Annotated in this window: 53 protein-coding genes (1 of these 53 running past the window's edge); 21 read left to right on the top strand and 32 right to left on the bottom strand. The window is 65.0% G+C overall.

From position 1 onward, the window contains the following. Positions 1–59: the 3' end of a hypothetical protein gene (locus VGN62_RS10080; protein ID WP_327453340.1), read on the top strand. Its footprint begins 277 nt before the window's first position; the window shows 59 of its 336 coding nt (coding positions 278–336); its start codon lies off the left edge, out of view; its stop codon occupies positions 57–59. 36 nt (positions 60–95) lie between these two features. Here the strand turns inward: VGN62_RS10080 and VGN62_RS10075 are convergent, their stop codons facing one another. The 12 genes from VGN62_RS10075 to VGN62_RS10020 form a co-directional block, all read right to left on the bottom strand. Beyond that, positions 96–488: a DUF3168 domain-containing protein gene (locus tag VGN62_RS10075; protein ID WP_327453338.1), complete on the bottom strand. Its 393-nt coding sequence runs from the start codon at positions 486–488 to the stop codon at positions 96–98. Next, entirely contained in the window at positions 485–1,033 is a 549-nt protein-coding gene (locus VGN62_RS10070) for a head-tail connector protein (protein ID WP_327453336.1), read from the bottom strand. Before VGN62_RS10070 ends, VGN62_RS10075 begins: the two co-directional genes overlap by 4 nt. After that, on the bottom strand, positions 1,033–1,314 hold the full coding sequence (locus VGN62_RS10065; protein ID WP_327453334.1) for a hypothetical protein: 282 nt from the start codon (positions 1,312–1,314) through the stop codon (positions 1,033–1,035). Before VGN62_RS10065 ends, VGN62_RS10070 begins: the two co-directional genes overlap by 1 nt. A 14-nt stretch (positions 1,315–1,328) precedes the next feature. Next, the gene (locus VGN62_RS10060; protein WP_327453332.1) at positions 1,329–1,484 is read right to left on the bottom strand and encodes a hypothetical protein; all 156 of its coding nucleotides are present in this window, start codon (positions 1,482–1,484) and stop codon (positions 1,329–1,331) included. After that, a complete protein-coding gene (locus tag VGN62_RS10055; protein ID WP_327453330.1) occupies positions 1,481–2,884 on the bottom strand; it encodes a tail fiber domain-containing protein in 1,404 nt (467 codons plus the stop codon). Before VGN62_RS10055 ends, VGN62_RS10060 begins: the two co-directional genes overlap by 4 nt. A 100-nt stretch (positions 2,885–2,984) precedes the next feature. Beyond that, positions 2,985–4,124, bottom strand: a complete 1,140-nt coding sequence (locus VGN62_RS10050) for a phage major capsid protein (protein WP_327453328.1) — start codon at positions 4,122–4,124, stop codon at positions 2,985–2,987. 5 nt (positions 4,125–4,129) lie between these two features. Further along, positions 4,130–4,519: an HK97 family phage prohead protease gene (locus VGN62_RS10045; RefSeq protein ID WP_327453326.1), complete on the bottom strand. Its 390-nt coding sequence runs from the start codon at positions 4,517–4,519 to the stop codon at positions 4,130–4,132. Then, positions 4,516–4,833, bottom strand: coding sequence for a DUF6127 family protein (locus tag VGN62_RS10040; protein ID WP_327453325.1), 318 nt, complete (start codon positions 4,831–4,833; stop codon positions 4,516–4,518). The genes VGN62_RS10045 and VGN62_RS10040 overlap by 4 nt, the downstream gene beginning before the upstream one ends. A 14-nt stretch (positions 4,834–4,847) precedes the next feature. Beyond that, positions 4,848–5,954, bottom strand: coding sequence for a phage portal protein (locus VGN62_RS10035; RefSeq protein ID WP_327453323.1), 1,107 nt, complete (start codon positions 5,952–5,954; stop codon positions 4,848–4,850). A gap of 51 nt (positions 5,955–6,005) precedes the next feature. Next, positions 6,006–7,340 carry a DNA-packaging protein gene (locus VGN62_RS10030; protein ID WP_327453322.1) on the bottom strand — a complete coding sequence of 445 codons (1,335 nt, stop codon included), beginning with the start codon at positions 7,338–7,340 and terminating at the stop codon, positions 6,006–6,008. Positions 7,341–7,343: 3 nt separating this feature from the next. Beyond that, positions 7,344–7,850: a hypothetical protein gene (locus VGN62_RS10025; protein ID WP_327453321.1), complete on the bottom strand. Its 507-nt coding sequence runs from the start codon at positions 7,848–7,850 to the stop codon at positions 7,344–7,346. 179 nt (positions 7,851–8,029) lie between these two features. After that, positions 8,030–8,527: an Lrp/AsnC family transcriptional regulator gene (locus VGN62_RS10020; protein ID WP_327453319.1), complete on the bottom strand. Its 498-nt coding sequence runs from the start codon at positions 8,525–8,527 to the stop codon at positions 8,030–8,032. Positions 8,528–8,609: 82 nt separating this feature from the next. Between VGN62_RS10020 and VGN62_RS10015 the strand changes: the two genes are divergently transcribed. Then, the gene (locus VGN62_RS10015) at positions 8,610–9,506 is read left to right on the top strand and encodes an EamA family transporter (protein ID WP_327453317.1); all 897 of its coding nucleotides are present in this window, start codon (positions 8,610–8,612) and stop codon (positions 9,504–9,506) included. Here the strand turns inward: VGN62_RS10015 and VGN62_RS10010 are convergent, their stop codons facing one another. Together VGN62_RS10010 and VGN62_RS10005 are read right to left on the bottom strand one after the other, a co-directional pair. Further along, complete coding sequence (locus VGN62_RS10010) at positions 9,507–10,799, bottom strand: Hsp70 family protein (RefSeq protein WP_327453315.1); 1,293 nt, start codon at positions 10,797–10,799, stop codon at positions 9,507–9,509. 83 nt (positions 10,800–10,882) lie between these two features. Beyond that, the gene (locus VGN62_RS10005) at positions 10,883–11,515 is read right to left on the bottom strand and encodes a TetR/AcrR family transcriptional regulator (protein ID WP_327453313.1); all 633 of its coding nucleotides are present in this window, start codon (positions 11,513–11,515) and stop codon (positions 10,883–10,885) included. A gap of 65 nt (positions 11,516–11,580) precedes the next feature. On the opposite strand from VGN62_RS10005, the gene VGN62_RS10000 reads away from it, so the two are divergent. The 9 genes from VGN62_RS10000 (at position 11,581) to VGN62_RS09960 (ending at position 22,791) form a co-directional block, all read left to right on the top strand. Then, positions 11,581–13,008, top strand: coding sequence for an efflux transporter outer membrane subunit (locus tag VGN62_RS10000; protein WP_327453311.1), 1,428 nt, complete (start codon positions 11,581–11,583; stop codon positions 13,006–13,008). After that, on the top strand, positions 13,008–14,171 hold the full coding sequence (locus VGN62_RS09995) for an HlyD family efflux transporter periplasmic adaptor subunit (RefSeq protein WP_327453309.1): 1,164 nt from the start codon (positions 13,008–13,010) through the stop codon (positions 14,169–14,171). Before VGN62_RS10000 ends, VGN62_RS09995 begins: the two co-directional genes overlap by 1 nt. Positions 14,172–14,174: 3 nt before the next feature. Beyond that, positions 14,175–15,734: a DHA2 family efflux MFS transporter permease subunit gene (locus tag VGN62_RS09990; protein ID WP_327453307.1), complete on the top strand. Its 1,560-nt coding sequence runs from the start codon at positions 14,175–14,177 to the stop codon at positions 15,732–15,734. A 45-nt stretch (positions 15,735–15,779) separates the two neighbouring features. Continuing rightward, on the top strand, positions 15,780–17,660 hold the full coding sequence (locus tag VGN62_RS09985) for an ABC-F family ATP-binding cassette domain-containing protein (protein WP_327453305.1): 1,881 nt from the start codon (positions 15,780–15,782) through the stop codon (positions 17,658–17,660). 142 nt (positions 17,661–17,802) lie between these two features. Then, a complete protein-coding gene (hppD, locus tag VGN62_RS09980) occupies positions 17,803–18,891 on the top strand; it encodes a 4-hydroxyphenylpyruvate dioxygenase (RefSeq protein WP_327453303.1) in 1,089 nt (362 codons plus the stop codon). After that, positions 18,888–19,433, top strand: coding sequence for a VOC family protein (locus tag VGN62_RS09975; RefSeq protein WP_327453301.1), 546 nt, complete (start codon positions 18,888–18,890; stop codon positions 19,431–19,433). The genes hppD and VGN62_RS09975 overlap by 4 nt, the downstream gene beginning before the upstream one ends. A gap of 804 nt (positions 19,434–20,237) precedes the next feature. After that, positions 20,238–20,369, top strand: a complete 132-nt coding sequence (locus VGN62_RS09970; RefSeq protein WP_257545256.1) for a hypothetical protein — start codon at positions 20,238–20,240, stop codon at positions 20,367–20,369. A 56-nt stretch (positions 20,370–20,425) separates the two neighbouring features. Next, a complete protein-coding gene (locus tag VGN62_RS09965) occupies positions 20,426–21,070 on the top strand; it encodes a lasso peptide biosynthesis B2 protein (protein ID WP_293702700.1) in 645 nt (214 codons plus the stop codon). Continuing rightward, the gene (locus tag VGN62_RS09960; RefSeq protein WP_293702697.1) at positions 21,070–22,791 is read left to right on the top strand and encodes an asparagine synthetase B family protein; all 1,722 of its coding nucleotides are present in this window, start codon (positions 21,070–21,072) and stop codon (positions 22,789–22,791) included. Before VGN62_RS09965 ends, VGN62_RS09960 begins: the two co-directional genes overlap by 1 nt. A 2-nt stretch (positions 22,792–22,793) precedes the next feature. Here the strand turns inward: VGN62_RS09960 and VGN62_RS09955 are convergent, their stop codons facing one another. The 8 genes from VGN62_RS09955 to VGN62_RS09920 all read right to left on the bottom strand — a co-directional run bounded on the left by VGN62_RS09955 (position 22,794) and on the right by VGN62_RS09920 (position 32,411). Further along, complete coding sequence (locus VGN62_RS09955) at positions 22,794–24,977, bottom strand: prolyl oligopeptidase family serine peptidase (RefSeq protein ID WP_327453296.1); 2,184 nt, start codon at positions 24,975–24,977, stop codon at positions 22,794–22,796. Beyond that, positions 24,967–27,504: a TonB-dependent receptor gene (locus tag VGN62_RS09950; RefSeq protein ID WP_327453294.1), complete on the bottom strand. Its 2,538-nt coding sequence runs from the start codon at positions 27,502–27,504 to the stop codon at positions 24,967–24,969. The genes VGN62_RS09955 and VGN62_RS09950 overlap by 11 nt, the downstream gene beginning before the upstream one ends. A gap of 97 nt (positions 27,505–27,601) precedes the next feature. Continuing rightward, complete coding sequence (locus VGN62_RS09945) at positions 27,602–28,591, bottom strand: FecR family protein (protein WP_327453292.1); 990 nt, start codon at positions 28,589–28,591, stop codon at positions 27,602–27,604. Continuing rightward, complete coding sequence (locus VGN62_RS09940; protein WP_327453290.1) at positions 28,588–29,145, bottom strand: RNA polymerase sigma factor; 558 nt, start codon at positions 29,143–29,145, stop codon at positions 28,588–28,590. Before VGN62_RS09940 ends, VGN62_RS09945 begins: the two co-directional genes overlap by 4 nt. Positions 29,146–29,450: 305 nt before the next feature. Further along, complete coding sequence (locus VGN62_RS09935) at positions 29,451–30,062, bottom strand: GntR family transcriptional regulator (RefSeq protein WP_293702682.1); 612 nt, start codon at positions 30,060–30,062, stop codon at positions 29,451–29,453. Then, entirely contained in the window at positions 30,059–30,937 is an 879-nt protein-coding gene (locus VGN62_RS09930; RefSeq protein WP_293702679.1) for a phytanoyl-CoA dioxygenase family protein, read from the bottom strand. The genes VGN62_RS09935 and VGN62_RS09930 overlap by 4 nt, the downstream gene beginning before the upstream one ends. Beyond that, a complete protein-coding gene (locus VGN62_RS09925; protein ID WP_293702676.1) occupies positions 30,934–31,560 on the bottom strand; it encodes an acyl-homoserine-lactone synthase in 627 nt (208 codons plus the stop codon). The genes VGN62_RS09930 and VGN62_RS09925 overlap by 4 nt, the downstream gene beginning before the upstream one ends. A gap of 98 nt (positions 31,561–31,658) precedes the next feature. Continuing rightward, a complete protein-coding gene (locus tag VGN62_RS09920; protein WP_293702673.1) occupies positions 31,659–32,411 on the bottom strand; it encodes a LuxR family transcriptional regulator in 753 nt (250 codons plus the stop codon). 507 nt (positions 32,412–32,918) lie between these two features. Between VGN62_RS09920 and VGN62_RS09915 the strand changes: the two genes are divergently transcribed. After that, a complete protein-coding gene (locus VGN62_RS09915; protein ID WP_283214590.1) occupies positions 32,919–33,044 on the top strand; it encodes a hypothetical protein in 126 nt (41 codons plus the stop codon). A gap of 24 nt (positions 33,045–33,068) precedes the next feature. On the opposite strand, the gene VGN62_RS09910 is transcribed toward VGN62_RS09915, so the two are convergent. Genes VGN62_RS09910 through VGN62_RS09895 form a run of 4 tightly spaced genes read right to left on the bottom strand, consistent with a single transcriptional unit; the run spans position 33,069 to position 34,791 of the window. Then, positions 33,069–33,716, bottom strand: coding sequence for an SOS response-associated peptidase (locus tag VGN62_RS09910; RefSeq protein WP_293702663.1), 648 nt, complete (start codon positions 33,714–33,716; stop codon positions 33,069–33,071). 28 nt (positions 33,717–33,744) lie between these two features. Beyond that, positions 33,745–34,257 (bottom strand): hypothetical protein, encoded by a 513-nt coding sequence (locus VGN62_RS09905; protein WP_293702660.1) that lies wholly within the window; start codon positions 34,255–34,257, stop codon positions 33,745–33,747. Positions 34,258–34,268: 11 nt separating this feature from the next. Further along, the gene (locus tag VGN62_RS09900; RefSeq protein WP_037556209.1) at positions 34,269–34,598 is read right to left on the bottom strand and encodes a hypothetical protein; all 330 of its coding nucleotides are present in this window, start codon (positions 34,596–34,598) and stop codon (positions 34,269–34,271) included. Between the two features lies 1 nt (position 34,599). Further along, a complete protein-coding gene (locus VGN62_RS09895) occupies positions 34,600–34,791 on the bottom strand; it encodes a DUF6771 family protein (protein ID WP_293702639.1) in 192 nt (63 codons plus the stop codon). A 186-nt stretch (positions 34,792–34,977) separates the two neighbouring features. Here VGN62_RS09895 and VGN62_RS09890 point away from each other — a divergent pair, with 186 nt between their 5' ends. The 6 genes from VGN62_RS09890 (at position 34,978) to VGN62_RS09865 (ending at position 42,145) form a co-directional block, all read left to right on the top strand. Next, positions 34,978–35,958, top strand: coding sequence for an ArdC family protein (locus VGN62_RS09890; RefSeq protein WP_293702637.1), 981 nt, complete (start codon positions 34,978–34,980; stop codon positions 35,956–35,958). Then, entirely contained in the window at positions 35,955–36,356 is a 402-nt protein-coding gene (locus tag VGN62_RS09885) for a DUF2958 domain-containing protein (RefSeq protein WP_293702634.1), read from the top strand. The genes VGN62_RS09890 and VGN62_RS09885 overlap by 4 nt, the downstream gene beginning before the upstream one ends. A 124-nt stretch (positions 36,357–36,480) precedes the next feature. Next, positions 36,481–38,649, top strand: coding sequence for a ParB/RepB/Spo0J family partition protein (locus VGN62_RS09880; RefSeq protein ID WP_293702631.1), 2,169 nt, complete (start codon positions 36,481–36,483; stop codon positions 38,647–38,649). Between the two features lie 206 nt (positions 38,650–38,855). Further along, the gene (locus tag VGN62_RS09875) at positions 38,856–39,893 is read left to right on the top strand and encodes a DUF7146 domain-containing protein (protein WP_293702629.1); all 1,038 of its coding nucleotides are present in this window, start codon (positions 38,856–38,858) and stop codon (positions 39,891–39,893) included. Between the two features lie 321 nt (positions 39,894–40,214). Continuing rightward, positions 40,215–41,156: a DUF2493 domain-containing protein gene (locus VGN62_RS09870; RefSeq protein WP_293702627.1), complete on the top strand. Its 942-nt coding sequence runs from the start codon at positions 40,215–40,217 to the stop codon at positions 41,154–41,156. 65 nt (positions 41,157–41,221) lie between these two features. Further along, positions 41,222–42,145 carry a nucleotidyltransferase and HEPN domain-containing protein gene (locus VGN62_RS09865; protein ID WP_293702624.1) on the top strand — a complete coding sequence of 308 codons (924 nt, stop codon included), beginning with the start codon at positions 41,222–41,224 and terminating at the stop codon, positions 42,143–42,145. A gap of 1 nt (position 42,146) precedes the next feature. On the opposite strand, the gene VGN62_RS09860 is transcribed toward VGN62_RS09865, so the two are convergent. After that, positions 42,147–42,371 (bottom strand): EexN family lipoprotein, encoded by a 225-nt coding sequence (locus VGN62_RS09860; RefSeq protein WP_293702621.1) that lies wholly within the window; start codon positions 42,369–42,371, stop codon positions 42,147–42,149. A 227-nt stretch (positions 42,372–42,598) separates the two neighbouring features. Here VGN62_RS09860 and VGN62_RS09855 point away from each other — a divergent pair, with 227 nt between their 5' ends. The 3 genes from VGN62_RS09855 (at position 42,599) to VGN62_RS09845 (ending at position 46,459) form a co-directional block, all read left to right on the top strand. Beyond that, positions 42,599–43,504 (top strand): tyrosine-type recombinase/integrase, encoded by a 906-nt coding sequence (locus tag VGN62_RS09855; RefSeq protein ID WP_293702618.1) that lies wholly within the window; start codon positions 42,599–42,601, stop codon positions 43,502–43,504. A 3-nt stretch (positions 43,505–43,507) separates the two neighbouring features. Beyond that, the gene (locus tag VGN62_RS09850; RefSeq protein ID WP_293702615.1) at positions 43,508–44,701 is read left to right on the top strand and encodes an IS91 family transposase; all 1,194 of its coding nucleotides are present in this window, start codon (positions 43,508–43,510) and stop codon (positions 44,699–44,701) included. A 435-nt stretch (positions 44,702–45,136) separates the two neighbouring features. After that, entirely contained in the window at positions 45,137–46,459 is a 1,323-nt protein-coding gene (locus tag VGN62_RS09845; protein WP_327453260.1) for a hypothetical protein, read from the top strand. An 86-nt stretch (positions 46,460–46,545) separates the two neighbouring features. Here VGN62_RS09845 and VGN62_RS09840 read toward each other — a convergent pair whose 3' ends face one another. The 5 genes from VGN62_RS09840 to VGN62_RS09820 all read right to left on the bottom strand — a co-directional run bounded on the left by VGN62_RS09840 (position 46,546) and on the right by VGN62_RS09820 (position 55,661). Then, on the bottom strand, positions 46,546–48,288 hold the full coding sequence (locus VGN62_RS09840; protein WP_293645124.1) for an ATP-binding protein: 1,743 nt from the start codon (positions 48,286–48,288) through the stop codon (positions 46,546–46,548). Then, positions 48,285–49,334, bottom strand: a complete 1,050-nt coding sequence (locus VGN62_RS09835) for an SIR2 family protein (protein WP_293702610.1) — start codon at positions 49,332–49,334, stop codon at positions 48,285–48,287. Before VGN62_RS09835 ends, VGN62_RS09840 begins: the two co-directional genes overlap by 4 nt. A 43-nt stretch (positions 49,335–49,377) precedes the next feature. Next, on the bottom strand, positions 49,378–52,011 hold the full coding sequence (locus VGN62_RS09830; RefSeq protein WP_293702607.1) for an AAA family ATPase: 2,634 nt from the start codon (positions 52,009–52,011) through the stop codon (positions 49,378–49,380). Beyond that, positions 52,011–53,129: a metallophosphoesterase family protein gene (locus VGN62_RS09825; RefSeq protein ID WP_293702605.1), complete on the bottom strand. Its 1,119-nt coding sequence runs from the start codon at positions 53,127–53,129 to the stop codon at positions 52,011–52,013. The genes VGN62_RS09830 and VGN62_RS09825 overlap by 1 nt, the downstream gene beginning before the upstream one ends. A gap of 204 nt (positions 53,130–53,333) precedes the next feature. Next, positions 53,334–55,661: an ATP-binding protein gene (locus VGN62_RS09820; protein ID WP_327453248.1), complete on the bottom strand. Its 2,328-nt coding sequence runs from the start codon at positions 55,659–55,661 to the stop codon at positions 53,334–53,336. Positions 55,662–55,778 lie beyond the last annotated feature (117 nt).

Genomic DNA, 55,778 nt, shown 5'->3' with positions numbered 1-55,778 from the left:
CCAATTTCACCGACAAGTTCAAAGATTATAAATCGACCAACACGCTGCCGGGCGACTGATCGCTCCAACTAGCCCTTCCCTTCGGGGGAGGGTTTTCACGCCGCGAGACACCGGCACCGCACGACCATCTCATGCCGCCAGCCGCCGTCGCGGGCGAAGGTGAAGCGCGTCCGGATCGTCCGCGCCCCGACCACCGTCCAGGCGCCGGCCGGACCGCGCATCGCCTGCGCCACGGCATCGATCCGTGCCGCCGCGACATCGCCGTCCGCACCGTCGACACCGACCAGCATCAGCGTCAGGCGGACCTCGCGCCCGGCGCGGTCCTTGGTCCCCCAGTCGCTGCCCTCCGCCGTACCCACCATGACATAGGGCGCGGTGGCGCGCGGCGGGGTGCCGTCGAAAATGCCGTGGACCAGCCCCGCCAGCGCCGCGTCCTTCGCCAGCAGGTCCAGCGCCCGCGCCCGCAGCGCGCCTTCGGCGCTCGTCATTGCCCGCCCCCCAGCGTCAAGCGCCGCCACGGCTGCCACAGCGCCGCGATCGCTGCCGGCGGCGCCGCGCCCGCACCGTCGCGCGCATCGTGCAAATGCTGCGTCATGCGAAGGATTCCCTGGCGGATTGCCTCGGGAATATGGTTTGCGCCGTCGGCGATTCCCGCACGATACGCGACGCGCGCCCGCACCGCACCGCGCGGATCGTCGATCGTCACCCGCGCCGTGCCGTCGCGGCCAGTTGCCGTCCGATAGTCGCCCGCGGCCAGCGCCCTCTCGCTGCCATCGGGCAACAGCAGGTCGACCGCGTCGATCCCCACGACCGGCCGCACGCCTGGCTGGATCACGCCGCCCGGCGCCACCGGCAGGGTTTCCTCGCCCGCCCGGACGATCAGCCACTGGCCGATAAAGGCTTCGCAGACGCTGGTCGCGGCGCGAACGAGCCCCGCCACCACCGCATCGTCGATCGTCGCCCCCAGCCGCAGCCAGCTACGCGCCTCGTTCAGGCTGATCGGGGCCCCGCCCGGCACCAGACTTTCCGCCATCATCGCTCCTCCACCCGCACCGTCATCGACCGCTCGTCGATCTGCCCGTCGCTCAAGGTCACGCGGTTGGTGACGCGATAGACACGCCCCGCGACCCCGCCCGCCAGCGTCGCAGTCGCGCGCATCAGGTCGTGCGCGGCGCCCGCAACCGCGACGCCGCCCGCCTCGTCCGGCCCGACCGCCCACGCGCTCGCGATCACCGCCTGCCCGTCGGGATAGGCGACGGCCCAGTCGAATTCGAAATCGATCCGGCTGTCCGGATCTTTCACCATCATCGTCATGCCGGTCCTTTCGTTCAGGGTTTGCGGATGATCACGCGGCGACCAGCCTCGCGGACCAGCGGCACACCGACTTGCGGCGCCGCGGGCGCCGGGCCGCTCCATTCGCTGGCGAGGTCGCGGCGCGCGACGTCGCCGATCGCGCGCGAACCCAGCGCCGATCCGCCGGTCATGCCGCGGCCTCCAGCGCCGCGATTCGGCGCTCCTGCGCGGCGATCAGGAACAAGGTCAGCTGGTCGGGGCGCAGGCCGAAACGATATCCGGCGGCACGCACACACCGCTCCGAACCATCGGGATCGGTTGCGACCGCAGCGTCCCACGCGTCGCAGCACAAAAAGGCATAGCGCACGGCTCCGGGCTGCCCGTCGGCGTCGAGCGGCGCGATCAGCCCTTCGTCGGCCATGATCGCCCACACCGCCTGCGCCCGGACGCCGAAATGATAGCGAGCGCCATCGGCGCCCTTTTCGGCGATCGCGTCGTTCCACTGGTAAAAGCCCAGTTCGGCGACGATGCGCGCCGCGGCGCGCATTTCGGCGTCGCTCGCGCCGCCGCGCCACCTTTTGTCGCGCGCATCGGACGTGTTGATCACCCCCGTCGCGGCGAACAGAAGCGACCAGCGCGCTGCGGCAGTGCCCAGCGTCTGGCCCCCGTCGATACCCGGCCGAAACGCGCCGCCGGGTTCGGCGATCAGGCGCGGTGCCCCCGCCGTCACATCGTAAAAGATCAGCGATCCGACCCCGACGCCGCCGACATTCTGCCCGATCCGCCAATCGCGGTCGGGGGTCACGATGCGCAGCTGCGTGTCGGTCGCGCCCGCGTTGGTCGCCTCGACCGTCACGAGCGTTGCATTCGGCTGCACGACGTGCAGCGCGGCCGCCGGCGCGCTCGTCCCGATACCGAGATTTCCCGACGCCGACAGGCGCAACCGCTCGGTCCCGCCCGTCGCGATCGCGATCATGTTCGCGCCCGGACGGAACAGTCCGCAATCGGGGTCGGCGGCAAAGCTGACCGCGGGCGCCGCCGCGCTGCCGTCCCCCGCGCCGAGCGGACCGCCCAGCAAATGGCGTCCGTCGGCGCCGCGGAACGGAATGGTCGCCAGCGGCACATTCACCCAGCCGTCGTCGCGGCGGACGGTCACCAGGTCGCTCGTGAGAGCATTCGCTACGGCGCCATGCGTCGTCGAAAGCGGCTGCTTCGCGGCAAGACCGGTTTCCAGCGCCCCGATCGCATCGTCCTGCGCCGCTTCGCCGGTATCGCTTGCGGCGAACCAGCTCGCCCCGACGGTCAGCGCGATCGTCTTGAGGCCGGGAAGGAAGTCGACCGTCGCGCCGCCGCTCGACGACGCGGCGACGCTGTCGCGGACCAGCCGGCCCAGCGCGTCGATCCGCCCCTCGCCGGCTTCCCACTGTTCGGGATGCGCGATTCCGGCGACGGCGCAATGAAATAATGTGTTCGCCGGAACGGCGCCCGCAAAGCGGCGATGGCCCGGCACCGCGCCCGTGGGCATCAGCGGTCCGGTCCCGCCTTCCTGGCACAGCTCGCGCACCAGGTCGGCGAAAAAGGGGGTCGGCATGGCAGGGCCATCCTTTCCAGTATCGATAGCAGGGAAATTGGCGCCCGGCGCGGCTTCCGAAAGGGAAGAAGCCGGCGCCGGGCGCCCATCGCGCGCCAGATCAGCTGGCGGCGAACTTCATCAGCTTGATCGCCTGCGAATCGATGATCGCACCGCCGACCCTCTTGGTTGCATAGAAATGCACGAAGGGCTTGTTGCTGAACGGATCGCGAAGGATGCGCGTCTCGCCGCGGTCGGCGACGAGGTAGCCCGCGCGGAAATTGCCGAACGCGATCGACAGGCTGTTCGCCGCGACGTCGGGCATGTCCTCGGCCTCGACCACCGGATAGCCGAGCAAGGTCGCGGCCTGCCCCTCGACCATCCCCGGCTGCCAGATGAAGGCGCCGTCGGTCGTCTTGAACTTGCGGATGCGGGCGAGCGTATCGCTGTTCATCACCCAGCACGCCCCTTGCCGGTACGGCGCCTTCAGCGAATGGACGAGCTCGACCAGTCTGTCCTGCGGGTTCGACGCCGGAAAGGCACCCGCCATCCCCGTCGCGAGATGCTGCAACGTCCCGAAGGCGCGCACACTGTCGATCTCGTTCGTCGTCGCATAGGTCAGGAAGCCCTTCGGACGGTTCGTCCCGTTGCCGTTCACGAACGCGCTCCCTTCCGCGACGGCAAACTCGCGCCCCAACTGCTCGGCCAGCCAGTCCTCGACGTTGAACATCGCATCGTCGAGCATCGCCTGGCTCGCCGCCGGATTGGCGTAGAGCTCGCCCGACGGCGGCACGATCTCGGCGAAGCTGCGCGTCGCGGTCTCGGGCCGCGCCGCGGTCTCGCCGACCCAGCCCGCGCCCATCGATCCCGTGGCGACCAGCTTGCGATATCCGCTCGTCCCCGTCTGCACGACGGTCGCGATCGACCGGATCGGCGACAGCGTCTTCAAGGTCGCCGCGATCGATCCGTCGATCTCGCGCGGCACCGCAAAACCGCCCTCGCCGCCGCTCGCGCCCGACAGGCTCTTCATCTCGACGCCCGCGTCGATCCCGCGCCGCAGATAGCGCTCAACGAACGCATCGCGCGCCGGATCGGCCGCCTTCGCGCCATCGAGCGGCAGCCGCGACGCCGCGACCGCCTGCGCGTCGACCTGTGCCTTCAACGCCGCCACCGACGCCTTGAGATCATCGACCGCCTCGGCCGCCAGCACCGCATCGAACGCGCCGTCGAGCGCGTCGGCTTTCACTTCCATATCGTCCATTCTCGTCACTCCTTCACCACCTGAATCACCCGCGCGAGCGGCTGCATCGGCGCCGCGACCAAGCTCACCTCGGCGAGGTCGAGCGCCACCAGCTCGCGCGGATTGTCGCCGCGCGAAGCCTGCACGCGGTACCCAAAGCTCAATCCGGTCAGCGCGCCCGCCGCGACGAGCTTCGCCGCCGCCGGATGCGTCACCCGCGCGACGACGCGCAGTCCGCGCGCATCCTCCGCCAATGCCTCGATCACGCCGATGCTGGCGCCCGGGCGATGCTGCCACAGCAAAGGCACCGCACGCCGTTCGCGCAAACTCGCCGCAAAGGCCCCGCTGCGCACGACATCGCCGCCGCGGTCGACGCGGTCGAACACCGACGCATAGCCCGCAAAGCGGACGCTCATTTGAGCAGCCCCGGCAGCCCCAGCTTCATCGCCAGCCCGACGACCAGCAGCGCGAGCATCCCGCGCACCGCCCAGTCGACCACCGCCGCCCACACACTCTTCTTCGCATCGCGCCACGCACCCAGCAGCTGGCGCAAATCGCTCACATCGTCGCGCGCCGCCTCGTCGGCGAGGCCCAGCCTTGCCAGCGCGCGCCGCGCGCCAAGCTCGCTCGCCTCCTCGACCACCGCGCGTAGCAACGCCGCGTCAGGCGCGCCGGCCACACCCGTCCCCGCCAGCGCGATCAACCGCGCCAGCGCTTCGTCTTCATCCATGTCGATTTCTCCGGTTAGTCGACGCCGAGCAGCGCCTTCTTCTCATCCGCAGTCAGCCAGTCCGCCGCCGACACCTCGCGCCATAGCGCCATCCGGTCCTCGGCCAGCGCCGGCACCCGGTCGAGGTCGACGCGCAGCTCGGCACCATCGAACCACCCGCTCAAACCCTGCGCAATCGCGCCCAAAATTTTCGCGCAAAGCGGCAGCACCGTCAGCCTCCACAGCGCGCGATTGGCCTCGCGATAATTGGCGTAGGTCGCATCGCCCGGCAGTCCGAGCAGCATCGGTGGCACCCCGAACGCCATGGCAATCTCGCGCGCACTGCTGTCTTTCAGCGCCAGGAAATCCATCTCCGCCGGCGACAGCGACAGCGCCTGCCACTTCAGCCCGCCTTCGAGCAGCAAAGGTCGCCCGGCATTCGCCCCGCCCGCGAAACTCTCCGCCAGCTCCTCGCGAAGCCGGTCGACTTGCTCCGCCGACAAGGGCATCCCCTTGTCGCCCGGATCATGCACCAACGCCCCCGAAGGCCGCGCCGCATTGTCGAGCAACGCCGCATTCCACTTCGCCGCCGCATTATGCGCCGCGATCGCGCCAGCCGCCGCGCCCAGGCACCCCGTGCCATAATGATCGTCGAGCGGATGCAGCGCCTTCACATGCACCACCGCGACGCGCCCCGCGCCATCCTCGGCGGGCAGCACCGCCGCCGACCCACCGGCCTTATACCGATAGGCGACCGGCCACCCGCGCGCGTCGGCCTCCACCGTCACCCGCTCGGGCCGCAGCGCAAACAGCTCCGCCGGCGCCCCCGCGCCATCGGTCAAAATCTGTACATAGCCATTGCCGTGCAGCAGCAACTGCGACGCCAAAGTCTCGACCAGCCCCTGCCCACCCGACGTCGCCCCGAGCAGCGCCGCCAGCGCCGGATCGCTCGCCACCACCGGCGCGCTGCCGGCAGCCTCGGCGACCAGCCGCACCGCCCGCTGCACAATCGCGTTGGACAGATAGCCCTCGCGCACCTGCGCCTCCCAACTCAACGGCGCGGGCGCGCTCCAGCTCCCATACACACGCGACAAAGCGGGCCGCGCAGCCACCTGCGCAGCCTTGCGGCCAAACCAGTTCATGATGATCTCCTATCCGTCGCCCGGCGACGCGCTACTTCCAGCTAACCTCACCTAAACCCGCCGGACCCCTGGCTCGCGCCCCTTCCGCTTCGCCCCCAGCAAAGCCGCCAGCGCCCAGACGCAGGCATCCGCCCGATCCGGCGAGCGCCCCGGCCCGGCATAGCCGCCACCCACCTGCAACCCGCAAAGCTGGTCCTCCAGCTCTGCGAATACCCCCGCATGCACCACGTCGCCGCGCTCATAGGCAATCGCGACCGGTTCTGCCCGCCGCGCCTTGCCGACACTCGCATGGACCGGCACCACGGGCAGCGTGCAGTCGGCCTGGCGCAGCGTGCCCTCGACCATCTCGCCGCCCATATTGCTCTCGGCGACGATCCGGTCGGCGCCCCAGCGCGCCGCAGCCGCGGCGGCGGCCTGCGCCCAGACGCCGGGCGGCGGATTTTCAACGCTCGCATCCTCGACCACCGCCAGCCGCCCGTCACGCAGCAACGCCGCGACCACGATCCCGCACGCGTCGCCGCGGCTCGTCGCGGGCGGATCGACCCCGATCACCACGCGCACCGGCTTGCCGATCTCCGCCGCCACAACGCGGCACCGCTCGACCAGCCCCCGCGTCCACAACGCGCCCTCGACATCCTCGAGCAGCTCGCCGTCCAGCTCCTGCCGTCCCAGCCGCGTGCCGCCATAACTCGCCAGCATCGCCTCGACGAAGTTCGAGGGCAGATAGGCGTTGTCGTTCGTCCCGCCGCGCGTTTCCTCGAAGCCGGGAAGCGCCATGATCCGCCGCATCAGCGCGGTCGGCCGCGGCGTCGTCGTCACCAGCACGCGCGGCGCCTCGCCCAGACGCAGCCCCATCACCAGATTGTCCCACGCCGCATCGCCCTGCGGCCATTTCGCCAGTTCGTCGCACCAGGCGACATGATGCTCGGGCCCCCGCAGATTCTCCGCCGCCGCCGCCGAATAGAGCGTCGCCACCGCGCCGCTGTCGAAGTGCAGCTCGCGCAGACTTTCGCGCCAAAGCGGCCCCTCGTCCGACCGCGCGACCGCCAGCAAACCGCTCGGCCCCTCGATCATCACCCGCCGCCCGTCAGCATCATTCGCCGCGACAAGCGCGATCCGCGCACCGGGCAGCATCCGCGCCCATTCGCTGATCCATTCGGCCCCGGCGCGCGTCTTGCCGAACCCCCGCCCGGCGCGGATCATCCATATCCGCCAGTCACCCGGCGGCTCGCATTGCCCCTCCTGTGCCCAGCCCTGCCAGCGTTCGATCAATTCGCGCCGGTGTCTTCCCGAAAGGTCGCGCATCAGCCGCCGAAGCTGGCCGGGGCTGAGCCCGCTCAACTGTCCGAGAACGTCACCGACGACATCACGCGTCGCCTGCGCCATCGCTCAAAGCTGGTCCCAGCCGCGCTGGCGGCGAAGCACCGCCAGCCGTTTCAGGATCGCCTCGTCGGTCTCTTCGGACGTCGGCATCCGGCCCTTGCCCGGCCGGTTGGTCTTGAGCCGTCCGCTGCGAACGCTCCCTTCATGCCGCCCGAGCAGGCGGAGCGCCTGATCCATCGTCATCGGCTCGACGATCGGCCGGTCTCCGCCGTCGGTCGCATCGGGACGCAGCCCCTCAACCGCGGCCAGCGCCGCCTGAACCAGCCCCATCTCCAGCCGTTGATACCCGTCGTCGAGCGCGCGTTGCCATGCTGCAGCAAAGGCCGCGTCGCGCTGCCGCATCTTGTACACCGTCGACAGGGCAATCCCCGCCCGTTCCGCCGACAGCGATACATTGCACGTCTCGCTCAGCGACAGGATGAAGGCGTCACGGCTGCGCTGGGACGTTTCGCGGCGCGACCGCTTCGTCTTGACCAGCAACCGGTTCTTGCCGCCCATCACAACCAGATCCATCGCCCGACCTCCAGACGCAACCGGGCCGGAACATCTTCCCGTTTCGGAAAGGCGCCGGCCCGACTCGCAATTCTTCATGATGTGACACTTGTGCCATATCAGCGTGACGATGTCAATATATTTTTACCTATTTGGTTCTTTTTCTCTCGCAAGTTTCGACCGCGACGGGCGTCGCGATGTCATGCCCCGTCGGGAACGACGATCTCGAGCCCGGCCTTGACCGTGTCGAGCACGACAAGCGTGCGAAATGTCTCGACCACCGGATTGTCGGCGAACAGCCGCCGCGATATCGCCTCATAACTCGTCATGTCGGGAACGATCATGACGAGGATGAACCCCGCGCTGCCCGTGACATAATAGCATTGCTGGATTTCGGGCGTCGAACGGAACAGCGCCTTCGTCGGTTCGACGATCGAACTGCGGTCATTCTGCAGATGAACCTCGACAACGACGGTGATCGCCGCCTGCAACGCGTCGGGCGCGAGGACCGCGACATTCGCCATGATGATGCCGCTCGCCTCAAGCGCGGCGATCCGCCGCTGCACCGCGGCGGGGGACAGGTTGACCTCCTCGGCAATCGCGCGCTGCGGCGTCCGGTTGTCCTTTTGCAGGATGCGGAGAATCGCCCGGTCGAACCGGTCGAGATTGCGCCCCGGCCGGGTGGATGCTGCGTTCATCTAGGGTTCTCCGGGTCAAAATTGCGCAAAGGCGCCCATCTTTGCGTCCAATCATCGCTTGGACGGGTATATTATGTGCGCCATGTCGACCGCTCAAGCCGTTTCGCCGCGCAACAACGCAACCCTGTGGGGAAGTGCCGCCGCGTGGGGCTCGCTGCTGTCGATGAATTTCGGCGCCGGGCTCGCCAAGCATCTTTTCCCGGTGATCGGCGCCTATGGCATCACCAGCCTGCGCATCACGCTCGCCGCGATCATCCTCTGCCTCATCATCCGGCCGTGGAAGCGGACCGGCGTCCGCCAGCTTTCGCCCGCGCTGCTCGGATATGGCGCCGTCCTCGGGCTGATGAACCTCCTTTTCTATCAGGCGATCGCCCGTATCCCGATCGGCATCGCGATCGGCATCGAAGTCATCGGCCCGCTCGCCGTCGTCGTGATGGGATCGCGCAGCCGCCGCGACTTTCTGTGGCTCGCCGCCGCCGCGGCGGGGCTGTTCCTCCTGCTCCCGCTCCGCGCGGACAGCGCGCTCGACCCCGTCGGGATCGCCTGCGCCGTCGGCGCGGCCGCCTGCTGGGCCGCCTATATCCTCTGCGGCAAGCAGGTTTCGGCGACCCTCGGCCGCGACGCGGTCGCGTGGGGGATGGTGATCGCCGCGCTGATCACTTTGCCCTTCGGTCTCGCCGTATCGGGGACGCAGCTGTTCACGCCCTGGGCGTTGGGCGTCGGTATCGGCATCGCCGTCCTGTCGAGCGTCCTGCCCTACACACTCGAAATGGCGGCGCTGCGCCGCCTTCCCGCGCATGTCTTCGGCATTTTGCTCAGCGCCTCGCCCGCGGTCGGCGCGCTGGTCGGCTATGTCGTGCTCGGCGAAAAACTGACCCCGATGCAATGGCTTGCCATCCTCTGCATCATCTTCGCCGCGTGCGGCAGCGCGATCTCGGCATCGCTGCCGCGGCGGACGCCCGGCGACCTGCCCATCTAGTCAGGCGGCCCATTCGGCGGGGTCCGATTCCTCGCCGATCAGCGCGAGGCCGTGCGCGATCGAGGTGAGTTCGCCGCCCGTCGCGATACGATCCTCGCCGAAGCGCCGCTCGAACAGCGCGCGGATCGCGGGGATCAGCGACGAACCGCCGGTCAGGAAGACGCGGTCGATCGCTTCGGCCGTCGTTCCCGCGCGGGCCAGCGCCTGGTCCATCGCGGCTTCGATGCGGCGCAGATCGTCCGCGATCCATTGCTCGAAATCGGCACGGCGCACATCGGCACCAATCTCGATCCCGCCGCCCGCGAAGTGGAATTCGGCATGCTCGCTGCCCGACAGCGCGCGCTTGAGGCGGCCCACGGCGTCATAGAGCGGGAAGCCCTGCTCATGCTCGATCAATGCGATCATGCGGCCGATCAGTTCGGGGCGCTCGGCGTCGCGTTGCAAGCGGCGGATCTCGTCGAGCGTCCGGCGGTTGCGCATCATCGCGAGCCGCGACCAATCGCCGAAATCGGAGAAATAGCCGCCGGGAATCTCCAATATCTTGTCGAACGACCGGTAATGACTGCCCTTGCCGAGCAGCGGCAGCACGAGCCGGTCGACGATGCGATAGTCGAAACGGTCGCCCGCGATCCCGATCCCCGACGAGGCGAGCGGGACGCAGCGGCGCGGGCTTCCGGGCGCCGCAACGCGGACGATCGAAAAGTCGGTCGTCCCGCCGCCGAAGTCGGCGACGAGGATCGTCGCGGGCTCGGTCAGCCGCGAGGCATAGCTGTGCGCCGCGCCCAGCGGTTCGTGGACATAATAGATTTCGGTGCCGAACGCCGCGAGCATCGCATCGTATCGCCGGCGCGCGAGTTCGGGGTCGGGCCGCGCGCCGGCATATTCGACCGGACGGCCGACGATGACGCGGCGCGGCCGCTCGTCGAGCGCGCCGCCGGCATGCGCGACGAGGCGCTGGAGGAACAGGCGACCCATATCCTCGAAGCGGAACGGCTTGTTGAAGATCATCGCGCGCTCGAACAACGGGCTCGCGGCGACGCTCTTGAACGACTGGATAAAGCGGCTGTCGAGCGGCGACTGGAGATATTCGTCGATCGCCCACGGCCCCGCCTCGTGCGCGATCCCGTTCCAGCCGCGCTCCTCTTCCCAGAAACAGAGCGCCGAGCGGAACACCGCATCGCCTGCGTTGCCGAACGCGACAAGCCGCGTTTCGCCCGCGCCATCGGCCAGCGCCACAACGCTGTTCGTCGTGCCGAAATCGAGGCCGAGCGCGCTCGCGGCCGCCTTGTCCATGACACGCTCCTGTGAGTGGGATTCCCTGCGGGGCGGCGCCTATTGCACAGCAAGGACCACGGAGCAAGGTCGCGGCCCGGTGATCAGGCGTCGGGCTTCCACGCGCGATAGAAGGTGTCGACTGCCGCGTCGACATCGCCCCGAAGGCGGTCGAGGTCATGGCTTTCGGGAAGGTTGAGCATCGCGAACTGATAGAGGCCCGATTGGCACAGCCCGGTGAACTGCTGCACCGCGCGCATCGGGTCGCCCATCCTGAGTTCGCCGCGCACCATCTTTTCGCCCACCCATTCGGCCGCGCGCGCCTTTCCGCGGCGCGGGCCGCGTTCGTAGAAGGTTTCGGCAAGGTGCGGGAAACGCTCGGCCTCGCCGACGACGAGGCGAAAGAGCGACAGGATCGGCGTCGCGGTCAGTTTCGTCATCAGCAGGTTGCCGAAAATGCGCAAGACATCGGACACCGGCTCGTCGAGCGGCAGGTCGATCGCGAGCGCGTCGCCATATTGGGCGACGATGTCGTCGACCACCGCCGCGAACAGATCCTCCTTCGACGGGAAATAGGTCCAGAGCGTCGTCTTCGACCCGCCGACCTTGCTCGCGATCGACGACATCGTCGTCCCTGCATAGCCGTTCGCGAAGAACAGCTCGCGCGCGGCGTCGACGAACGCCTTGCGGCGCATCGCCGCGGCATCGTCGAGGGCAGGCGTACTATCTGGTATCATTTCGATTGACAACGCATCCTCCGAAGTCCATTTGCGCATGATACCAGCTAGTATCGTTGGAAGCCATGCCCCGGACAATTTTTCTCTCCTCCGCTGCCCTCAGCCTGCTCGCGGGCTGCGCGAGCGTTCCCGACCTGGGGCCAAAACCCGCTCCGGTGACGGCCGGGTCGCTGCAATCGGGCGCGACCTTCGCCGGCTCGCAGGGCGAATGGCCCGCCGAAGGCTGGTGGCAGAACCTCGCCGACCCGCAACTCGACACGCTGATCGCCGAAGGCCTCAAGGGTTCGCCCGACGTCGCGATCGCTGCCGCGCGCGTGCGCGCCGCCGAGGCGATGGCGCAGCAGGCGGGCGCCGCGCTGTTGCCGCGCGTCGGCGCCGAGGCGAGCGCGGGCGGGGTCCAGCAAAGCAAGAATATGGGCATCCCGCCCGCCTTCGTGCCCGACGGCATCCAGGACACCGGCCATATCGCCGCGACCTTCGCTTTCGACCTCGACCTGTGGGGCAGGAACCGCGCCGCGCTTGCAGCGGCGACGTCGGAAGCCGAAGCGGCCCGCGTCGACGCGGCGCAGGCGCGGCTGATGCTCACGACGGGGATCGCCGCAGCCTATGCCGATCTCGCGGGCTATTATCAGGCGCTCGATACCGCGAACGAGGCGGTCCGCGTCCGCACCGCGAGTGCCGATTTGTCGGGCGAGCGCGCCCGCGCCGGGATCGAGAGTCAGGCGAGCCAGCGGCAGGCCGAAAGCCGCGCCGCCTCGGCGCGCGCCGACGTTGTCGCACTCGAAGAGGCGATCGCGACCACCCGCAACCGGCTCGCTGCGCTCGTCGGCGCCGGACCCGATCGCGGCCTGTCGATCGCACGCCCGCAAATGGCGCGCCCGGCGCTCGGCCTGCCGGCGAATGCGGGGATCGACCTGATCGGGCGCCGCCCCGACATCGTCGCGGCGCGCTTGCGCTCCGATGCCGCTGCGAAGCGCATCGACGTCGCGCGCGCCGATTTCTACCCGAATATCAGCCTCTCGGCGCTCGTCGGCCTCCAGTCGCTCGGCCTCTCCAACCTGTTCAAATCGGGCTCCGAATATGGCAATGGCGGCGCCGCGATCAGCCTGCCGATCTTCGACGGCGGACGGCTTCAGGGCCGCTATCGCGGGTCGCGCGCCGACTATGATGCCGCGGTCGCGACCTATGACCGCACGCTGGTCGGCGCGCTGCGCGACGTTGCCGACATCGTCGCGAGCCGCGCCGCGAACGAACGCCAGCTCGCCGCGCGGCGCGACGCGCTGACCGCCGCGGCCGAAGCCTCGAAGCTCGCGGGGCTGCGCTACCGCGCCGGCCTCTCGACCCAGATCGTCCAGCTCACCGCCGAAGACAGCATGGTCGCGCTCAGCCGTTCGGTCGCCGACCTCGAAGCGCGCGAACTCGCGCTCGATATCGCCCTCATCCGCGCGCTCGGCGGCGGATACCGCACGCCCAACCCGACAGGAGACGAATGATGGCCGACGAAACGGCTGCGACCGAAACCGGCGCTCCCCAGCCTGCCCCCGACACAGCCGACGCCCAAGCCAATGGCGCAAAGCGCAAGAAGCTGCTCCGCATCCTTGCCATCGTCGTGGTGACGGTCGGGGTCCTGTGGGGCCTCTGGTATTTCCTGACGCAGGCGGGGCGTGTCCACACCGACAACGCCTATGTCGGCGCGGACTCGGCGCAGGTCACCGCGCTCATCGCGGGACCGGTCAAGGAAGTGCGGGTCAGCGGCACGCAGGCGGTGAAGAAGGGCGACATCCTCGTCATCCTCGACGACGCCGACCAGCGCATCGCGGTCGCCGACGCCGAAGCGGCCTTGCGCCTCGCGCGCCAGCGCTACGGACAGGCCGATGCCAACGCCGACGCGGCGCGCGCGCGCGTCGCGGCACGCGGCGCCGACATCGCGCAGGCGCGCGCGCGGCTGCGCGACGCCAATGCGACGGTCGAGCGCGCGCGCGCCGAACTCGCACGACGTGAAAGCATCGCGGGCACCGGCGCGGTGTCGGGCGAAGAGCTGACCGCAGCGCGCGCGGCGCTCGCCTCGGCCTCGGCCGCCCGCGACCTTGCCGCCGCGGGCATCGCCTCGGCCGAGGCGACGCGCGGCTCGGCGAGCGGCGACCTCGGCGCCGCCGAAGCCGTCGTCCGCGGCACGACAATCGACACCGCGCCCGATGTCGCCGCCGCCGAAGCGCGGCTCGAAAAGGCACGGCTCGACCTCGCGCGCACCGTGCTGCGCGCGCCGGTCGACGGCATCGTCACCAACCGGCAGGTCCAGGTCGGCCAGCGGATCGCCGCGGGCGCCCCGATCATGGTGCTTGTCCCCATCAGCACCGCCTATGTCGACGCCAATTTCAAGGAAAGCCAGTTCAAGGATATCCGCATCGGCCAGCCGGTCGAGCTGACCTCGGACTATTATGGCGGCGATGTTGTCTACACGGGCAAGGTGATCGGCATTGCCGGCGGCACCGGCGCCGCCTTCTCGCTGATCCCCGCCCAGAATGCGACGGGCAATTGGGTGAAGGTGGTGCAGCGCCTGCCGGTGCGCATCGCGCTCGATCCGAAGCAGCTCAAGGAGCATCCACTGCGCGTCGGGCTGTCGATGGAAGCCACGATCGACACGCGCGGCAACTGATCGATGGCAACCGCCGCCGCCCCTGCTCTATCCGCCAGCGTCCCCGCCGAGCCGCAACCGCTGACTGGGGTGCGGCTGATCGTCGCCGCCTTCGCGCTCGCGCTCGCCAATTTTGTCGTCGTGCTCGACACGACGATCGCCAATGTGTCGGTGCCGCATATCGCGGGCGGACTCGCGGTGTCGCCGACGCAGGGAACGTGGGTAATCACCAGCTATGCGGTCGCCGACGCGATCAGCGTGCCGCTCACCGGCTGGCTCGCGATGCGCTTCGGCACGGTGCGCTGGTTCATGATCTCGATCATCGGCTTCGGCATCTTCTCCTTCCTCTGCGGCATATCGCGCACGCTCGATGCATTGGTGCTCTTCCGCGTGCTGCAGGGGCTCGCGGGCGGGCCGCTGATGCCGCTGTCGCAGATATTGCTGCTCCGCATCTTCCCCAAGGAAAAGGCGGGTATCGGCCTCGCCATCTGGGCGATGACGACGACCACCGCGCCGATCCTCGGCCCGATCCTCGGCGGGACGATCAGCGACAACTGGACCTGGCCGTGGATCTTCTTCATCAACCTGCCCGTCGTCGCGATCTGCGCCTTCGGCGTCTTCACGCTGCTGTCGCCGTTCGAGACGAAACGCGCCAAGGCGCGCATCGACGTCATCGGCCTGATCCTGCTCGTCGTGTCGGTCGGCGCGTTCCAGATCATGCTCGACACCGGACGCGAGCATGACTGGTTCGGATCGGCATGGATCGTCGGACTCGCGGTCGTCGCCGCGATCAGCTTCGCCGCTTTCGTGATCTGGGAACTCACCGACGCCAATCCGGTCGTGAACCTGCGCATCTTCCGCTTCCGCGGCTTCACCTTCGCGACGATGGCGATATCCTTGGGCTTCGGCGCCTTCTTTGCGCAGGTCGTGCTGACGCCTTTGTGGCTCCAGCAAGTCGCGGGCTATACCGCGACACAGACGGGCTTCATCGTCGCCTGGCTCGGCGTATTCGCGGTGCTGCTCTCACCCGTCGCCGCAGGGCTGATCACGAAGATAGACGTGCGCATCACCATCTGCGCGGGGATTCTCTGGATGGCGTTCATGTCGATCCTGCGCGCGAGCTGGAACGCCGATGTCGGTTACTGGACGCTGGCGCTCCCGCATATCTTGCAGGGAATCGGTATGCCCTTCTTCTTCGTCGGGCTCACCGCGCTCGCGCTGAGTTCGGTGCCCGCGCAGCACCAGACGTCGGCGGCGGGGTTGATGAGCTTCCTGCGCACCTTGTGCGGCGCAATCGGCACCGCGGTCGCGACGACCGCGTGGGACGACGCCAGCCGCACCTCGCGCTCCGAACTCGTCTCGTCGCTCAACAATCCCGAAGCGACGATGACCTCGCTCCAGAATGCCGGCTTCACGCTCGAACAGGCGCGCGCCGCGATCGAGCGGCTCGTCGAGGTGCAGGCCTCGACCCTGGGCGTGCTCCACCTGTTCCTCGCGTCGGGCGTCGTGTTCGTGCTCGCCGCCATTTCGGTGTGGTTTGCGCCGCGCCCCAAACAGATTTCGATGGGCGGCGGCGGCCACTGACGCGGATACTTGGGCTTCGGCGCGGGTCATGCTAGGCGCGCCGCCATGTTGACGATCAATGGCCTCACGGTCCGCCTCGGCGGACGCACGATTCTCGACCGCGCGGGCGCCAGCCTGCCGGGTAAAAGCCGCACGGGCCTCATCGGCCGCAACGGCGCGGGCAAATCGACGCTGATGAAGGTGATGATCGGCCAGCTCGAAGCCGACGAGGGCGGCATCGAAATGCCGCGGCGGACGCGCGTCGGCTATATCGCGCAGGAAGCGCCGAGCGGCACCGCGACGCCGTTCGACACCGTGCTCGCCGCCGATACCGAACGCGCCGAACTGCTCGCCGCGTCGGAGGTCGAGCAAGACCCCGACAAGCTCGGCGATATCCACGAACGATTGATCGCGATCGACGCCTACACCGCGCCCGCGCGCGCCGCGCGCATCCTTATCGGCCTCGGCTTCGACGAAGAGATGCAGGGCCGCCCGCTCGACAGCTATTCGGGCGGGTGGAAGATGCGCGTCGCGCTCGCCGCGCTGCTCTTCTCGAATCCCGACCTGCTGCTGCTCGACGAACCGTCGAACCACCTCGACCTCGAAGCGACGATGTGGCTCGAAAGCTTCCTCAAATCCTATCCGGGCCAGCTCGTCGTGATCAGCCACGAACGCGACCTGCTCAACAATGTCGTCGACCATATCCTCCACCTCGAGGGCGGAAAGATCACGCTTTATCCCGGCGGCTATAATGATTTCGAGCGGCAGCGCGCCGAACGGATCGCGCAGCTTGCTGCGGCGAAGGCGGCGCAGGACGCGCAGCGCGCCAAGCTCCAGGACTATGTCGCACGCAACAGCGCGCGCGCCTCGACCGCGAAACAGGCGCAGTCGCGCGCGAAACAGCTCGCGAAGATGCAGCCGATCGCCGCGGTCTCCGAAGACCCCAGCCTCGCCTTCGATTTCCCGAGCCCCGACGAACTGAAGCCGCCGCTGATCACGCTCGACCTTGCGAGCGTCGGCTACACGCCGGGCGCCCCCATCCTGACGCGGCTCAACCTGCGTATCGATCCCGACGACCGCATCGCGCTGCTCGGCCGCAACGGCAACGGCAAGACGACGCTCGCGCGGCTGCTCGCGGCGCAGCTCACCCCGATGGACGGCGCGATGGCGGCGTCGGGCAAGATGCGCGTCGGCTATTTCACGCAATATCAGGTCGAGGAACTCGACGGCAGCGACACGCCATTGGGCCATATGACGCGCGTGATGACGGGCAAGACGCCGGGCGCGGTGCGCGCGCAGCTCGGGCGCTTCGGCTTCACCGGCAACAAGGCGACGACCGAGGTCGGCAAGCTGTCGGGCGGCGAACGCGCGCGGCTCGCGCTCGCGCTGATCACCCGCGACGCGCCGCACCTGCTCATCCTCGACGAACCGACCAACCACCTCGACGTCGACGCGCGCGAGGCGCTCGTGCAGGCGCTCAACGGCTTCGACGGCGCGGTGCTGATCGTCAGCCACGACCGCCACATGCTCGAACTCACCGCCGACCGCCTCGTCCTCGTCGACGACGGCACCGCGCGCGATTTCGACGGCAGCATGGACGATTATGTCGCCTTCATCCTCGGCAAGGGCGCACCGGCGAAGGAAAAGGCGTCGAAGGCCGACCGCAAGGAAGATCGCAAGGCCGCCGCCGCGGCGCGCGAGGCGGCAGCGAAGATCAAGAAAGACGTCTCGGATGCCGAGGCCGACCTCGCCAAATATCAGGTCATCCTCTCCGCGATCGATCGCGCGATGTTCGACCCGCAGGGGGCCGCGAACGAATATAAGGGCCTGACGATGAGCGAGCTGTTGCAGCGGCGCGGCAAGATCGTCGCCGCGCAGGAAGCGGCCGAAGCGCGCTGGGTCGCGGCGAGCGAGGCGCTGGAGGCGTTCGAGACGGCGGCGGCCTAGATTATCCGGCCCTATATCGTCACCCCGGACTTGATCCGGGGTCCAGCCAATCGCGGCAGCTTCGTCATGGATCGGCCTGCATTGACTCAATGACCTCGATCCATCATAATAGTTTCAATTGAAACTAGATGGGATTGCGATCATGGCCGACCTCTTCGAAAATCCGCTGGGCCTCGACGGCTTCGAGTTCGTCGAATTTTCGGCGCCGGAGAAGGGCATTCTCGAACCCGTGTTCGAAGCGATGGGCTTCACGCTCATCGCGCGCCACCGCTCGAAGGACGTCCAGTTGTGGCGCCAGGGCGGGATCAACCTGATCGCCAATTACGAACCCAAATCGCCCGCGGCCTATTTCGCCGCCGAGCACGGCCCGTCGGCGTGCGGCATGGGCTGGCGCGTCCGCGACGCGGCCAAGGCCTATAGCGAAGCCGTCGAACGCGGCGCCGAGCCGGTCGAGGTCACTCCCGGCCCGATGGAACTCCGCCTCCCCGCGATCCGCGGCATCGGCGGCTCGATCATCTATCTGATCGACCGTTACGGCGACGACCTCAGCATCTACGACATCGACTTCGTTTATGAGGAAGGCGTCGATCGCCACCCCGTCGGCGCGGGGATGCAGCTGATCGATCACCTGACGCACAATGTCTATGGCGGCCGCATGGCGCATTGGGCCGCCTTCTACGAGCGCATCGCGGGCTTCCGCGAGATCCGCTATTTCGACATCAAGGGCGAATATACCGGCCTGACCTCGAAGGCGATGACCGCCCCCGACGGCAAGATCCGCATCCCGCTCAACGAAGAGGGCGCGGGCGGCAAGGGCCAGATCGAGGAATATCTGCGCGCCTATAACGGCGAGGGCATCCAGCATATCGCGTTCAGCTGCGACGATCTCTACACCGCGTGGGACAAGCTCAAGGCGCTCGGCAATCCCTTCGCGCCGTCGCCGCCGGCGACCTATTACGAAATGCTCGAAGAGCGCCTCCCCGGCCACGGCGAATCGGTCGAGGGCCTCCAGTCGCGCGGCATCCTGCTCGACGGCTCGACCACCGAAGGCGACCCGCGCCTGCTGCTCCAGATTTTCGGCCAGACCGTGATCGGCCCCGTCTTCTTCGAATTCATCCAGCGCAAGAAGGACGAAGGGTTCGGCGAGGGCAATTTCACCGCGCTGTTCAAATCGATGGAAATGGACCAGATTCGCCGCGGTGCGCTGACTGTCGAGGAACCCGCCGAATGACGAGCCCGATCAAATTGGGCGGCGTGCACCACGCCGCCTATCGCTGCAGGGACGCGAAGGAAACGGTCGACTGGTACGAAACCATGCTCGGCATGACCTACACGACCGCCTTTGCCGAGGATCATGTGCCGTCGACCGGCGAGTACGACCCGTACATGCACGTCTTCCTCGACGCGGGAAACGGCAACATCCTCGCCTTCTTCGAACTCCCGAACCAGCCCGACATGGGGCGCGACGAGAATACGCCCAAATGGGTCCAGCACCTCGCGTTCAAGGTCGGCAGCTATGACGAACTCGTCGCCGCAAAGGCGCATCTGACCGCGAACGGCATCGACGTGCTCGGCCCGACGCATCACGGCATCTTCAAGTCGATCTATTTCTTCGACCCCAACGGCCACCGTGTCGAGCTCGCGTGCGACATCGGCACCGACGAGCAATATGCCGAACTGAAGCGCGTTGCGCCGTTGATGCTGGAAGAGTGGAGCCAGACGAAGAAGGCGCCGCGCCACGCCGACTGGCTGCACCAGGCGGCAAACGAGTAGGCGCCTTGTGCCCCTGCGAAGGCAGGGGCCCATCATCCGCCGTTTACTTGCCGATCGACCGTAGCTGAAAGTACCAGACTTCATGTGCCAAGTCAATCATACTATTGAAATAGAATGATTTTTCACAAAATATTGACCTCAAAAAATTGGCCAGCAATCACCCAGCAATCACCGTTTCCAGGGGCGAAAAAACCTCGTGTCCACGCGCAAATCTGCTCGTCGATCGGACCTTTCCAAGACCAATCTTGACGACTGTCCGATGGCGAAGGTCACCGGTTCAAATCCTGTAGGTTGCCTCCCATATCCTCCCTCAGTTAGCCTCGCCAAAGATGGCGAGAAGTGCCGGGCCGTGGGTAAGAATCTAGTACCTCTCAACCCAACATTGGACCAGTTTAGGCTACCACCGCCTGACAGGTTCAGATCGCGTGAGGCGCAAGAGCGGTCGCTCGATCTAGCGATCGCCGACATCGAAGACGCGCAACCCCGCTGGCGCAGCTTTGGACGGCATACTCTAATTAGATCCATTTTCGGTTCCAGTTTTGGTTGCTGATTATGATCAATCTGTTGGAAGTAGGCGCCCGCCCGTATAGTCAACTGGGCGAGTGACCGGGTTCCGCCACGTATGTCCAGGCAATTGCTAAAGGTGGCGGTACGTGCTCCAGACGCGCGTTTCCTTTGCTCGGTCACTTTTTCGCGATGCAACGCCTAGAATAATAATTGGATTATTAAATAGTATCGCTCTGGCGAGAGGCATACTTTTCAACTGCGACTCATCTTGGTCGCAACCTTGAAAAGGAACGTGACATGAAAACGCATGACGACATCATCGATCTCGGCGCCGCCCAGGACGAAACCCTCGGCGCGCTGCCGTCGGGCCAGCAGGACGTACAGCCCGGGGACAAGTTTATCCTCGGCGGCATCAGCGCCGACGATTGACTGACGCGTGGCGTGCAGTCCTCGCACTGCACGCCACCGCTCCGTCGCGCGCTTCCATGATGAATGTCATCACTTCAGCTGCCACGCATTGGTGCAGAGTCGGCGGCACCTTCGTCTTTCTGGACTTGTCCCGCGATCGCTATTTCATGCTTGAGCAAAGTGTGGCTGATCGCTTTTCCCGGATTGTCGCGGGAGCGCAAGAGGAGGGTGACAATGATTGGCTTGCCGCACGCGGCTTGCACCATCTGGCGCCGCCGGTCGATCAATCTAGTTCCGCAAGGATCGCTCCGACCAGCAGTGTTCTCGAGGAGCCAAATCTCGAAAGGGCTTCGGCGGTTGAGACAGCCCGTGCGGTATTGGCCCTGGCCATAGCTCAGCGACATGTGCGGAAACTCCCTCTTCAGGAAATTCTGCCCAGTAGTTCGCAAGTCGTGCCGGTACCGCTGCAAGTTCAACGGTCGGATGCGCGCCAGGTAGCCGCCGCGTTTAAGCGGGCGCGGCATTATTTTTCCGGCATGGATGAATGCCTCAGCCGCGGCGTTGCAATGCGCCGTGTGCTGGCCGGAAAGGGGTGCGAGGCCCGGCTGGTGATCGGCGTAACTTTGCCATTCGCCGCGCATTGCTGGGTGCAGCTGGACTCGGCGGTATTGACCGATCCGCTTGATGTGGTGACCCCCTACACACCGATATTGGTCGCCTGATGCCGGGGTACTTTCGCATCGAGATTTCCGAGGCGTCAGGACAGGCTGATCGTGACGACATCGAAGCGGACTCATCCACCTTATCGCTTCCAGGCGCTCGACTCTGGTGCGATCAGCAGCCGCTTGCCATGGGTGGGCATGGATATCTGATCGGCCACCTGTTCGAGCGAGGTGAAAAGAGCCGCCGCGTCTTGGATCTCCACGAGACGGCAGTCGCCAGAATCGAGGCGTCTAGCGGTCGGTCACTCGTGTCCGACTATTGGGGCGGCTATGTGTCCATCTTGGCGCGGCCCGGTGGAGGTCTCGCGATATTTCGCGACCCGTCCGGGTTGTTGCCTGTCTATTACCGCGCCGATGGGGCGGGCGTCACAGCGTCGAGCGACGCCGCCGATCTCGGCAGACGTGGCGGCGTCGATTATCCGGCAGTTGCGCGGTTTCTGGCTAATGGAGGCGCGCCTAGCCGAGAGACCTGTCTCGAGGGCGTTCGAGTCCTGCTTCCCGGCGAATGCCTGATAGTTTCTCCTGGATCGCATTGTCTGGAAAGCTGGTGGTCGCCGTGGGATTGGACGCAGGTCCCCCACAAGCGGTTCAACGTGGCCACCCGTAAGCTTCGCGTCGTGGCGCTCGACTGTATCGAAAGCTGGGCGACTTGCTTTGACTCCATATTGATCGGCGTGTCTGGTGGGCTCGATTCCTCGATCGTTGCCGGCGCCGCTGCCCGCCGCGCCGCCGCGCTTCTTTGCCTGACGATGGTAGAAGACGATGCCATTGGGGATGAGCGCCGCTATGCTTCCCTTCTCACGGAGGCGATTGGCGTACCATTGCGCGAAGCCCGCTACGACCTCAGCGAGGTTGATATCGGTCGCGCCGTGGCGCCGCACCATCCATGGCCGCACGCACCATTCTATATGCAGGCCATCGCGTCGGTTCATCAAGAACTCCGCCGCGAGCATCAGATTGATGCCTTCTTTTCGGGCAATGGCGGGGACAATATCTTCTGCGCAATTCGAAGCGCCTCGCCCTTCGTCGATCGCTTCATGGCACAGGGACCGCGCCATGGGCTATTCGACACCTTGCGCGATTTGAGCGATCTGACGGGAGCCAGCGGTGCGACCATCTTGCGGCACGCTTGGGATCGCTATCGTGACTGCAGCCGGCCTGCGAAAATTCATCGCGACACTTCCGGGCTATCTTCCGCCGCGATCGCCGAACTGGATCAATCCGGACCCTCGCACCCGTGGATAGAAGCGCCCGACGGGACGCCGCCCGGCAAGACTGCGCATGTCAGGTTGCTTGCGCGCGCCCAGCGCAGCATTGAGCTTTATCCCCGCCGCACCCATCCGCAGCATGTCGCGCCGCTGTTGTCGCAACCGATCGTCGAAACATGCCTGTCGATCCCGACATGGCAGTGGATCGAGGGCGGCAGGGATCGGGCCGTCGCGCGGGCGGCATTCAAATCCGTCGTTCCTGCGCCGTTGCTGCGCCGCACGTCCAAGGGCGGGCCGGGCGGCTTCATGCAGCGAATTTTTCAGTCGAATGCCGAAGAGGCCGGCGATCTGCTTCGCAACGGCCTGCTCGCGCGGGCCGGTCTGCTCGATCTCAGGATCTTGGAAGGGGCGTCGCAACCGACCGTCGAGGGGTTTGAGAAGGCGCAGCGGATCCTCGCGCTGTGTGCCGCCGAAAGCTGGGTTCGTTGGTGGACGGACGTTGGCGCGTCGTGACGCTATCTTCGCTCGGCGCCCAGCGCTCGCCTGCACCCTGGCTTCCATTGCGCCGCCATTTTTGACCAGCGATCAAATGCGCCTCTGTCCTCCAGTTCCGGGTCGCGCCGGTCGCGGAGCCAGAAGTCGAACCAGGCCAGATTCTCTCGCATCGCGCGAAGCCGATTAGACGGGATATGAAACAGATGGGTCTCATCGGTGGCGGTCGTCTCACCAGGATAGAGGCTGATCTGCGCGGGAACTTTGGCTTCGCGAAGCGCGGCATAGAAATCGATCGCTCCCGCAAAGGGAGAAGCCATCTGCTGGAGGATTGGGCCGCACGCCTTATCGGCACGGAGCGACGGCGACAGCTGGCGATAGGCGTCGAGGTAGTTGCCGGAAGGGGGGCCACCGAAGACGGCGTGATACCCGTCTTTCGGATCCGAATAGGAAGCGGGTTCAAGATAATTGCCATCTCCGCTGGAAGCAGCGCGTAATATATCCGATTGGGTCATGGCGACATTCACCATCTGCGATCCGCGACTGTATCCGGCAATGCCAATGCGGTCGGGATCGACAATGCCTTCGCTTGTCAATTCAGCGATCGCGTCTTCGAAACTATAGACGCCGTTGAGCCAGATCAGCTCGCGCAGCTTAGCGGGTCCGAGTGTGCCGGGGCCTCCCGACCACTCCATATAAGCGTTCCACAGGTCCGCCTGCTGCCGCGCCGAAGGGTCGTTCATCAGAATGACGAGATATCCGCGCTCGGCGAACAGCTGGGCGGGATAGTTCCATTGCATATCGGCGCTTGCGAAGCGTTCGTCCGCGTCGCTGCCATGGGTGATGATGATCGCCGGGTAGCGGCTGCTTGCCTGGTAATCGCGAGGCCAGATGATGAATCCGGTCGACCGGTAGCCGAGCCGGTTTGTCCATTGATGGGGCGTGACGTGCAGCGGTGCGATCGACTCATGGGCAGAGGAAAGCGGGGCCAATGTCTGTACGCGCCCATCATGCGGTGCGACCTGCACGAGGTGCGGGGCTTGGTTCAGCCCCTCCTCGACGCAAATACCCCAAGCTAGATCCTTGCGAAAATCGCAGGCAGTCAAGCTGCTTGAGTGGATCAGCGGCTTTGCGCGCCGACTTGTAAGCATAACCAAGCCGTACCGCGGATGCGAGAGCGTTCGCACCCCCAGCAGGGCCGTTCGCCCATCCGCCGAGAGCCAGTTTCCCGCGGATCGCGGATCGCCGATATAATAGGGCTGGCCGCCATATCGGATTTTTCGGCCATCGGTCCGCGTCTCGGTAAGCGCTAACGCGCTTCCGAAACCTTCGCTGGCGAGCGTTCCGCCGTTCGGGCCGCGCAGCAGTCCGATTGCCGGGAAACCGAAACTTTCCTCGATGGGGCGGCTCGCCTTGGTGGCAAAGCTCCAGGCAAAAGTCCCGATGCCTTCGGTCCGTTCCGCATCGGATTGCTCCAATTGATAGCGCGGTCCTTCCTCGGTCCATTCGACATTGCCGCCAAAATAGAAAGCAAGCCGGTCGCTCGATGGCCGCGATGCCACCAGCCACTCCTCGCCAATGGCCGACCTTAGGCGCAGTTCGACGATTGCCTTGACCGGCGCGCGCCGCCGGTTGCGCTGGCCGACCACCGCGTCGTCAACGGACACATCGACCGGCTCCGAACGCGGCTTGAGCGTGGCGTACCAGAGCCACAGTCCGTCGGGAGACCAGTCGTGATACAAGATACCGATACGGCGAGGCGCACCGCTTCGGACCGCGAACAGCCCGCCTTCGGTCTGGCCGACGGTCACCTTCGCATCACGCCCCAGTAGCGGTTTGATCGTCCCTTCGGCGTCGAGCGCATAGAGCTGAAGGCCAACGCCCCGATCTAGCAGAAGGCTCCAGCCTTTGCCTTTCGGCAGCGGCCGGAGCTGTTCTGCGCTTGGCGCTCGCAGAATCTCGCGCGAGACGCGCGAGCGCAGGTCAAGCAGATGGAGTATCGAGACGGTCTCATTCTTTTCGAGATCCGCTCGCCGTTCGAGATAGGCGAGCGACTTGCCGTCGTTCGCCAAGCTCAAATCGAAATCCGCCGGGACGGTCACCACATCTTCGACCGTCCAGCGCCGACCTTCCTTCGCGACGGCCGGCCCGCCATTCCCGAGACTGACGAACAGAAGGAGCGGCAATAGGCGGATGCTACCAGTCATGCCGAACCGTGACGCTCAGGAAGCGGCCAATTGCTGACCCGTTCGTCGTGTCAAATGGCGCATCGAAAGGCGAGGTGGTGAAGATCGGCTCGGGCTTGCTGTTGAACACATTCTGTGCGCTCAGCGCGACTTCCGTGCCTGCGCCGAGCCGCAATCGGCCGGTCAGGTCAAGCGTTGTCGATCCGCCAAGTTTGACTGCTGCCGGACGACGATTGTCCGTAACGCTAGCGCTGTGATTGAGGAAGGCCGCGAGCGAGAACGCCTTGTCGCTCAGCGTGAGCCCGCCGCGCGCCCGAAGATGCGGCGGGCGGAAGATCGTTCCGGCGAGGTCGGTCACCGGCAGACCGGCAAGCAATTGCTGGCTGCTGTCGAGCCAGGTGGCTCCAGCGTTCAGGCTCAGCCGCCGGTCGCTGCCAAGTTCGACATCATATCGCACCGCGATGTCGAAGCCGCGATATTTCTGCCGCGCGATATTGCGGTCGCGAGCATCGAGGAAGGCGACGACGCGCGCCGGGTCGTAGGGAGACCCAGTAATGTTCTGGAGCCCGCCATCGGCACCGGCGAAGATAACGTCGAGCAGGCCAGGCCCAGGGTTCAAGGTAACTAGATCAGCAAAGATCGGATTGTTCAGAACCCCGGCGCCCGAGGCGAGCGGCGGTGCAACGCGATCCGTATAGTCGATTCTGAAATAGCTTGCCGATACCTCCAGGCCATCGAGCGGTTTCACGGTCGCGCTGAAGGTCCAGTTTTCGGAGCGTTCAGGCTCGAGCCGGTCGTTCGGCCCGAGGGCATAAGCGACGGTCGATCCAGCGGGAAATCCTTGGCCGAAGCCGCCGACCGGCACGAGCAGCGCAACATAGCCGGAATATTGCTGATAGAGCGTTGGGAGCTTGAAGGACTTGCCCCATGACACCCCCAGCCGGACCTGTTCGACCGGATCATAGATGAAGCTCAGCTTCGGGGTGACGATGTCGCCGGAGTCCGAATAATCCTCATAGCGCAGCGCCCCGGTCAGCGAAGCGCGGTGCGCAAAGGCCAGATCCTGATCGGGGTTCGCGATCGGCAGCAAAAGCTCGCCATAGGCGAAATGATTGCGGCGCGAGCGTGAAAAGCTGCGCGTCCCGATTTCGGATTTGAAACGGTTGGTGCGATAGCCGCCGCCAAAGGCCAGTCGCGCGGCGCCCGCGGGGAGCTCGAACAGCGACCCCTCCAGTCCCGCCTCCACCGCGATATTCCGGTTGAAGAAGTGCCGGGCGGTGGCGGTGCTCGGCGCGCCGCCGATGAAATTCTGGCTGAGGCCATCGGTCGTGTCGGTGCCGAAAAACGCGCCCGCTTTCAGCTTCCAATTGGCCGACAGTTCGGCCGACAGCGTCGGCGCGACACCGAATGTTTCGAATTTGGTGCGCGCCTCGAGCCCTGAGTTTCGGAGCGGCTGGGCGACCGTGAAACCGGTCGCCGACTCCATCCGTCCGCGCTTGTAAATAAGATCGGCAGCCAGGGTGACGCCGCCGCCAAGCGACTGGTGACCGCTCAGCAGAACCGCGTGTCGGCGAAGGTTGGGGAACAACGTAGAATCAGGGTTGTTGGCGGACGCATAGCTGCGATCCTTCGCCCGGATCGCGGTGCCGTGCGAATAATCATACGCCGCGATGATGCCGCCGTCCGACCAGCGCGAGCCGCCGAGAAGATTATATTGCTGCTGGAAATTGCCGCCGTCGGTCGACAGGCCGAGCCGCGCGCTGGTCGACACCCCCTCATAGTCGCGCTTGAGAAGAATATTGACCACCCCGGCGACTGCATCGGCGCCGTAGATGGCCGATGCTCCGTCGGCCACGATCTCGACACGGTCGACCGCCGCGATGGGAATGGCGCTGACGTCGATCACCGAATTGACGCTGCTGTAGGCAAAGCGATTGCCGTTGATCAGCGTCAGTGTCGCATTGGGACCGATACCGCGCAGGTTGAAAGTCGATGCGCCATTGGCGTTGACGTTTTCATTCGCGGCGCCTTGCGAATTTCCAATCCCGGGATTCTGGCCTCCGCCAAAGTTCTGCGGCAAGCTGCGCGCCACTTCGCCAAGATCGGCATGGCCGGAGTTGCGGATGTCTTCCAATGTCACCCGGATCACAGGGATTGCCGTGGGTGCACCCGTGATCCTCGACCCCGTCACGACGATCGGCTCGGCGTCGGTTGCTGTGCTATCGGCGGTGGACGTGAGTCTAGAAATGATCACCGAGCCGACCTCGAACCTTGCGATCAGCCTGCTTCCCTTGAGGAGCACCTCGATTGCTTCGCGGCTCGTTAGCTCGCCTTTCAACGGCGGTGCTGTCTTTCCTTCAAGATCGCGCGACGACGCGTAGAGTTCGATGTCGGCAATCGTGGCAGCGCTGCGCAGCGCGTCGCCGAGATCCTGCGCCGGTTGATCATAAGACTGGCGCTGTTGCTGCATGGCCAGCGCAACCGCAGGTGAAAAACAGGCGGCACTGCCGACCATCAGCGCAACCAGCGAACGGGACTTCTTCAACATTATCACTCCCCCATTTTCTCGGCCGTGCTTCAGGCAGGCGGCCAGTGGGGGTGCGTTGACGGGGCGAAGGGGAGCCCCTTAGTCTTGGGTGAAAAATTTATCGGCGGCGCAGATAGATGGCGTCCGCAGAGCGTTCGACCCTGAGACCGAAGAGGCTTGCGATCCGTTCTGCGAAGGCATCGGTCTCGCTAAGATGGAAGCGGCCGGAAACCTCAAGCGCTGCGCTCGCCGCATCGTCGATCACGATCGGGGTGACGGCATAGCGATTGGCCTTGGCGATGAGTTGGTCGAGCCTAATCGAACGATATTCGGCCCAGCCTTCGGGCCAGTTTGCGGGAATGTCAGACGCTTGGGCCATGCCGAGCTGCAACTTGCCATCACGCCGATAGGTCAGCGTCTTTCCCTGTGACAACGCGGTCGCAGGACCGGTTCTGGCGTCTGCGCGCAGGCCGGCCTCGCCGCGCCGGAGGGCCGCACTGACCGTTCCGGCCTCGTCGAGGCTAAGGTCGATCTCGGCATCGTTCGCGATTGCTGCGCCTGTCCCGGCGTCGATATGGAGCGGTTTAGCTTGCTTGGCGATGGAAAGACGGACCCTGCCCTTTACCAAGCGGACGCTGCGGTCGCCGTCTCCGAACGCGACGTCCAGCCGGCTGTCGGTATCAAGCGTCGCGCGCGAGCCGTCGGCAAGCCGGAACGAGCGGATTTCGCCGCGCTGCGTAATCAGCGGTTCGGTGGCTCGCGCGATCGAGGCGCTGCCGGGCTGGCCGGGAAGGGAGGCGCCTCCAGCCCCGATTGCTACAATCAGCAGCGCGATTGCGGTCGCGGCGGCGCCCCATGGCAGCCAGCCGCGAACCCGGCCCCGCCGCGCTTCGGCATGGCTTGTTCCGTGGCGCTGCGAGGTCTTGAGAACCGCCAAGGCCGCCATGCGGCGTTCGGCGCGGCGGTAGGCTTCGCCATGATCGGCCGATGCGAGGAGCCACGCTTCAAACTCTCCGCGCAGCGCGCCGGCGTCCTCGCCGCGCATCTTGATCAGCCACGCCTGCGCTACCTCATCGACGGGATAGTTGCCGCCGCTTGTGCTCGTCATCGGCCGCCGTCCACCACCTTTGAAATCTGACCGAGCGCTTTCATCATATGATATTCCACCGTTGCGATGCTGATGCCAAGCAGTTCGTGTATCTCGCGATAACTGAGTTCGTCCACCCGATGCATCAGGAAAACGCGGCGCGTTTTTGGCGGCATGGCGTCAACCGCCGTTTCATACAATCGCAGCAGGTCCGCGGCTTCGAGATTCCACTCCTGCGCCGCAGGCGTCGCGCCGTCGCGCTCCTCGCGAAGCGGAAAGAAGGTCGCCCGCGCGGACTTCTGGCGCCGCGCTCGATCAATGAGGAGATTTTGGGCGATGCGGCGAAGGAACCCGCCCGGATTGACGAGCTGGTGACGCTGCGTGCTGCCCGCCGCGCGCGCGAAGACTTCCTGCACCAGATCCGGTGCTTCCTCCGATCCCGCTTTGCGGCTCAGGAAATGGAAGAGCGACGTGCGATGCGTCCGATATATCGCGTCCAGATCGTGCCCGGCTTCAGGCCGCTCCTCGACCGGCGGCGGACGATCGGCCGGATGCGAATGGCAGGCCGATGACACCGAAAAGGGGTGACGCGGCGGGGCGCGGTCGCCGCAGGTACAGGAAGACACGACAAATATTCCCGGAGGCACGAGCGGGACCAGCCGGCATTCGCCAGAGACCCGTCTCCCAGTGCTGTGCCGCCGTTTGGTCGCTCGCGCGAACCATGGACCGGTTGGGCCGCCGGTCCGGTCAGGGACTGGCGCATATGATGCCTGGCGAAATATTCCGCGCAGGAGCTGCCAGCGATGCTCTTGCACGGTCGAATCATGTCAATTGTGGGCGGTCCTGACAAGCAAAACGTCACTCTCTTTTCGGCCAGCGATCATGGCTGTCGACCTGGATGACCGGCGAGCGTTCGGGCGTAGGTAGCCGCTTCATGCGCGCGCCGCTCGTGATAGCGGAGCAGGAAGTTGCGCACTTTCGCCTGCGGCTCGGCATCGGCGAAGGCGATCGCGATTGCTTCATACTCCTCGTCGGCATCGGCGAGGATCGTCACGTCGAAATGACGCGAAAGCTGAAGCCGGTCGCCGATCGCAGCGATGCTCGCGACTATTTCGCTGTTCGACGAGCGCTCGGCAATCGCGAGAAACAGGTCGGCGACGCGATCGGGATAAGGCTGGTCAGCGGGGACCGACGTTGCCGACCCTTTTTGCGCCGTCGCTAGCGCCGCGAGCAGCAGGATCAGGTGCAGCTCGAGCAGGTCGCGAAACTCGGTCTCTGTCAGGCGATGGACATGAAAACCCTCGCCGGGCATGAAATCGACCATCCGCTCGCCATTGAGCCGGTAAAGGCTATCGCGTACCGGGGTGACGCTGACTCCGAGATCGTCGGCGAGACGGGCCGCCTCGATCCGGGTACCGCCGGCCCATTCCCCGCTCATCAGCCGACGCTTGATTGCCTCATAGGTCGGCTCGAACACATGCGCCGGGCTCATTGGCCGTTCCTTTCGGCAGCGGCAAAATCGGCGACCGCATCCGACTGGTCGGGCCTGAGCGCGTCGATCGCGCCGATATGGGCGGGAATGTCGTCCTTGAGCAAAACCGAAGGACATTGGCCCTCGTAATTGCCGAGATTGGGGCGGTGCTGCGCATAACCGGCGAGCGCAGCCAATTCAGGCGGAAACGTCCGGGCGACCTCGGGCGGATAAGCGAGCCACAAATTCTCATAGGGCTTCAGCCATCCCAGGCTGTAGCTGACGAGTACGCCGCGCCGGACCTCGTTGCTGAGGTTCGAGCCCGCCCCGTGCGCCGTCGATCCCAGAAAGCAGATTGCTGCGCCCGGTTTGCCTTCGGCGAAAATGGGCGGACCAAGATCGGTTTTCGCGATGCCTTTCACGCCGTGGCTCTTCGGAAAGATCCGCGTGGCGCCATTTTCCTTCGTGAAAGGCGTCAGCGGCCAGAGGACGTTGACCAGATATTCCTGGCTGCCGTCGGCGCCGCGCCACATATCCTGGTCGCGGTGTGGAAACTGCCGCACTTCGCCCGGATGAATCTCGATCGCCTGGGTGAGGTTCAGCTGGATCCGGTCGCATCCCGTGCCGAGGATCGTCTCGACCGCAGACAGGATGATGGGGTTGAGCACCAGTTCGGCCATATGCGGCGACCTTTTGAGCAGGCTGCCGAACCTTTTCGTGCGGCGACCATAGAAATTGCCTTCACAAAAGGGCGTCGCGGCGAAGATCGGGTCGAGATCCCTTGCGAGCGCATGGACACGCGCGACCGCCTCGTTGCGAATGATGCAATAGCCTTTGCGGCGCAGCTCATCGACGAGCAGGCCAGGAAGATCGGCTTCGGTCAGATCCTTTTTCATCGCCCCGGCTCCCCGCCTTCTTCGAACTTGAGGACAAGCGGCGCGTAGGTGCCGGTGCGCTGCAACCCGGGGAGCGTGTCCTCGTCGATCGCTATGCTGAGGGCGAGTATCCGGCACGCGCCGTCCCGCTGAACGGGACCCAGCGTGCGGCATGTCCAGCCAAATTTGCAGATCGTGTGATACCAACCGGCTTCGGCGACACCGACATATTCGCCTATGCCGTGGTGGAGAGCATAGTCCGCGAGCGCGGTGACCAACTGGTTGCGCGCATCGCGGCACTCGGTCGGCGTTTGCGCGGGGTCGAGGCAAAAGCGGCTGATCTCCCATATGCCTTCGCCGGACGGCGCCTCGCCGGCGCAAAGATGCGAATAGATGTTGCCGAGCAGGTGCGGCGCCGTTGTCGGCAGGAGCCGCGCCGACGCCCGGTGGCGCAGATCATCGGGATCGAGCAGGATGAGATATCGTGCGTCCGGGGTATCGAACTGGTCGAGCTCGAAGCGGCCATCGAGGGCGGGCAAATCCCATTGCAGCTTGTCGATGAAGACCTGCTTGCGGGCGGCGAACATGGCGCGTAGCGCCGCATTCCCGGGCGCGTCATGCGCCCGCGTGGATTGAGTGATCATGAAACTTCCTTGGCTGTTGAAGCCGGAATCAGACCATCAATCCCGCGGCACGCCTATGCCCATTTCTGGGCAAGCTTTGTGCGTTTGTCTGCTCCTCGTCAGAGCGGGCGCCACCAATCATAGACATCCGAAAAGCCGATGACGCCGTCGAACAGGGCGCAGAGGATCAGCATTTGCCGGCACGGCACCGAATAGCGCTCGCGCGCGATCTTGAGATGACGGACCACGGTCTCTTCGCTGATGCCGAGGATGCCGGCGGTCTCGCCGGCGGTCTTGCCGCGCGCCGACCAGAGCACGCACTCGCGCTGCCGCTCGGTCAGCGCCGCCCGCGGAGTATAGGAGCCTGTCCCGATGAGCTGCCGCGCCGCGGCGAGCGCCACGGCGCCGACAATCTCGGCGGCGTGGAGCATCTCGAGCGGGAGCCTGGCATTGGGAGCGACGGCAAAGGAGCAGCTTCCGGTAGCTTCGCCAGGCAAGTGCCGCGGCACCGTGAAGCCGTCGCCGATTCCGCTCTCGCGGGCGACCTTCAGCAATTGCCGGTCACCGCGGGAAAGCGGGATGTAGTGGTCGACATTGCGCCATTGAAAGCCCGTCATGGATTTTTCGCCGGCGCGGCGGATCGGGTCGGTGCCGCTCAGGTCGAAGCCGACATAGACATTGGCCCAGGCGTCGGGATAATTATGCACGAGCATCGATGCGGCTTCGCCGCCGCCGCGGCGGTCGAAGGCGAGCGCGAAAAGATCGAATCCCATGCGGTCAGCGGCGTTCGAGAGGGCAGCAAAGAGCCGCTCTTCCTTGTCGGCGCCTGATATGTCGTGTGCGAGTTCCTCCGTCAGATTAAAATGCTTCACGTCGATTCATCGGCCGCCGGCACGTTCCCGACCCGTCCGCCCGCGATCCGCTCCATGGCTCATCGCTCCCGTTTCCTCTCCGGGAGACAATGAAGTTGGACAAGCTTCGCGATGGTCCTCGCACTGCGGCGGGCAGGTAATACCTTAGCCTCTATACGCAATGCCGATCGCCTCTTCGGTGTAACGACAGGAAATCGCCTGATAAAGCGGCTTGGTGTGCTAATCGGACCCAGATTGACACCAATCGGTCCATGTAGAGACTGGACCGCGATAATCCTCCAAGCGGAGCCGACGCACATGGGTGATAATCGTCCCACGGCATTTCACCGACCACAAGGATGGTGCTTTGCTTTTACGGTGATCAAATCGGACGCCTTGCCCGTGGATCGCGGGCAGTTTCATGTGACAAAAGCTCCAACTGAATTGCGATGAGTCAGAGCTTTTGTCACATCGCGAACGGAGCAACGGGGTCTGTCCTACATTGTCCGGCCATGGCATGTACGGCCAATGGATCAGGAACCGAAATGGAAATCGCGCGCGCTGGCGATCGAATTCTGGTTCGCCGCCGTACTCGTCGGCGGCTCCTTCATTGCCGGACTCGTCGGCGCGATCCGATCGCTGTTCGGCGGATGAAGCGTTGCCCCACGATCCAAACTCTCAAAGGAGCGTCGGGGTCTCGGCGCTCGGGGGCTTGCGGCTAAACCACGGGACGTCGGTCCGCTCGACCTCCAGCTGGCTTGCCGGATATTGGGTCACAAGCTTCATAGCTTCCTCAGGGGGCGCTTGCAGCCAGGCATCATGATCGGCGGCGTGAAGAATGACCGGCATCCGGTCGTGAATATCAAAGAGCTCCTCGGTCGCATCGACCATCACCATCGTATAGCAGTCGCCCCACTCATCGGTCGGGCGCCACAATCCTGCACAGGCCGCGAGCGGCTGATCGGCGACGCGAAGCCAGGTGCGCGTCATCTTGCCCTTCGCGCCCTCGGCCTCGGCGAAGGCGCTGATCGGGATGAGACAGCGCTGGGCGGGATTAGTGAACCAGGTCCGCCAATAGGTCATCAGCTTGTCGTCGCGGGCATTGTTGACGGGCTTCGGCTTGCTCGTCGGTTTCATATGCTTGAGCCGAACCGGGAAGCCCCAGGTCATCGACTGGAGCGCGCGGGCGCCCCCGTCCTCGCGCACCACGAACCCCTGTCCGCCCGGATAGACCTCGCCGGGCTGAGCATTAGTGAGGGGGCGCCGCGCTCCGAAGGCCGAGGCCACTTCGGCAACCGAAGCCTTGAGGGTCACGAGATTGCACATGGCGGCGGTTCCCCTTGGACGGTTTCGGTCAGGCCGCGCCGAGCATTTCGTCGAAATTCTGCTGAATCGGCGGCATGATGCTGAAGCTATTCTTGGGGAAAGGCCGCAACATGTCCAGCGGCGGCCGCGCCCCCATCAACCAGTCGAACCAGTCCTCGGGGCGGACCACGCCGACGTGGCGATCCTTGTGCGGCGCCAAATCGTCATAGGCCGGGACGGTGAGCGCCGCGAAGCTCTCGGGCCACAGGCGGTGCGCCGGCCGCCAGACCGCCGCGATGCAGAAGAAGGGCTCGTCGCTGATGAGGATTGCGGCATAGACCGTCTTACCGCGCTTCACGAGGCCGAACTCATTGGCGAGCAGCAGACAGGGCCGATCGATGATCGCGGTCTCGGACTTCAGGAGCGGGATCTGGAATATATCGGCATCGCGCGAGGGCAGCCCCCACAGCATCTCCTTCTCGCGTTCGCGCTGGCCGTCCCATACCATCACGCGGTGGAGCTTGCCGATGCCGACCAGTGCGTCGTCCGTCTCGATATCCATAAGATCAGTCCTCAGGCGCGGAAACGGCTGAGCGCGCGCTTCCATTCGCGTTCTTCGGGCATCGGCAGGGCGATGTCATCGGGGCTCGGGTCGACAAGTTCGATCCGCACCGGGCGAACGCGCTTGCCTGTCCGCGCGCCGCAGCGGACGCACCAGAATTTTTGGCACGCCTTGACGAGATTGCCGTCCCACATCCTGCACTCGAAGCGCCACCAGATCCCATATGGATTGAACGTCGCGCTATGCCCGCAGCGGCAAACGGGCTTGATCGCCCGAAACCAGGCCGCGGCCTCGAAGACATGCGTGGCGCGATGCTGTCCGTCCTTTGTCCAGCCGCCCACGTCACAGGGAGAGCCCGAGCTGGTCGGGGTTTTGTGGCTCCGCGCCGGCGCGCACGCTCTCGACGATCACGCGCGCGAGTTCGAACGCGGCCTCGACCCGGATATGGCTGGTCGGCGCGGTGATGCCAACGCGCGCCCAGCCGGGGGCGGAAAGGATGGTCTCTGCGACTCGGGCGGTATCGATATTGTCCATCCCCCTATGAGAACATAGGAAGAACATGTTGACAAGTCCCGCGGCGTAGTCGGGTCGGGCAGCGACAGCGCACGTCGGCCGTGCGGCGGTGATGCCGCCGCACGAGAGGCAGAGGAGGGCCGGGAAACCGGGACGGATTGGGCGCGGCGAGAGAGGCTCGCCGCCGGTCCGCCGCGGAGACCTGAAATGCCCCAACTGGCAACATCCCACCATCGCGGCGACGCGCGCGCGTCGCTCTATGAAGATATCACCAGCCGAATCATCTCGGAACTCGAAGCGGGGCGCCTTCCCTGGGTGCAGCCGTGGGACGCGGGCCAAGCTGCGGTCGGCCTTCCCTATAATGTCGTAAGCGACCGGCGATACAGCGGCATCAATATCCTGACGCTCTGGCACGCGGTACTGACTCGCGGTTTTCAGGGACACGGCTTCCTGACGTTTCGCCAGGCCGCCGCGCTCGGCGGCACGGTTCGGCGCGGCGAGCGCGGCATCGGCGTCGTCTACACACGGCGGGCAGGAACCGATGCCTCCGAGCCGCGCCATGATGGCAAGCGCGAGCGGAAGGGTGGCTTTGCCTTCCTGAAGCAGTTCACTGTCTTTTCGGTCGATCAATGCGACGGGCTTCCCGACAAATATCATGTCCCGGCGCCGCCGATCCCTGAGGGCCTGATCCTGCCGCACGCCGAGGTGCTGATCGCAGCCACTGGGGCGGACTTTCGGATCGGCGGGGCGTCGGCCTATTACAGCCCCCGCCATGATTTCGTCGCGGTGCCGCGTCCGGACGATTTTTACGAACCGATCAACTGGCACCGGACCGCTTTCCACGAACTCGGCCACTGGACGGGCCATGACAGCCGTCTGGGTCGAGATCAGACCGGCAGCTTCGGCTCGAAGCCCTATGGCCATGAAGAACTGATCGCCGAAATGGCGGGCGCCTTCGTCTGCGCGGCGCTCGGCATCGCGCCGAGCGTGCGTCATGCGGATTATATCGGCTCTTGGCTCGATATCATCCGCGAGGATCATCGCGCGATCCTCCGCGCCGCCAGCGCCGCGTCGAAAGCGGCCGACTATCTCCTCGCCTTTCGGTCCGAGTTGGCGGCGGATGCCCTTGCGTCGCCCGTGCGCTGCCGCGCCAACGACAAACTGCAGATCGAGGGGATCGCGGCATGAAACTGCTCACCCCCGAAATCACCGCCCGCCTCGCGGCCAACGCTCGCGCGCGGGTTGCGGCGATCGAACGCGGCGCGTGCGAACCCGACCCGAAACCCGTGGTGCGCTTCTTCAATCCCGTCGGCGCCGCGACCTGGCTTGCCACCGAGATCGACGCGGATGGCATCCTGTTCGGCCTCGCCGATCTGGGGTTCGGCTGTCCGGAACTGGGCAGCTTCTCGGCCGCCGAACTCGAGGCGGTGCGGCTCCCCTATGGTCTCGGCATCGAGCGCGATCTCCATTTCGAGGCGGCGCATCCACTCTCGGTCTATGCCGAAGCCGCCCGCGCAGCGGGCTCGATCATCATTGGCGAGCAGCGCCTCCGCGCGGCGGCCCGCCGGCTTTCCGGCCGCGGCTGACGACGCGGGCCTTGTCCGGGGCCGCCGGTGGCGGCCCCCTTCGAGGAAGAGAGAAGCCGGGGCTTCGTGACGGGCTTCAAGAGCCGGGAGAGTGTCTCGCGGCGGCCCGTCATGGAGAATGGCCATGGCCAGAGCAAAGCAGAAGATCGTCCTCAGCCCGTCGCGCGACATTCCGTTCGACCGGCTGATCCTGTCCCAGTCCAATGTCCGGCGCGTGAAGGCCGGGGTGTCGATCGGCGAGCTTGCCGATGACATCGCCCGCCGCACCCTGCTGCAAAGCCTCAATGTGCGGCCACACATCGGTGACGATGGCGCGGATACCGGCCTGTTCGAAGTCCCCGCCGGCGGCCGGCGCTACCGCGCGCTCGAACTGCTCGTGAAGCAGAAGCGGCTGGCGAAGGATGCGCCGGTACCTTGCATCATTCAGTCGGCCACGGGCATCCTTGCCGAAGAAGACAGCTATGCGGAAAACGCCATGCGCGAAAATCTGCACCCGCTCGACCAGTTCCGCGCGATGCAGGCGATGGTCGACAAGGGCAACGAAGTCGAAGCGATCGCGGCGCATTTCATGACCACGCCCGCCGTGGTGCGCCAGCGCCTCAAGCTCGCCGCGGTGTCGCCGACGCTGCACGACCTCTATGCCGCGGATGACATGTCACTCGATCAACTCATGGCCTTCACGGTGTCGGACGACCATGAGCGGCAGGTCCAGGTCTGGGAACTGCTTGCGCACAGCTGGAACAAGTCGCCGGCGTTCATTCGTCAAAAACTCACCGAGAATAGCGTCCGCGCGGCGGACAAGCGCGTGCGCTTCGTCAGCGTCGATGCCTATGTCGCGGCGGGCGGTAGCATCGTGCGCGACCTGTTCGAGGCCGATGACGGCGGCTGGCTTACCAATCCGCCGCTGCTCGACCGCTTGGTCGACGAGAAGCTCACCGCGATCGGCCAGCGCATCGGAGAAGAAGGCTGGAAATGGGTGCAGACCACGATCGACTTGCCCCACGGTGCGGCGCGGGGATTGCGCTGGCTCGAAAGCAGCGAGGTCGCGATGACCGAGGACGAAGAGGCCAGCCTCGCTGCGCTCGAAGCCGAGGCCGAGACGCTGTCGGACAAATGGTCTGAAGAGCCCGAGGTGCCGGAGGAGGTTCACGCACAACTCGAGGCGATCGAGGCCAAGATCGGTGCGCTGATTGATCGACCGAAAATCTTCGACGAGGCTGAAGTCGGCCTCGCGGGTGTGTTCGTGTCGATCGAGTATGACGGGACGATCCGTGTCGATCGCGGTTTCGTGCGGCCTGAGGACGAGCCGGTCGAAGAACAAGACGGCGGCGACGCAAATCCCGCAGGCGAGGTGCCCGTCGGCGACGGCGAGGGCGATGCGGGCGTTCCGGAGGCCGAACCCCGCGGCGGTGACGTCGCGCCGGTCGAAGAGGAAGGGCTCAAGCCTTTGCCCGATCGTCTCGTCGCCGACCTCACCGCCTGGCGGACGCTCGCGTTGCAGGATGCCTTCGCGCAAAATCCGCAGCTGGCGTTCGGCGCCGTCCTTCACGCGTTCGTGCTGTCGCTCTTCTATCGCTTCAGCCACGCATCCTGTCTCGGACTGCGGGTCACGGAGGTCTATTTCTCCAATCCACCGGAAGGCCTTCGCGACAGTGGGCCGGCGCGGGCAATCGATGCGCGGCATGCGGCATGGCGCGAGCGGTTGCCGCAGACCGAAGCCGAACTGTGGGACGCGCTCATCGCGCTCGACGCGAACGAGCAGGCGAGCCTGTTCGCCCATTGTGCGTCGCTGTCGCTCAACGCCCAGATCGACGCGGGTCAATCCGCGCGCAGCGACATCGCCGGTCGTGTGGCCCACAGCCATGCCCTCGCGCGCATCGTGGCACTCGACCCGATCGCGGCGGGGTGGCGAGCGACCGGTGACGGCTATTTCCGCCATGTCACCAAGGCGCGCATTTTGGCCGACGTCACCGAAGCGCGCGGGGCGGAATTCGCCGGAATGATCGATCATCTCAAGAAACCCGACATGGTCCGTGAGGCGGAGGCGCTGCTCGAGGAATCGGACTGGCTGCCCGAGCCGCTGCGCACCCCGGTCGAACAGGCGTCTGGCGAAGAGGTGCCTGTCGAAGAGGTGTCGTCCAATGAGGTGTCGGTCGGGGAATCCCACGGCGTCGAAAACGAGGTCGCCGCATCCGATGCCGACACGGACGGCACCGAGGCGGACGGGACCGGCGAACGGGACGGTGTCGATAGTGACGACGGCTGGGACGAACTCCCGGTTGCGGCCGAGTGACTACGAACGGGGCGGCTTCGGTCGCCCCGTTTGCTCGCGCGGCAGCGGACGGCATCATGCCGTTCGCTGCCGCATTTTCTTGAAATCGGCGCGTCGTTTATGGCATCCTCCGCTGCTCTGCCGGCAGGGGCTGTCGGCGCCGTATGCGCGGGCGGGCCGATCCTTGACGATTGGCCTTGCGCCGCGTCCGTCGCCGTGGAGCCCCCATGGACAGTATTTCCGACATCGTGCGCCGCTTGGCCGAAAACGCCGAGGCCGTCTGCCGCCGCTATCTTTCGAACGGTCGCCGCGAAGGCCGCTACTGGCTCGTCGGCGATATCCACAATGCGCCGGGTCGCAGTCTCTATGTCCTGCTGTCGGCGGCAGGCGACACGCGCGCGCAGGTCGGCAAATGGACCGATGCGGCGAGCGGCGAGCATGGCGACCTGCTCGACATCATCGCCGCCAGTTGCGTGCATAGCGCGATGCGCGAAACGCTCGCCGAAGCCCGAAGGTTTTTGAGCCTGCCATTGCCGACGTCGTTCGGCACGCGATCGCCGCGTGCCCGCAAGACACCGGCCGGGACGCCTGTCACGGCGCGGCGCCTCTGGGCGGCGGCAAAGCCTGTCGGTGAGACGGTGGTTGCAGCCTATCTCGCGGCGCGCGGTATCGGCGTCGCCGGGAGCGGCGCTTGGCTGCGCTATCATCCTCGCTGCTATTACCAGGCGTCACGGGACGACGCGCCTGGCGTCCGTTCTGCATGGCCGGCCATGATCGCGGCGGTCACCGACGATCAGGACGATATCGTCGGTGTCCATCGCACCTGGCTCGATCCGGCAGGCGGCAAGGCTCCGGTCGCCTGTCCGCGCCGCGCCATGGGACACCTTCTCGGACATGGTGTTCGGTTCGGGCGCTCTGACGCGACTATGGCGGCCGGCGAAGGCATCGAGACGATGCTTTCGCTTCGCGAGGCCCTGCCGAGCCTCCCGATGATCGCGGGGCTGTCGGCGGCGCATCTTGCCGCCATCCGCTTTCCGCAGCCGCTGCGCCGCCTTTATGTCGCCTGCGATAAGGATCCCGCCGGGGCGGGTGCGCTGAAGACCCTTGTCGAACGCGGCGTCCATGCTGGGATCGAGGTCGTGCCGCTGGTCCCGGAGCGAGGCGATTTCAACGACGATCTCGGCGCGCTGGGACGAGCGCGATTTGCGGACCGGCTCGGGTGCCTGCTTCGGGGCGAAGACACAGCACGCTTTCTCGTTCGTTGAGGCGGCCGGGAGGGAAGGCGTGGGGGCGGGCGTGTCGGCGTTTGGGCGCGTGCGTCTCCGGGAGGGCTGCGCCTTCGGCCTTCGCTGGAGGGCGACTGCGGCACGCGGGGCCGGTACCGCAATGGCTTGCCGGGCGGCTATTTTCCGCCGGGGCTGACGCCCCTTTGCATCGCGATCCAAAATAGCCTTCGGCCGCCATCCTCCGCTGGCGCTCCGGCCGGGCGGGGGCAAGCCCCCTTCGGTGCGGACCCGGCCCGCGCGCCGCAAGGCGTCGCCGCGAAGGCCGCGAAAGGCGCGCGCCTTCAGCCGGAGAACAGCGCCATGACCTATGATGCCGAACAGCCCGATCCCGACGAACCCTTCGAACCCGGCGCGAGCGCGCATCTTCTCCAGGAAATGCAGCTCTACGGCCATCGTCCCTTCGAGGACGAACCCGACGGGCGCCCGCTGCCCGACGACCGGCTCGCCAGCGGCGCGGTCGCCGACATCTTCGATGCGCTTACGGGCTGTCTGATCGACACCAGGATCGAACCCGATCTTGAGGATTTGCTCTGGGGCGTCGTCAATCTCTTCCACGGCGCGGGCACGCGGATCGAACGCGATCTCGATCGCAACGAGGCGGCGCAGCGCGACCTGCAGCGCGAACAGGATGGCAGCGAAATCCGCTCGGTCGAACTCGAGCGCACGATCGCCGAGGGCATCACGATGATCGAGCGGCGCGATACGATGGAATTTTTCCGTGAATGTGCCGCCGAGCAATATCGCATCCATGCCCGCAAGGCCTGGCAGCCTCACACCGGCTCACGCATCCGCCACAAGACGATGACCGCTGCGATGATCGACAGCCGCGACTTCATGGACAAGCGTCTCCGCGAAAAGGCCAAAGCCCTGATCCCCGAGGGGACGCGCATCGCCTTCAGCGGTGGACCTTCCTGCAACGATCACCAGCATATCTGGTCGGCGCTCGACAAGGTTCATGCCCGCCATGCCGACATGATCCTGCTGCACGGTGCGACCCCGACCGGGGCCGAGCGTGCCGCCGCTTGCTGGGCCGACGCCCGCAGCGTGCCGCAGGTCGCGTTCCGGCCCGACTGGAACCGCGACAAGAAGGCTGCCCCGTTCAAGCGCAACGAGCGGCTGATCGACGCGATGCCCACCGGGCTGATCGTCTTCTCGGGGACCGGCATCCAGGACAATCTCGTCGACAAGGCGCGGGCGTTTGGCATCCCGGTCTGGGATTTTCGGATCAAGGAAGGGGCGTGAGGTGCCGATTTGGATCCGACGGCGCTTGCCATCCGGCGAGCGAAATTACACAGGTGAGAACAGTCATGCGAACCGATCTCGATCATCTCCCGGCCAACAAGCAGCGCGAGCTCGAGCGCGTGAAAGCGATCATCTTCGAAGAATTCGAGGATGCGATCGCGCTCGGCACCATGGGCTGGAAAAAGAAGGGCCGGATCGACAAGATCATCTTGTACGGCAGCTATGCGCGCGGCGGCTGGGTCGATGAGCCGCACACCGCCAAAGGCTATCGCTCGGACTTCGATCTGCTGATCATCGTCAACGACAAGCGGCTGACCGACAAGATCGATTTCTGGTCGAAGCTCGACGATCGGCTGACCCGTGAGCTTGCGATCGACAAGACGTTGCACACGCCGGTCAACTTCATCGTTCACACGCTGCAGGAGGTGAATGACGGGCTCGCGCACGGGCGCTATTTCTTCATGGACGTCGCGCGCGACGGGATCGCGCTCTACGAGTTTGACGACAAGGAGTTGCACAAGCCGAAGCCGAAGACGCCTGAGCAGGCGCTGGCGATGGCGCGGGAATATTTTGACGAATGGTTTCCGGCGGCCCTGCGAAAGTCCAAGCTGTCGAGTGATGCGATCGAGCAATCATTTACAAAGGAAGCCGCATTTCTCCTGCATCAGACCACTGAAACGCTATACCACTGCGCGCTTCTGGTCTGCACGTTCTACACGCCGCACGTTCACAACCTGGGCTTTCTGCGGACGCAAGCCGAGCGCCTCGATATGCGTTTGGTCGATGCTTGGCCGCGCGAAGTAAAAGCGGATCGATCGCGCTTCGAGAAACTCAAGGAGGCCTATGTGAAGGCCCGCTATTCGAAGCATTATCGCATCAGTGAGGAGGAGCTCCTCTGGCTGGCCGGATGTGTCGAGAAACTCGGCCGGGCCGTCCATGCCATCTGCTCCGAGCGCATCGTCGAGTTGGAAGCTCGCGTCGGCGCCTAAATCATTTTTTGCCTCGGAAACGCGCGAAACGCTCCCGACCTTCGATGACCTCCAAGGCGATATCTGCATTTCTGCATTCGTCGCCGCGGATTGATCCGTCCCTGCAATTGGCGGCGACCTCACGAGCAGCGTCGGGGTTCGCCTCGAAATATTGAACGCTTCGTGGTTCGCTTTGACCGCAGGCCGAAAGGCAAACGGCGAGGAGCAGAATGACGGGCGGTTTCAAAGGATCCTCCATGTTTGATGAGGAGGCAAAGATATCGAGATCTTCCTTGGTCGAAAGCGCAATTGCACCCGAATTGAGAGTCGATTGCGCCGTCGGCTTTGCGCCTCATGCACTAACCCGCTTCGCGGGATGGGCGCCTTGGACTGAGGTGGCAGGGGACGCAGGGACGTTGAGCTAGGCCGACAGTGGGCAGATCATGGAGCTCCTTCAACGAAGAGGAGCCTGCCATGACTATTGTTACGACCGACGCCCCGATCACCCCGCTTCGCCAGCGCATGCAGCACGATATGATGATGCGCGGGCTGGGTCGGCACACCCAGCAGGATTATATCCGCCACGTCCGACGCTTCGCCGCATTCCTTGAACGCCCGCCCGATACGGCAACGGCGGAGGATATTCGGCGCTTTCAGGTGCACCAGCACGAGCAGGGCGTCAGCCCTTCGACTATCAACGGGGCCGTTTCGGCGTTGCGCTTCCTGTTCGCTGCGACCCTCGGGCGGCGGGATCTGGCGCGCTCGCTGGTGATTATCCGCTATCGGCGCAAGCTGCCCGAGGTGCTCAGCGTCGAGGAAGCGGCGCAGCTGCTCGAGGCAGCGCCGGGGATCAAGTACAAGGCGGCGCTCGGCGTCGCTTACGGCGCCGGTCTGCGCGTGTCAGAGGTAGCGCACCTCAAGGTCGATGATATCGACAGCACCAGGATGCTGATCCGCGTCGAGCAGGGCAAGGGACGCAAGGACCGCAATGCGATGCTCTCGCCGCAGCTGCTGGAGCTGCTCAGGATGTGGTGGCGCGAGGGCAAGCGTCGCAACGTCATGCTTCCCCATGGCTGGCTGTTTCCGGGGCGCAGCTATACCGATCCGGTCTCGACGCGGCAGCTACACCGCGCGGTCCAGGAAGCCGCCGAGGTCGCCGGCATCCGCAAGCGCGTCAGTCCGCACACATTGCGCCACAGCTTTGCGACCCACCTGCTCGAGCAGGATGTTGATATCCGCGTGATCCAGGTGCTGCTTGGCCACAGCAAGCTCGAGACGACCGCGCTCTACACCAAGGTATCGACGCGAACGATCCATGCCGTCGCCGGCCCGCTCGAGCGGTTGACCGCCTTGATGGCAGACAAGGCGCCGCCCGGCTGAGCCGTGCAGACCTCGCTCGAGGTCGCCGATATTTTCCGCAGCGCTGGTCCCGCCTATCGGGCCGCCCATGCCGGGCACCTCAGCCTCCAGCAGCTCAAGGTCATGTCGGCGATCGAGCAATGCCGGACCGCGGCGCTCGGCGGCCATATCGAGGCCTGCGAGGACTGCGGCCACTGGCGCATCGCCTATAACAGTTGCCGTAACCGTCACTGCCCCAAGTGCCAGGGCGCTGCGGCGCGCGCATGGCTTGAAGCCCGCGAGGCCGACCTTCTCCCGGTCGGCTATTTCCACGTCGTCTTCACGCTGCCCGCCGAGGTCGCCGACATCGCGTTCTACAATAAGGCAGTGGTCTATGATCTCCTGTTCCGGGCGGCATCGGCGGCGATGCTGACCATCGCTGCCGATCCCAAGCACCTCGGCGCCCGGATCGGCATCACCGCTGTGCTCCACACATGGGGATCCGCGATGACGCACCATCCGCATGTGCACATGATCGTGCCCGGCGGCGGCGTCGCCCCCGGTGGGAAGCGCTGGATATCGTCTCGGCCTGCGTTCCTACTGCCGGTGCGCGTACTCGGACGGCTGTTCCGTCGCCTGTTCCTGACCCAGCTGCTGGCGCTGTACGATGCCCGGCGTCTCAGCTTTTTTGGGACGATGGTTCCGCTCGCCGAACGACGGACATTCCTTCGCCACCTGTCGCCGGCCCGGAAGAAGAACTGGGTCGTCTATGCCAAGCCCCCGTTCGCCGGGCCCGAGGCCGTGCTCGCCTATCTGTCGCGCTACACCCACCGGGTCGCGATCTCGAACCGGCGCCTGCTCGCGTTCGGCGATGCCGGCGTGACAATGCGCTATAAGGACTACCGCCGCGACGGCGCCGACCGCCAACGCGTCATGACACTCAGCGCTGACGAGTTCATCCGCCGCTTCCTGCTCCACGTTCTGCCGCGCGGCTTTCACCGCATCCGGCACTATGGCCTGCTTGCCGGTTCCACCCGGAGGGCCAGTCTCGCGCTCGCCCGCGAACTGCTCGATGTCATGCCGGATGCCGGGGATGCGCCTATCGACGAACCGGTCGATCCAACGCCGCTATGCCCATGCTGCGGCGGCAAGATGACCGTCATCGAGGTGTTTGTCCGATGGCGCCAACCTCGCGCCCCGCCGAGTGCCGCCGTTCCGATCCGGACGATCGCGTCATGAACCGGCATGGCTTATCCGCAAGAATGACCGCGCGATGCCGGCGCTGGCCAACGGGTCGCCTTGCGCCGATCGCCTCAGCGCGGTGCCACACGTCCGCTGAACGACGACAGATCGACGTTCCGGACCTCGATTATTATGGTCGAGGTCGCGTCTCGGGATGCCGCCTCGGCCGTCTTTCAACTGTGCGCGGCGGCATCCCGACCAGGCCAAAGCACAAATCCCCATAGCTCAGTCCCAGAGCCCACGCGGGTTCCTGCATGAGAGGCTTTTGTACGCTGAAGCGCCCGAAACCCTTCACCATCTAGGTCGTAGCTAGCCGCGAGACTGCTTCCCGAAACCGGCCGTTCGCGCAGGCCACTGGCTACTACCTGTCGCTTCCAGAAAAGCGGTGATAGGAGACGGCCTCAATGCCTAATTAGTCGCTGGAGATACCTTGTGGCAAACCAACTTGTCTTAAGTCCCGTGCAGCTTCCCACAGTCTCCACTTTTTCGGCTCCCATGTTGATGGCTCTAACGTCAGCCTTGGGCATAGATCGCTCGGTGCTGGCATCGGACAGTCAGATCCAGAACGCTTGGCAGAACCTTCCCCAGTTGCTGAGCAACATTCCTCCACATCTGAGGACTGAGGGTGTGATGCGGATGTGCGTGGCAGTCGCCACCGGCCTTTTTGATTCCGCCATAAACTACGCGTGGAACGCAGCGGTCGTTGAGCTTCGTGATAAAGTTAGACGCTTCGGTATCCATATAATACCGCAGATCATAGATAAGGACTTCGACGAGAAGAAGTTGCTCGATATGCAAGATTCGGAACTGCTGAATCTGTGCCTGAAACTGAACCTTATCTCCGAAACCGGTTACTTCATGCTCGATCAATGCCGGGACATCAGAAATAATTTTTCTGCTGCTCATCCAGTTATCGGGAATATCGATGAATATGAGTTCATCAGCTTCCTGAACCGGTGCAGTCGACACGCTCTTAGCGACGAACAAAACACTGCAGGCGTGGACATCAAGGAATTCATGACCGCGCTCAACGCCGCCGGCTTCTCTCAGGAGCAGATGCAGATTTGGTGTCAGCGCATCACGCAGACCTTCAACGCACAGCGCGACGCAATTTTCGGGATGCTCCACGGCATCTATTGCGATCCGACCAAGGAGGAACATTCTAGGGTAACGGCAATCACCGTCTGTAGCCATTTTTCTACAACCTTTTCGCCCAGTTCGATCTCGCTGCTCATCAATCAGCACCAAAAATATCAGGCAAAGGGTGAGCAAGAACGCTTCAAGGCTTCACAGGCCTTCTTCGAGAACCTCAAGATCATCGGGCTTTTGTCGGAAACGGAGCGGCACGCCCTGATCTCGACAGCTTGCAAGAACCTGATGACGATCCACCAGGGCATCAATAATTTCTACAATGAGGCGCCTTTTGCGGAGCGCGTCGCCAAACTCTCTGAGGGTCATCAAGTCCCGGAGACGGTCCGTCGCGAGTTCGTTGAGACCGTCGTCACCTGTTCGGTGGGCAACCCCTATGGAACGGCCAATTCAGCCGACTTCTACTATATGCAGATGATAAAGGGGTTCTCGCCGCGCGAGATACAAATGATGTTCGAAGTGGTCTCGGCTCATACGGTGTTGGCAGGGCGTGTTGCCTCGCATCACCGCTGCAAGACAAAGTTCAGGGAAATCGTCCATTCACTCCAGCCAAGCAGTATCCCAACCAGTTCAAAATCCGTCTATGACAAGTGGCTCCAATCCTAAACTGGACCATTAGGGCCAACTTGGATATCTGACCGCGGCGGCAACCGTAGTCTCATACGGGAACCGACATATCTCCGGGCTAGAAGCTATTTTATCAAGGTCTGGCGCCGCCAGCTCTCGACAGCTTTTTCGAGCGCAGCCGCAGCCGAACCGTCGGCCCAGCGATCCCAGAAGTCGATCGTTCCGCTGAGCGGCTCGTTGACGGGTTTTGCGATCCGGATGCGCGTCGGCAGCAGGATGGCGTCGCCGACAACAAGCGCCTCGCCAGTATCGAGGATCGGGAGCAGGTCGCCGAAGCCTCCGAGACTGTCGGGCAGCAGACGCCGGACGACATTCTGGTCGTCGCCGTTGGTAAGGCGCATCGCGATGAGATTGTTGCACTGGCTGACCACGGTGCGATTTACCTCGGCAGGGCGCTGGCTGATCACCACGAGTCCCACGCCATATTTGCGGCCTTCCTTAGCGATGCGCTCAAAAGTCGCTATCGCATTTTCGGCGGCGCCCGAGTTCGCGTCCTGCGGGATATAGAGATGGGCCTCGTCGCAGAAAAGAGCGACCGGATGTCGGGTACCCTGTGCGCTCCATTGCTGCACAAGGAAGGCTAGCCGGGCGACCATGCCGACGATCAACGGCAGAATGTCCGAGGGCACTTCCGAAAAGTCGATGATCTTCACGCCGCCGCGGCCGCCCTTCGCCGAACGTCCGCCGAGAAGGAGCGTCACCGCTTGGTCGAGCCAGGCATAGTCGTCGGCGACGCCCGCCGCCGGATACAAGAAGCCAAGACGGCGATCGGTCTGCTTTCCAGATAGCCTTTGGATCAGACGGCTGAGCTTACTGTGAAACTCGCCCTGCTTCTCAGTCCCCGCGCGCGCGCCTTCGACCATCTCGCTGTTTAGCCGGTCGAGCTCGGTCAATACATCTGAAATCGCGAAGGGGACAGGGCTGTCGATCGTAAAATTAGCAAGGATTTCGTTGTGATTTCCGGCTGTCAGGAAGCGCGTTTTAGCATCGATGATCGCGCGTGACATCACCATTGCCTGGTTGGGCGCATTCTGGTCGCTGCGATCGACAAACATCGAAACGAGCGCCTCGTAGCTCATCAGCCAATAAGGAAGGTGGAGCACACCGTCGGCCAGCGTCTTCCTGGCGTCGATGTCGCCCGGCCCGGCAACGCGGAGATGGACGAATCCGTCGCCCTGCATGGAGGCATATTCGCCGTGCATGTCGAAAACGATGGCGTTCGCGCTGTCGAGCTCGGCTACCTGTTCGAGAAGGCGCGCGGTGGTCCAGGACTTCCCTGAGCCGGTGCTGCCAACGACGAGCGCGTGGCGCTGAAACAGGCGGTTGCCGTTGATATAAGCCTCGGCATTGGGATCGAGCGTATAAGTTCCAAGCGACAGGCGCTGCGCCCCGCCGGTCACTTCGGAAATCACCCCCATGAAGCGCGTGAGATGCTCGCCTTCCATCGCGAAGCAATGCGCGTCGATCTCGGGGACCGTCTCAAGCGTGCGGCGGAACACATTGCTGCGTGCGCCATCCTTGTCGAGGAGGGTTCCGATCAGCGTGATGCGAACCAGATTGAGCTCGGGATGCGCTTCTTCGCCCTGTTCGACATCCGCGCGCTTCGATTCCTCGATCGCCGTCCGCGTAATCTTGTGAATAACGCCGATCAGCTTGTGCCCCGCGAGGCTGCTTCGAAGCGCGACGAGCCGATTGACCTGAAGCGCGCGGAGCCGTTCGACATCGTCGACGCGCACGATCACGGTTGTGGTGTCGACCGACTGGACGCAGCCCAAAGCGTCTTCGTCGGCGAAGTCCAAAATGCTCATGCACGTGCCCCTGTCATATGGTCGAGAAATGGATCGAGCTGCCACAGCGGCTTGTCGAGATCGAAACCGTCGGGAACGTCATGCATATAGGCGCGGGCGCCCGCCGGCCCGTCTTCGATCGCCAAATAGCGTCGGCATTGACCGCTTTTGAGGATCGTCCGCGCCGTCGGCGTCAGCTCCTTCGTGATCAGGACCAGCGGAACCGAATCCCAGTCGCAGCGGGCCTGAAGCTTTGCTTGCAGATGTTCGTCGTTGAACCCGTAACCAACGCAGAAGTAGGCGCGGGCTTTCTCTACCGCGGCATTGGCGCAGGCGAGGACCGTGGTGAAGGGCTCGCCATGCGTGAGGCGATATTTCTCGATGCCGGGTGTGATCATCAGCGGCGTGAGCGCAGCGGGTATCTTGAGCGCGCTCCGCACCCCGAAAATTTGCTGCGCTGAATCCTGGAACCAGTCGAGAGAGCCATGGACTTTCCAGATCGCGACGGTACGCACCGCGCGCCCGTCGACCGACACACGCGTTTTCGCGTTGCGCGCGCGCGTTTGCAAATAGCCGTAATTAAAGCCCGTAAAACAGGCGATATCTGCGGCATCTGCGGCATATTCGGCGACCCGGTCGTAATTGGGCGTCACGACGTCGATCGTCATATGCGTACTGTCGAACAGATGCCGGAAGAGCCGCGAGAGCGGCAAAGCGCGCCGATCGAGCAGCAGCTCTTCCAGCACAGTAAGATCGTAGGGCAGCAGAAAGTCGCGCGTCATGGTGACGATGAGATGCGTCTGGCGCACCGTCGGACGAATGTCCTGCATCGCGCTTTCCAGATCGATCCCGGCTTTAAGGTGCACGAGGAACTTTTGCCATTCGGCCTGCTCGTCGACGTTCCAGTCGGGATTGATCGCCGCAGTCGAGAGATGATCGGCAAGCGGCCCCATGCCAGGAATGCCATGCGCCGCCGACGCGCCGCTGCCCAGAATGATCACCGGTGCTGCGCTGATCGCCGACTGGGCAAATTCCTGCGCGTTCTCGGCCGCGCTCTTGGTCGACATTACAGATCCTCTCGGTGGGGTTAGGCGCGGCGGGACAGGGACGTCATGCGATCGCGATCCGCGTCGCATCTATCCCGCGATAGGCGCTCGTGCGGCAGCTCAGTACGATCACTTGCATCCGCCGCGACGCCTCGGTCAATATGTCGAGCATCGCGTCGAACCGGTCGTCGTCGGCAAAGACGAGCGCATCGTCGAGGAGAAGCGAAGCGGGTTTGCCCTTCTCGATCAGAAGGTCCGCAAACGCGATGCGGGTGAGGACCGCGAGCTGCTCCTGCGTCCCCTTGCTGAGATCGCTTGTGTCCTCCTCGCGCCCGCCGCGGGTCAGGAGCGTTGGACGAAGATCTTCGGAAAAGGAAATGCTCGCGCCGGGCAGCAAGCGGCCGATATAGGGCGCAACGCGCTGCGTGACGGGGGCCAGGAATTGCCGCGAGGCTTCAGTCTGTGCCTCGGCGATAGTCCGCGCGAGGAGTGACAGCATCGCGGCTTCCTCTTCGAGTTTGGCTTGCGCCGCGGCTGCGGCATCGGACAGCTCGGTGGCGGCCGCAAGGCGGCTCGCCGGGCCGACGCCGCCCAAGGTCTTGGCGCGCTCGGCAAGCTGCGAAATATCGCTGGCAAGGTCGACCCGGTCGTCGGCGAGCCGAACGCGTCGGCGCCGAAGGTTTTCGCGGCGCTGTGTAAGCTGAGTTTCATCGAGCCCTTCCACCGCGCGGCGGGCTTCGTCGCGAGCGACGGTCGTGCGCGCTTCGCCGGCGCGCGCCTCGACGAGTGCGTCCTCAAGCGCGGCATCGTCCTGATCGCCGATCGCAGCCTGGAGCTCCGTTTCGAAGCGCGCGACCTCGGCGGCGGTCTGTTCGATTGCCGCCGCGCATTTGACGCCGGCGATATTCGCGACGTGAAGCGCTTCGAGCGCGGCAGTGCGGCGTCCTTCGGTGGTGCGCTCTTCGGTTCGAGCCTTATTCCATTCTTCGTCGAGCGCGCCCTCGTCTTCGCTTTCTGCCGCGTTCGCCGCTGAGGGACGCTCCTCTTCGGCCAAGGCGCCGCGAAGCGCGTCGAGGCCCGCAGCGATGTCAAGCGCGTCGTCCGCTGGACAGGCGGCCTGGAGTTCCGCGGTGAGGCGCGCGACACGCTGCGCCAAGTCTACGCGCGTGCGTGCAGCTTCGCGCGCCGAGGCGGCGTCTTCGAAGCCGACCTTCGCCAAGAATGCCGTGAGATCCTGCTCGGCCGCGCGGTGCCGTGCCTGTGCCGGCTCGCCTGACGCAGGAGGCGTGATCGCCACCGTTCCGAAGCCATCGATTTCGAGCGTCTGCGCTTCGGTGACAAGCGTGCGGATATCCCAAGCTACCGCCTCGCCGTTGAGTCTTGCGGGCGGCGCGGCGGCCAGCAGGGCGATTTCGAGCGTTGCGGCGCCTGCGGCAGCCGCGGCTCTCGTTTCGGCAACCGTCTGCTCAAGGTCCTGGAGCTCGCGGCTCGCTTCGGGTGTCATCGCGGTGCCAGCGAGCTCTTCGGCCGACGCGCTTTGGTCGGATGCAATCGCCTCGGCCGCATCGAGCCGTTCAAAGGCAGCGGCAAGCGCGCGGTTGCGTACGCGGGCACCGCGCGCTCGCTGCGCCGTCTGTCGCGCGTCCTCGGCGGTGCGAAGCGCCGCACGGGCATCGTCGAGCGCGGTGACGGCGTCGCTTTCGGCGGTGCGGGCCGCCGCTAGCACATCGTCATGTTCTTTGGCGGCGACGCGAGCGCCTTCGGCGGCGGTTTCGGCGCGAACCAGCGCTTCGGCAAGGTCGCGGCGCTTAGTCTGGTGCGTTTCGAGGCGCTCGCGCTCGCCTGCGGCCTCGCGCAGAAGCGCCTCCGCAGTCTTCAGGCTCTGTGCTGCAGTCTTGGCGCTGTCGATGTCGGTATCGAGCTTGCGAATCTTCTCGAGCTCGGCGGGATCGTCGAGTTCATCGAGCAGGCGCCGTTGTTCGTTCCGCTTGGCGTCGAGACGATCGAGAGTCGTATCGAACTGGTCGAGCTCGGCTTGCGCGAGCCGCACGTCTTCGGCCGCTGCAGCAGCAGCGTCCTGTGCGGCGGAGAGACGCCGCGCTGGACGACCCGTAGCGGTGCGAAGCTCGGCGAGCGACCGCTCGACATTTTGCAGGATCGCTTGCGTCCGCTGTCCGCCGGTCACGAGACCAACTTCGCCGGCCAGCACATCCTCGAGGGTGCGGCGGGCACTAACCCCCGGCGATCCGATGATGAACGACTGACCCTGCTCGACCCACAGAAGCCCGAGCGCACCGCGGCTGTCGTCGTCGGCACCGCGATTGCCCGCTCGCGAAAATCCCAGAAGCTCTTGGAGGCGCTCCTCGGCCTCGTCGCCGGTTGCCCGTCCCGCTGCGCTCTCAAGCTCGACCGAAGCGGACTGGAGGAAGCGTTTGCGGAGGCGCCATCTCGTGCCGTCGATCTCGAAATCGAGCTCGACGGTGGGCGCGACCTCATCACCGTGCGGGCGAAAGGAGCGGATGCGGTCGCTCCGTGAGCCATGACGTTCAAAGAGGACGGCGCGCAACGCTTCGAGAATCGTCGACTTGCCTGCTTCATTCTGGTCGCAGAGCAGGTTGAGGCCGGGTTCGAAACCGGCGAGCCGCAGCGGCTGGCGAAATTTGCGAAAATTTTCGATCGTGAGTTCGTGAATCCGCATCAGCGTGCGTCCTGGCGCTCGGCGCGCTTCTGCTCGACATAGAGCCGCTCGAGGGCAGCGGCGGCCACCCTGCCTTCGGCGCCGCCGTCGGCCGCAGCCGCCTTCAGCGTCTCGGCCGCGGCACGGAGTACGCCGTTGGCATCGATTTCGGCGAGATCGGCATCGGTCGGGCGCGCAAACAGATCGGCAAGATTGAGGTCGAGCCAGCGCACCTCGTGTGCGAGTTCGCCTTCGAGGCGGTCGCGAAGCGCAACACGCTCGGCGAGCGTCAGCATCCCCGACAGCTTCAATCGCGCGACAAGGTGGCGGCGCTCAACGCCGGGCGCGAGCGCGGCGATCAGCGGGTCGAGATCGTCGATGGCGGCGAGCGACCAAGTCTCTGCGGCCCAATGATAGCGTCCTGTCTCGATGTCGGAAACTGCTGCCCGTTCGCCCGAAAGGTCAACGCTGAGCGCGACGCCGCTCAGCTCGCGCCCAAAATCGTCGGGCTCGGGGGTGCCGCTATAGTGAGTAAGGGAGTCGACGGCGATCCGCCCATGCCAGTCGCCGAGCGCAAGATAGGAAAGACCTGCGCGTGCCGCGCGGTCGGGAGCGATCGGGTTGGGCGTTGCGCCCGCCGACCCGAAATCGCGGATCGACCCATGTGCGAGCCCGACGCGCTTGACGCCTACTGGCGTTTCGGCCTGATCGAACCAGGCGGTCGGATCGTCTAGGCTGCGCTTGAACTGGAGCGGGGCGGGGAGGATCCAGAGGCCATCGCCGAGGTCGAGCGGCTCGGGTTCGAGGCAGACATCGACCGACGGCGGCGCTTCGCCGACGAGCCGGCTCCACAGGCCGCCCGTGCGCGCCGGATCGTGATTGCCTGGGAGCAAGATCCACCGAATATCGGAGGCCTGCGTCATGCGGGTGAGCGCCTGGCGATAGATTCGGTCGCCGGGCTCGGGGCTGTCGAAAACATCGCCAGCCACGAGAATGGTAGCGGCGCCATTCTGGCGTGCGCAAGCCGCGAGGGTGTCAATGACATCAAGCCGCGCCTCGAGCAGCGCGGCGCGCGCTTCTTCGGGCGCGCGCCCGAAGGGCTTTCCAAGTTGCCAATCCGATGTGTGTATGAACCGCATTATTTCCCCTCGCCCAAATCGTACATAACGTTCCGTGCGGCAAATTCGAGAGTAGAAATCAATGTGGGGATTGGCCGGTTAGTCCATTTCGAACCATTATTGAACAGCAGCTACTCGACCTTTTGCTAAGCAGACCGTAGGAATTTGCAACTGATCAAATTGCGCGCCGGACATACGAAATCCCGCGGCGGAGCAGAGAGGGCATTATTCCAAACGAGCGTCAAGCACCGCAAACACGCCGGCTGTGCTCCAGAGGTTGCGGTTGCCGATGACATAAAGTGCCTCCTTCGCCCTAGTTACAGCGACGTTTAAGAGGTTGGGCTGCTTCCCGGCCCAGCCGCGCGCGCCGGTTTGATCGGGATTGGGGGCGCCTAGCACCAAGATCACGGCTTCGGCCTCGCGGCCCTGCACCGTGTGAATCGTCCCGACGCGTTCAAAGACCCAGCTGCCGATGTCGGGGATGGCTGCATTGAGCGCGGCGCTCTCGCGAATCGCGGCGCGCAGCCCGTCGGCGACCTGCACGAAGGGCGTCACAACATAGAGGTCGGGCGCAATGCCTTTCGCGATGATCTGCTCAAGCAGGTGGACCGCTTCGTCGCCTTCCGCCGGACACCATTTGTCGCGTCCTGAACCTTGGACATCGATCCAGCGCGACGGGCCAAGGCAAGCGCGAATCGCCGAATTGCGGGGGGCCTTCGCCTGCACCATGAGATTTTCATAGGCGACGCTGTTGGCGATCTTGAACATCGGTTCCGAGCAGCGGCGGTGCACGAGCAGTGGTACCCCGACCGTCCGGCTGCCGGCGCCGGCCGGGAATTCGGCGAACCAGGCGGTGGCATCGTCGGCGAGGGTCTGGACCGATGCGGCCGGCGCGCTGAAGCGTTCGGCATCGACCCCGAAACTGCGACAAATGGCGCCGACAAGGCAATCGGGAAGCATCACGACTGGCGGTACCTGGATCGGATCGCCAACCACAATCGCATGGTTCGCACGCAGGAGCGCGCCGACCGCTTGCTGAGGCGCCGCCTGACCAGCCTCGTCGATGAGAAGCCAGCCGAGCGATTGGGGCGGGAGCTTTCCGAGCATCGCGGTGACCGAGGCGAAAGTCGTCGAGACCGCCGGCACAACGAGAAACAGGCTCGACCAGATATCCGGAATTACCGCGTCGCGCGCGGGTGAACCGAGACCCTTTCCATCCAGGACTTGCATCGCGAGGCCGAGATTGTGGCGAAGCGGTTTGGCCGCAGCATCGAGGAAGGCCCGGTGGAGATCCATTGCCGCTTCGAACAACGCATCGCGTTCGCGATGCTCAGCCTCGGTCAGCCAGGGCGCCGCTTTCTGAACGATTGTGTGGCCATTTTCGAAAAACTCCTCGTCGATGATATCGGCCGCACGCGCTCGCTTGTCGCGCCGCCATTCGGTCGCCATCGGCGCGAGCCGCTGGCGAAAAGCGGCCGCCTGTTTTGTGGCGCCAAATCCGAGCCAGGGCGAGCGGCCGAGTTTCAGAGACTTGCCTTCCGGCCATAATTTTTCCTGCGACGCGATCTGGCACGCCTCGACGAGCGCGTAGGAAAGCGGAGCGTGATCGGTTTTCCAGTCCCGATACCGGCGAGTGCCGAAGAGGCGGTGGAACCAGCCTGGCCGATCGGTGCCATGCTTTTCTGCTGCCTCGAAGCGTTGCTCGACAAGCGGGAGATGGATGCCGCGCACGCGCAGAAGCTCGATTTGCGCGAGCGTGTCGTTGACGCGTTTTTCAAGCTGACGGAAGTGCTCGCGCTTCTGCCGCCAATTGCCAAGTGCCTCGCGCCGGCTGCGCGGCGGATCGAGCGCGGTGACGATATGGGGTGGTCGTGACGGCTTGCCGGGCTCGTCGATCTCGACTTCCCGGCCATCAACCGCCTTCAGGTAAGCGAACAGACCATTGTCCGCGTTCCACCAGAAATCATCCTTGAACGCATAACGATTGGATGAATTGCCGAGAACCGCGGCGATCAACCCCCAACTCGGCGCGCCGACCATCTTTTGGGCAATGGGTTCTAAATATCGCATCTCTGAATCCGTGGCGATGGCGCCTTTCGCGGGCAGCTCGCCGCTGACATTTTCGACCGCTTTGTTGTTCGACGAGGCGACGAGCATCTCGAAGCCCTTGAGGCGCGGATCGAGGCGGTAGAGATGAATCCACGCCGCACCAGCCTTCAGCGTTTCGCCTGACGCCGTGAAGGCCTGCTCAGGATCCGCAAATCCAGCCATCACGCTCGCTCTTTCCGTCACGAGACCCGCGACGACATCGCGAAGCAGCGTCGTTTTTCCCGTGCCCGGCGGGCCGTTGACGGCCAATATCTCACCTGCCGCTGTCGCGGCGGCGAGGTTTACCGCAGCCTGCTGTATCAGGACCAGCGGGTGGCGGCCGGGCCCCGGCCACCGCCCGGCTGGAAAGGAGGCAGGAGCAACAGCCTGTTCGATTGCAGCGGTGTCGTGCTTGAGATCGCGCCGCTCTGCGGGAACTTTTGCGCCGAGGTAGCGCAGCAGCAATTCGGGTGCATCACGGCCGGCGCACAGCTTGCTCGCTGCCCCGAGGTCTTTCAGAAAAAAGCTGTTGAGGAGCAGCGCATCGGGCGGGTCATTTGACTTGAACGGGACGAGGCTGCG

Source organism: Sphingopyxis sp. (assembly GCF_035998905.1).
Lineage (GTDB): Bacteria > Pseudomonadota > Alphaproteobacteria > Sphingomonadales > Sphingomonadaceae > Sphingopyxis.
This window is presented reverse-complemented; position numbering and strand designations above follow the sequence as displayed.

Excerpts from the sequence above, each read along its gene's own strand:
- VGN62_RS10005 (WP_327453313.1), bottom strand. The coding sequence starts at position 11,515 with ATGATACCAGATAGTACGCCTGCCCTCGACGATGCCGCGGCGATGCGC.
- VGN62_RS09880 (WP_293702631.1), top strand. The coding sequence starts at position 36,481 with ATGGCCAGAGCAAAGCAGAAGATCGTCCTCAGCCCGTCGCGCGACATT.
- VGN62_RS09905 (WP_293702660.1), bottom strand. The coding sequence starts at position 34,257 with ATGGATATCGAGACGGACGACGCACTGGTCGGCATCGGCAAGCTCCAC.
- VGN62_RS09915 (WP_283214590.1), top strand. The coding sequence starts at position 32,919 with ATGGATCAGGAACCGAAATGGAAATCGCGCGCGCTGGCGATCGAATTC.
- VGN62_RS09955 (WP_327453296.1), bottom strand. The coding sequence starts at position 24,977 with ATGACTGGTAGCATCCGCCTATTGCCGCTCCTTCTGTTCGTCAGTCTC.
- VGN62_RS09945 (WP_327453292.1), bottom strand. The coding sequence starts at position 28,591 with ATGACGAGCACAAGCGGCGGCAACTATCCCGTCGATGAGGTAGCGCAG.
- VGN62_RS09830 (WP_293702607.1), bottom strand. The coding sequence starts at position 52,011 with ATGCGGATTCACGAACTCACGATCGAAAATTTTCGCAAATTTCGCCAG.
- VGN62_RS09865 (WP_293702624.1), top strand. The coding sequence starts at position 41,222 with ATGCGAACCGATCTCGATCATCTCCCGGCCAACAAGCAGCGCGAGCTC.
- VGN62_RS09935 (WP_293702682.1), bottom strand. The coding sequence starts at position 30,062 with ATGAGCCCGGCGCATGTGTTCGAGCCGACCTATGAGGCAATCAAGCGT.
- VGN62_RS10000 (WP_327453311.1), top strand. The coding sequence starts at position 11,581 with ATGCCCCGGACAATTTTTCTCTCCTCCGCTGCCCTCAGCCTGCTCGCG.
- VGN62_RS09960 (WP_293702697.1), top strand. The coding sequence starts at position 21,070 with ATGCCGGGGTACTTTCGCATCGAGATTTCCGAGGCGTCAGGACAGGCT.
- VGN62_RS10020 (WP_327453319.1), bottom strand. The coding sequence starts at position 8,527 with ATGAACGCAGCATCCACCCGGCCGGGGCGCAATCTCGACCGGTTCGAC.
- VGN62_RS09885 (WP_293702634.1), top strand. The coding sequence starts at position 35,955 with ATGAAACTGCTCACCCCCGAAATCACCGCCCGCCTCGCGGCCAACGCT.
- VGN62_RS09970 (WP_257545256.1), top strand. The coding sequence starts at position 20,238 with ATGAAAACGCATGACGACATCATCGATCTCGGCGCCGCCCAGGACGAA.
- VGN62_RS10010 (WP_327453315.1), bottom strand. The coding sequence starts at position 10,799 with ATGGACAAGGCGGCCGCGAGCGCGCTCGGCCTCGATTTCGGCACGACG.
- VGN62_RS10060 (WP_327453332.1), bottom strand. The coding sequence starts at position 1,484 with ATGACCGGCGGATCGGCGCTGGGTTCGCGCGCGATCGGCGACGTCGCG.
- VGN62_RS10045 (WP_327453326.1), bottom strand. The coding sequence starts at position 4,519 with ATGAGCGTCCGCTTTGCGGGCTATGCGTCGGTGTTCGACCGCGTCGAC.
- VGN62_RS09930 (WP_293702679.1), bottom strand. The coding sequence starts at position 30,937 with ATGAAAAAGGATCTGACCGAAGCCGATCTTCCTGGCCTGCTCGTCGAT.
- VGN62_RS10070 (WP_327453336.1), bottom strand. The coding sequence starts at position 1,033 with ATGGCGGAAAGTCTGGTGCCGGGCGGGGCCCCGATCAGCCTGAACGAG.
- VGN62_RS10075 (WP_327453338.1), bottom strand. The coding sequence starts at position 488 with ATGACGAGCGCCGAAGGCGCGCTGCGGGCGCGGGCGCTGGACCTGCTG.
- hppD (WP_327453303.1), top strand. The coding sequence starts at position 17,803 with ATGGCCGACCTCTTCGAAAATCCGCTGGGCCTCGACGGCTTCGAGTTC.
- VGN62_RS09995 (WP_327453309.1), top strand. The coding sequence starts at position 13,008 with ATGGCCGACGAAACGGCTGCGACCGAAACCGGCGCTCCCCAGCCTGCC.
- VGN62_RS09835 (WP_293702610.1), bottom strand. The coding sequence starts at position 49,334 with ATGTCGACCAAGAGCGCGGCCGAGAACGCGCAGGAATTTGCCCAGTCG.
- VGN62_RS10065 (WP_327453334.1), bottom strand. The coding sequence starts at position 1,314 with ATGACGATGATGGTGAAAGATCCGGACAGCCGGATCGATTTCGAATTC.
- VGN62_RS10055 (WP_327453330.1), bottom strand. The coding sequence starts at position 2,884 with ATGCCGACCCCCTTTTTCGCCGACCTGGTGCGCGAGCTGTGCCAGGAA.
- VGN62_RS10035 (WP_327453323.1), bottom strand. The coding sequence starts at position 5,954 with ATGAACTGGTTTGGCCGCAAGGCTGCGCAGGTGGCTGCGCGGCCCGCT.
- VGN62_RS09975 (WP_327453301.1), top strand. The coding sequence starts at position 18,888 with ATGACGAGCCCGATCAAATTGGGCGGCGTGCACCACGCCGCCTATCGC.
- VGN62_RS10025 (WP_327453321.1), bottom strand. The coding sequence starts at position 7,850 with ATGGATCTGGTTGTGATGGGCGGCAAGAACCGGTTGCTGGTCAAGACG.
- VGN62_RS09875 (WP_293702629.1), top strand. The coding sequence starts at position 38,856 with ATGGACAGTATTTCCGACATCGTGCGCCGCTTGGCCGAAAACGCCGAG.
- VGN62_RS09870 (WP_293702627.1), top strand. The coding sequence starts at position 40,215 with ATGACCTATGATGCCGAACAGCCCGATCCCGACGAACCCTTCGAACCC.
- VGN62_RS10050 (WP_327453328.1), bottom strand. The coding sequence starts at position 4,124 with ATGGACGATATGGAAGTGAAAGCCGACGCGCTCGACGGCGCGTTCGAT.
- VGN62_RS09950 (WP_327453294.1), bottom strand. The coding sequence starts at position 27,504 with ATGTTGAAGAAGTCCCGTTCGCTGGTTGCGCTGATGGTCGGCAGTGCC.
- VGN62_RS09965 (WP_293702700.1), top strand. The coding sequence starts at position 20,426 with ATGATGAATGTCATCACTTCAGCTGCCACGCATTGGTGCAGAGTCGGC.
- VGN62_RS09855 (WP_293702618.1), top strand. The coding sequence starts at position 42,599 with ATGACTATTGTTACGACCGACGCCCCGATCACCCCGCTTCGCCAGCGC.
- VGN62_RS09825 (WP_293702605.1), bottom strand. The coding sequence starts at position 53,129 with ATGCGGTTCATACACACATCGGATTGGCAACTTGGAAAGCCCTTCGGG.
- VGN62_RS10040 (WP_327453325.1), bottom strand. The coding sequence starts at position 4,833 with ATGGATGAAGACGAAGCGCTGGCGCGGTTGATCGCGCTGGCGGGGACG.
- VGN62_RS09985 (WP_327453305.1), top strand. The coding sequence starts at position 15,780 with ATGTTGACGATCAATGGCCTCACGGTCCGCCTCGGCGGACGCACGATT.
- VGN62_RS09890 (WP_293702637.1), top strand. The coding sequence starts at position 34,978 with ATGCCCCAACTGGCAACATCCCACCATCGCGGCGACGCGCGCGCGTCG.
- VGN62_RS09925 (WP_293702676.1), bottom strand. The coding sequence starts at position 31,560 with ATGATCACTCAATCCACGCGGGCGCATGACGCGCCCGGGAATGCGGCG.
- VGN62_RS10015 (WP_327453317.1), top strand. The coding sequence starts at position 8,610 with ATGTCGACCGCTCAAGCCGTTTCGCCGCGCAACAACGCAACCCTGTGG.
- VGN62_RS09910 (WP_293702663.1), bottom strand. The coding sequence starts at position 33,716 with ATGTGCAATCTCGTGACCCTCAAGGCTTCGGTTGCCGAAGTGGCCTCG.
- VGN62_RS09840 (WP_293645124.1), bottom strand. The coding sequence starts at position 48,288 with ATGAGCATTTTGGACTTCGCCGACGAAGACGCTTTGGGCTGCGTCCAG.
- VGN62_RS10030 (WP_327453322.1), bottom strand. The coding sequence starts at position 7,340 with ATGGCGCAGGCGACGCGTGATGTCGTCGGTGACGTTCTCGGACAGTTG.
- VGN62_RS09895 (WP_293702639.1), bottom strand. The coding sequence starts at position 34,791 with ATGGACAATATCGATACCGCCCGAGTCGCAGAGACCATCCTTTCCGCC.
- VGN62_RS09990 (WP_327453307.1), top strand. The coding sequence starts at position 14,175 with ATGGCAACCGCCGCCGCCCCTGCTCTATCCGCCAGCGTCCCCGCCGAG.